This window comes from Flavobacterium kochi (assembly GCF_048286715.1).
GTDB lineage: Bacteria > Bacteroidota > Bacteroidia > Flavobacteriales > Flavobacteriaceae > Flavobacterium.
Genome location: NZ_JBLVPW010000003.1, coordinates 1 through 57,671 on the forward strand (window position 1 = coordinate 1; position 57,671 = coordinate 57,671).

At 34.7% G+C, this 57,671-nt stretch carries 44 protein-coding genes and 2 pseudogenes (1 of these 46 running past the window's edge); 36 read left to right on the forward strand and 10 right to left on the reverse strand.

Translation table 11 applies throughout. From position 1 onward, the window contains the following. The first annotated feature begins 915 nt into the window (after positions 1-915). The 19 genes and pseudogenes from ACNQGH_RS03660 to ACNQGH_RS03750 form a co-directional block, all read left to right on the forward strand. Entirely contained in the window at positions 916-2,280 is a 1,365-nt protein-coding gene (locus tag ACNQGH_RS03660) for an MFS transporter (RefSeq protein ID WP_417954631.1), read from the forward strand. A gap of 60 nt (positions 2,281-2,340) precedes the next feature. Beyond that, positions 2,341-3,651: a DcaP family trimeric outer membrane transporter gene (locus ACNQGH_RS03665; RefSeq protein WP_417954632.1), complete on the forward strand. Its 1,311-nt coding sequence runs from the start codon at positions 2,341-2,343 to the stop codon at positions 3,649-3,651. Positions 3,652-3,729: 78 nt separating this feature from the next. Continuing rightward, positions 3,730-4,578 (forward strand): MFS transporter, encoded by an 849-nt coding sequence (locus ACNQGH_RS03670; RefSeq protein WP_417954633.1) that lies wholly within the window; start codon positions 3,730-3,732, stop codon positions 4,576-4,578. Continuing rightward, on the forward strand, positions 4,578-4,985 hold the full coding sequence (locus ACNQGH_RS03675) for an MFS transporter (protein ID WP_417954836.1): 408 nt from the start codon (positions 4,578-4,580) through the stop codon (positions 4,983-4,985). Before ACNQGH_RS03670 ends, ACNQGH_RS03675 begins: the two co-directional genes overlap by 1 nt. Before the next feature lie 109 nt (positions 4,986-5,094). Continuing rightward, positions 5,095-5,973 carry an AraC family transcriptional regulator gene (locus ACNQGH_RS03680; protein ID WP_417954634.1) on the forward strand — a complete coding sequence of 293 codons (879 nt, stop codon included), beginning with the start codon at positions 5,095-5,097 and terminating at the stop codon, positions 5,971-5,973. 354 nt (positions 5,974-6,327) lie between these two features. Beyond that, on the forward strand, positions 6,328-7,449 hold the full coding sequence (locus tag ACNQGH_RS03685; protein WP_417954635.1) for a muconate/chloromuconate family cycloisomerase: 1,122 nt from the start codon (positions 6,328-6,330) through the stop codon (positions 7,447-7,449). A 10-nt stretch (positions 7,450-7,459) separates the two neighbouring features. Continuing rightward, on the forward strand, positions 7,460-7,750 hold the full coding sequence (gene catC / locus ACNQGH_RS03690; protein WP_417954636.1) for a muconolactone Delta-isomerase: 291 nt from the start codon (positions 7,460-7,462) through the stop codon (positions 7,748-7,750). Between the two features lie 50 nt (positions 7,751-7,800). Then, positions 7,801-8,727: a catechol 1,2-dioxygenase gene (gene catA, locus ACNQGH_RS03695; protein ID WP_417954637.1), complete on the forward strand. Its 927-nt coding sequence runs from the start codon at positions 7,801-7,803 to the stop codon at positions 8,725-8,727. A 164-nt stretch (positions 8,728-8,891) separates the two neighbouring features. After that, positions 8,892-10,241, forward strand: a complete 1,350-nt coding sequence (locus ACNQGH_RS03700; protein ID WP_417954638.1) for an SRPBCC family protein — start codon at positions 8,892-8,894, stop codon at positions 10,239-10,241. A gap of 1 nt (position 10,242) precedes the next feature. Then, positions 10,243-10,728, forward strand: a complete 486-nt coding sequence (benB, locus tag ACNQGH_RS03705) for a benzoate 1,2-dioxygenase small subunit (RefSeq protein ID WP_417954639.1) — start codon at positions 10,243-10,245, stop codon at positions 10,726-10,728. Between the two features lie 11 nt (positions 10,729-10,739). Continuing rightward, positions 10,740-11,759 carry a benzoate 1,2-dioxygenase electron transfer component BenC gene (benC, locus tag ACNQGH_RS03710; RefSeq protein ID WP_417954640.1) on the forward strand — a complete coding sequence of 340 codons (1,020 nt, stop codon included), beginning with the start codon at positions 10,740-10,742 and terminating at the stop codon, positions 11,757-11,759. Positions 11,760-11,777: 18 nt separating this feature from the next. Beyond that, positions 11,778-12,566, forward strand: a complete 789-nt coding sequence (benD, locus tag ACNQGH_RS03715; protein ID WP_417954641.1) for a benzoate diol dehydrogenase BenD — start codon at positions 11,778-11,780, stop codon at positions 12,564-12,566. Positions 12,567-12,581: 15 nt separating this feature from the next. Continuing rightward, the gene (pcaD, locus tag ACNQGH_RS03720) at positions 12,582-13,361 is read left to right on the forward strand and encodes a 3-oxoadipate enol-lactonase (RefSeq protein ID WP_417954642.1); all 780 of its coding nucleotides are present in this window, start codon (positions 12,582-12,584) and stop codon (positions 13,359-13,361) included. Positions 13,362-13,364: 3 nt separating this feature from the next. After that, positions 13,365-14,711 (forward strand): 3-oxoacid CoA-transferase, encoded by a 1,347-nt coding sequence (locus ACNQGH_RS03725; RefSeq protein ID WP_417954643.1) that lies wholly within the window; start codon positions 13,365-13,367, stop codon positions 14,709-14,711. A gap of 61 nt (positions 14,712-14,772) precedes the next feature. Further along, a complete protein-coding gene (locus tag ACNQGH_RS03730; RefSeq protein WP_417954644.1) occupies positions 14,773-15,291 on the forward strand; it encodes an FUSC family protein in 519 nt (172 codons plus the stop codon). Between the two features lie 17 nt (positions 15,292-15,308). Further along, positions 15,309-16,517, forward strand: a complete 1,209-nt coding sequence (pcaF, locus tag ACNQGH_RS03735) for a 3-oxoadipyl-CoA thiolase (RefSeq protein WP_417954645.1) — start codon at positions 15,309-15,311, stop codon at positions 16,515-16,517. Positions 16,518-16,551: 34 nt separating this feature from the next. Further along, complete coding sequence (locus ACNQGH_RS03740) at positions 16,552-17,100, forward strand: TetR/AcrR family transcriptional regulator (RefSeq protein WP_417954646.1); 549 nt, start codon at positions 16,552-16,554, stop codon at positions 17,098-17,100. Between the two features lie 33 nt (positions 17,101-17,133). After that, the gene (gene pckA / locus ACNQGH_RS03745; protein ID WP_417954647.1) at positions 17,134-18,774 is read left to right on the forward strand and encodes a phosphoenolpyruvate carboxykinase (ATP); all 1,641 of its coding nucleotides are present in this window, start codon (positions 17,134-17,136) and stop codon (positions 18,772-18,774) included. Positions 18,775-19,516: 742 nt separating this feature from the next. Further along, positions 19,517-19,795 (forward strand): annotated as a pseudogene (locus tag ACNQGH_RS03750) (winged helix-turn-helix transcriptional regulator); the annotation flags it as partial. A 132-nt stretch (positions 19,796-19,927) separates the two neighbouring features. Here the strand turns inward: ACNQGH_RS03750 and ACNQGH_RS03755 are convergent. From ACNQGH_RS03755 to ACNQGH_RS03790, 8 genes and pseudogenes are all read right to left on the reverse strand, one after another. Further along, on the reverse strand, positions 19,928-20,143 hold the full coding sequence (locus ACNQGH_RS03755) for a winged helix-turn-helix transcriptional regulator (RefSeq protein ID WP_417954837.1): 216 nt from the start codon (positions 20,141-20,143) through the stop codon (positions 19,928-19,930). A 60-nt stretch (positions 20,144-20,203) separates the two neighbouring features. Beyond that, positions 20,204-21,394: a transposase gene (locus tag ACNQGH_RS03760; protein WP_417954648.1), complete on the reverse strand. Its 1,191-nt coding sequence runs from the start codon at positions 21,392-21,394 to the stop codon at positions 20,204-20,206. Positions 21,395-21,614: 220 nt separating this feature from the next. Then, complete coding sequence (locus ACNQGH_RS03765) at positions 21,615-22,283, reverse strand: alpha/beta hydrolase (protein WP_417954649.1); 669 nt, start codon at positions 22,281-22,283, stop codon at positions 21,615-21,617. A gap of 68 nt (positions 22,284-22,351) precedes the next feature. After that, entirely contained in the window at positions 22,352-23,185 is an 834-nt protein-coding gene (ygiD, locus tag ACNQGH_RS03770; protein WP_417954650.1) for a 4,5-DOPA-extradiol-dioxygenase, read from the reverse strand. A 138-nt stretch (positions 23,186-23,323) separates the two neighbouring features. Then, complete coding sequence (locus ACNQGH_RS03775; protein ID WP_417954651.1) at positions 23,324-24,154, reverse strand: helix-turn-helix domain-containing protein; 831 nt, start codon at positions 24,152-24,154, stop codon at positions 23,324-23,326. A gap of 590 nt (positions 24,155-24,744) precedes the next feature. Then, positions 24,745-25,851, reverse strand: coding sequence for an NADH:flavin oxidoreductase (locus tag ACNQGH_RS03780; RefSeq protein WP_417954652.1), 1,107 nt, complete (start codon positions 25,849-25,851; stop codon positions 24,745-24,747). A gap of 6 nt (positions 25,852-25,857) precedes the next feature. After that, on the reverse strand, positions 25,858-26,160 hold the full coding sequence (locus tag ACNQGH_RS03785; protein ID WP_314897005.1) for an ArsR/SmtB family transcription factor: 303 nt from the start codon (positions 26,158-26,160) through the stop codon (positions 25,858-25,860). A 167-nt stretch (positions 26,161-26,327) separates the two neighbouring features. Further along, a pseudogene (locus tag ACNQGH_RS03790) lies at positions 26,328-26,576 on the reverse strand (transposase); the annotation flags it as partial. An 84-nt stretch (positions 26,577-26,660) separates the two neighbouring features. On the opposite strand from ACNQGH_RS03790, the gene ACNQGH_RS03795 reads away from it, so the two are divergent. From ACNQGH_RS03795 to ACNQGH_RS03855, 13 genes are all read left to right on the forward strand, one after another. Further along, positions 26,661-27,563: an IS1595 family transposase gene (locus ACNQGH_RS03795; protein ID WP_417954653.1), complete on the forward strand. Its 903-nt coding sequence runs from the start codon at positions 26,661-26,663 to the stop codon at positions 27,561-27,563. 775 nt (positions 27,564-28,338) lie between these two features. After that, positions 28,339-31,083, forward strand: coding sequence for a helix-turn-helix and ligand-binding sensor domain-containing protein (locus ACNQGH_RS03800; RefSeq protein ID WP_417954654.1), 2,745 nt, complete (start codon positions 28,339-28,341; stop codon positions 31,081-31,083). Between the two features lie 242 nt (positions 31,084-31,325). Beyond that, entirely contained in the window at positions 31,326-34,319 is a 2,994-nt protein-coding gene (locus tag ACNQGH_RS03805; protein ID WP_417954655.1) for a SusC/RagA family TonB-linked outer membrane protein, read from the forward strand. A 21-nt stretch (positions 34,320-34,340) separates the two neighbouring features. Continuing rightward, on the forward strand, positions 34,341-35,828 hold the full coding sequence (locus ACNQGH_RS03810; RefSeq protein ID WP_417954656.1) for a RagB/SusD family nutrient uptake outer membrane protein: 1,488 nt from the start codon (positions 34,341-34,343) through the stop codon (positions 35,826-35,828). A gap of 27 nt (positions 35,829-35,855) precedes the next feature. Then, positions 35,856-36,674 (forward strand): LamG domain-containing protein, encoded by an 819-nt coding sequence (locus ACNQGH_RS03815; protein WP_417954657.1) that lies wholly within the window; start codon positions 35,856-35,858, stop codon positions 36,672-36,674. A 175-nt stretch (positions 36,675-36,849) separates the two neighbouring features. Then, a complete protein-coding gene (locus ACNQGH_RS03820; protein WP_417954658.1) occupies positions 36,850-38,208 on the forward strand; it encodes a serine hydrolase domain-containing protein in 1,359 nt (452 codons plus the stop codon). A 172-nt stretch (positions 38,209-38,380) separates the two neighbouring features. After that, entirely contained in the window at positions 38,381-40,333 is a 1,953-nt protein-coding gene (locus ACNQGH_RS03825) for a sialate O-acetylesterase (protein ID WP_417954659.1), read from the forward strand. A 138-nt stretch (positions 40,334-40,471) separates the two neighbouring features. Then, on the forward strand, positions 40,472-41,839 hold the full coding sequence (locus ACNQGH_RS03830) for a glucoamylase family protein (RefSeq protein WP_417954660.1): 1,368 nt from the start codon (positions 40,472-40,474) through the stop codon (positions 41,837-41,839). A gap of 12 nt (positions 41,840-41,851) precedes the next feature. Then, the gene (locus ACNQGH_RS03835; RefSeq protein ID WP_417954661.1) at positions 41,852-42,553 is read left to right on the forward strand and encodes a carboxylesterase family protein; all 702 of its coding nucleotides are present in this window, start codon (positions 41,852-41,854) and stop codon (positions 42,551-42,553) included. A gap of 3 nt (positions 42,554-42,556) precedes the next feature. Beyond that, on the forward strand, positions 42,557-44,866 hold the full coding sequence (gene bglX, locus ACNQGH_RS03840) for a beta-glucosidase BglX (RefSeq protein WP_417954662.1): 2,310 nt from the start codon (positions 42,557-42,559) through the stop codon (positions 44,864-44,866). Positions 44,867-45,195: 329 nt separating this feature from the next. Further along, positions 45,196-47,460 (forward strand): beta-glucosidase BglX, encoded by a 2,265-nt coding sequence (gene bglX / locus ACNQGH_RS03845; protein WP_417954663.1) that lies wholly within the window; start codon positions 45,196-45,198, stop codon positions 47,458-47,460. 357 nt (positions 47,461-47,817) lie between these two features. After that, the gene (locus tag ACNQGH_RS03850; RefSeq protein ID WP_417954665.1) at positions 47,818-49,740 is read left to right on the forward strand and encodes a discoidin domain-containing protein; all 1,923 of its coding nucleotides are present in this window, start codon (positions 47,818-47,820) and stop codon (positions 49,738-49,740) included. 129 nt (positions 49,741-49,869) lie between these two features. Beyond that, positions 49,870-51,819, forward strand: a complete 1,950-nt coding sequence (locus ACNQGH_RS03855; protein WP_417954666.1) for a family 43 glycosylhydrolase — start codon at positions 49,870-49,872, stop codon at positions 51,817-51,819. A 601-nt stretch (positions 51,820-52,420) separates the two neighbouring features. On the opposite strand, the gene ACNQGH_RS03860 is transcribed toward ACNQGH_RS03855, so the two are convergent. Next, on the reverse strand, positions 52,421-53,815 hold the full coding sequence (locus ACNQGH_RS03860; RefSeq protein ID WP_417954667.1) for a phage integrase SAM-like domain-containing protein: 1,395 nt from the start codon (positions 53,813-53,815) through the stop codon (positions 52,421-52,423). Positions 53,816-54,294: 479 nt separating this feature from the next. Here ACNQGH_RS03860 and ACNQGH_RS03865 point away from each other — a divergent pair, with 479 nt between their 5' ends. Continuing rightward, complete coding sequence (locus ACNQGH_RS03865) at positions 54,295-54,417, forward strand: hypothetical protein (RefSeq protein ID WP_417954668.1); 123 nt, start codon at positions 54,295-54,297, stop codon at positions 54,415-54,417. A 328-nt stretch (positions 54,418-54,745) separates the two neighbouring features. Beyond that, positions 54,746-55,435, forward strand: a complete 690-nt coding sequence (locus ACNQGH_RS03870; protein ID WP_417954669.1) for a group II intron maturase-specific domain-containing protein — start codon at positions 54,746-54,748, stop codon at positions 55,433-55,435. Between the two features lie 375 nt (positions 55,436-55,810). Here ACNQGH_RS03870 and ACNQGH_RS03875 read toward each other — a convergent pair whose 3' ends face one another. Then, complete coding sequence (locus ACNQGH_RS03875) at positions 55,811-56,635, reverse strand: universal stress protein (protein WP_417954670.1); 825 nt, start codon at positions 56,633-56,635, stop codon at positions 55,811-55,813. A gap of 175 nt (positions 56,636-56,810) precedes the next feature. On the opposite strand from ACNQGH_RS03875, the gene rimP reads away from it, so the two are divergent. Further along, the gene (rimP, locus tag ACNQGH_RS03880; RefSeq protein ID WP_417954838.1) at positions 56,811-57,275 is read left to right on the forward strand and encodes a ribosome assembly cofactor RimP; all 465 of its coding nucleotides are present in this window, start codon (positions 56,811-56,813) and stop codon (positions 57,273-57,275) included. A 13-nt stretch (positions 57,276-57,288) separates the two neighbouring features. After that, positions 57,289-57,671, forward strand: partial view of a transcription termination factor NusA gene (gene nusA / locus ACNQGH_RS03885; RefSeq protein ID WP_143385956.1) — the beginning only. Its footprint extends 871 nt past the window's final position; only the first 383 of its 1,254 coding nucleotides appear in the window; the start codon lies at positions 57,289-57,291; its stop codon lies beyond the right edge, outside the window.

Consider the following 57,671-nt stretch of genomic DNA (forward strand, 5'->3'; position numbering starts at 1 on the left):
AATATAAGCAATTCTAAATGTTTGTGAGGAATGTGAACCTTTGCTTATTATCGCATGCAATTCCTCAACTTCCGTCTTTGTTAGTTTAATTGTATATTTTATCATTTCTTTTTTTTTTCAAAGGTAATGATAAAATATCATTAATGCGTCATATTAAGTTTAACTTAACACTAGTTTAATACGAAAATATGATGAGGGTAAAAGAATAATTTTTATCATATCCATTTCATCTTTACTGTTAAGTATAGATTATTTTGCGGACGTAATTATTTACTTCAACTGATGTGTACATAAAGAAATAATAAATATATCCGTTGGGTGTATTTAAATTATTTAATTTTATTTATCGGTCTGTCAAAAATAAATTTATTTATATTTAATAGTAAGACTATACTTATAAGCTTGATTTACAAGCTTCTATTTTCGATTCTATTTTTACATTCTTCCTTTTCGTTATTTGTAAAAAAGGATTTAAATATTCTTTTTTCATCTTCAATTTCTACAAAACATTTGATTTGTCCTGTTTTTGATTTAAAAGAACAATTTTTCATCTCGAATAATTTTAATATTTGCATATCGATATAAAAAATAGATAATAATTACGTTTTGTGTAATTATAATTGATTTTTATTAGTGATATATTAATTGTATCGTAGATATGTTGAAGAATAGATATAGTGTTTAATTAATAAATTCTTGATGATTAGCAATTAGGTTGTTCTTAAAATGACAAACGGCATCCGGAAATGATGCATCAAATAAAGTGGACGAATCCAAAGTATAACTTGGCATAAATCCAGTTAAAACATACAAATTTTTATATGGAGAAATTTGTTAAAACAGGCTTAACCATAATAACAGCCTATTGTTTATAATACCTAATTAACCAACTAACCAATAACTAAAAAAAAAATTATGCAAAAAATAGATATTCATAATTTAATCGATAACGCCAAGTTTAATCGATTTCATTGGACCGTATTATTCTGGTGCTCCTTAATCATCATTTTTGATGGGTACGACCTGGTCATTTATGGCGTAGTGTTACCATTGCTTATGGAAAAATGGAATTTATCACCCCTTGAGGCAGGAACTTTGGGGAGTTATGCACTCTTTGGGATGATGTTTGGCGCTTTGATATTTGGAACACTTTCGGATCGAATTGGACGAAAAAAAGCGATCATCATGTGCGTGTCCATTTTCAGTGGATTCACTTTTATAAATGGATTTGTAGAGACTCCTTTGCAGTTTGGGATTTGTCGTTTTATTGCCGGATTAGGAATTGGGGGAGTGATGCCTAATGTTGTGGCTTTAATGACTGAATATTCGCCTAAAAAAATCAGAAGTACGCTGGTAACACTGATGTTTAGCGGCTATTCAGTAGGAGGAATGCTTTCGGCTGGATTAGGAATTTTTTTGATACCAAATTTCGGATGGCAATCGGTTTTTTATGTTGGATTATTGCCAATGCTTTTATTGCCTTTGATTATTAAATTTTTACCGGATTCTGTAGGCTTTTTGGCGAAACAAAAAAGAACTGACGAGGCTAAAAAAATACTTTCGCTTATTGAGCCAACGTATCTTCCTGCAGCAGGTGATGATTTGGATTCTGGAGAGGCAAAAGCTGCCGGAGCAAGTGTTTCCCAACTTTTTAAACAAAACAGAACAACGAGTACTATCATGTTTTGGATCGCTTTTTTTACTTGTCTTTTGATGGTTTACGGTCTAAATTCCTGGTTGCCAAAATTAATGAACAAAGCAGGATATGAGTTAGGATCCAGTCTTACCTTTTTGTTAGTACTGAATTTTGGAGCGATGATAGGAGCAGTAGGTGGCGGATGGCTTGGTGATAAATTTAATTTAAAAACCGTTTTGATTTCCTTTTTTGCCGTCGCTGCAATCTCTTTAAGCTTGCTTGGTTTCAAAAATTCTACGCTGGTATTATATATTTTAATTGCAATTGCAGGAGCAACAACTATTGGGACTCAAATACTCTGCTATGCTTATGTAGCGCAATTTTATCCTATAAACATTCGGTCTTCCGGTATTGGCTGGGCATCTGGAGTAGGTAGAACAGGTGCTATTTTAGGACCAATTTTAGGAGGTGCTTTATTGAGTTTAGGGTTGCCTTTTGAATTGAATTTTGTTGCATTTGCCGTTCCCGGAGCTATAGGAGCTTTGGCCGTTTGCTTTATCAATGTGAAACATCATCATGAAAATAAAGTGGTGTTTCATAAAAAAGAAGCAATTCAATTAGATCCTATTGTAGCCGACGAATAAACCTAAAATAGAAGTAATTATCCTCCATAATTTAGGGTTTTTAAAATAAAACAGAAAGAAATGAAGTTAAATAAAATAGTAGCAATCACTGGTTTGTTATTGACAACAGTGCTGCTTAATGCTCAGGAAATCATTAAAAAAAAGGATAGTATTGCAGCTATTAAACCAGAGAAAAAAGAACCACTTTTTGATGTTAAGTTCTCGGGTTTTATTCGACATGATGCAATATTTGATTCCCGTCAGACTGTTGATGTAAGAGAAGCGGCAGTGGTGCTTTGGGGAAAAGATGTTGACTTTGATGCCAATGGGAAAGACAGAAATTCCGCTTCCAAGTTTCAAATGCTGAATGTATTATCCCGAGTTGGAGTTAGAGTAAGCGCACCGGATGTTTTGGGAGCAAAAACTGCCGGAATTCTTGAAGGTGATTTTTTTGGTAATGCAGAAGGAGGAATCAATGAATTTCGTTTGAGACATGCTTGGATTACATTAGATTGGAAGAAAACTCAATTAGGGATAGGTCAATTTTGGCATCCGCTAACCATTCCGGAAATGTTTCCCGGGGTAGTTAATTTCAGTGGAGGAGCACCTTATATGCCGTACAACAGAAACCCTCAGATTCGTTTTACCCAAAAATTAGATGCGAATTTTAATCTTATGATAGCAGCCGTTTCACAAAGGGATTTTACCTCGAATACAGCTCCGTACAGAAACAGTTCACTTCCTTCCGGGCATATTCAGCTAAATTATAAAAGTAAAAATGCTCTTGTAGGTCTAGCAGGAAATTTTGAGCAAATTCGCCCTAAAACAGGTTCTGGATTGACCAATGATTTTTCTAATGAAAGACTCAACAGTGTTTCCGTTATGGCGTATGGCCGTTTTGAAACGAAGCCAATGACTATAAAAGCAGAAGCAATGTATGGCGAAAATGCAACTTCATTCATTATGCTTGGAGGATATGTTGGATATACACCAACAACAGGTTCAGGTTTAGAAACCTATTCGACTATGGCGACACAATCTTTTTGGATTGATTTAACCGGGAAAACTAAAAAAATAATTCCAGGATTCTTTGCCGGCTTTAGCCAAAATGATGGTGCCAATAATCCGATTTCTGGAAAAGCGGTAGTTTATGGATTTTCAAACATGGTAGGAGGTATGGCGGCATCAGGAAATACAACGACCAGAACCATTAACTATATTTATCGATTGGCACCACGAATTGAAGTACCTATTAAAAATTTAAAATTTGGTTTGGAAGCAGAATATTCAGCTGCCGAATGGGGGAATGCTGATAATAGCGGAAGAGCGGTAAGCAATCTAAATTTGATAGGAACATGGAGAGTTGTATTCGCTACGGTTCTTAAATTTTAATTTTTTTTAACGCGTTGGGTGTAATTCAAAACGAATTGCACTCAACGCTTTTTTTGTGAATATGAAGGAAACCAATAAATGGCTTGCATTAATTATTGTACTTGTAGCCCATTACTTTCGGTAATCGATGTGTATATTGTGAATATGGCTTTGCCGCAAATCAAACAACAATATTTGACATCAGACAGCAATACAGAATTAGTCATCAGTTCTTATCTGTTGGGATATTGTGTCTTTTTAGTCACAGGAGGAAGAGCCGGAGATTTTTTTGGACGAAAGAAAATATTCATAATTGGGATGCTTTCGTTCACAATTACATCGGCTTTATGTGGTTACGCAGGTACTATTTTTCAATTAATACTTTTCAGGTTTTTTCAGGGTGTCGCTGCGGCCTTTATGATTCCTCAAACCTTGACGATAATACAAGTTACTTTTCGAGAAGCCAAAGAGCGAAACTTGGCCTTTGGCTTTTTCGGAATTACATTAGGTATTGCATCTATTTTGGGACAATTTTTAGGAGGCTATTTTGTGGCACACCATTATATTGAAGAAAGCTGGCGGTTGATATTCTTGATAAATGTTCCGTTTGGTTTAGTTACTGTTGTTCTTTCTTTTTTCTTTTTGCAGGAGACGAGTCTGCATAAAGAAGGTAAATTTGACATGCTTGGCGTATTATTATTGACCATTGCTTTGGGAAGTTTAATTTATGGACTCACTTTAGTGCCAGAGCAGGGATTTTCAGTTTTAGTATTGCTTTTGCTGTTTTTATCCGGGATTCTATTATATATATTCTGGAAGAACCAAAAAAAGAAAACACAACAGCAAAGCAGTCCTTTAATGAACACGAATCTTTTTAAAATAGAAAGCTTCAATTTGGTTTTACTGGTAGCCTTGTTTTTTTCGGAGCACACAATTCTTATTTATTAATATGTGCGGTTCAATTCCAAAATACATTAGATCTTGATCCTTATGTTGCCAGCCAGTATTTTACTTTTAATGGCATTGGTTTTTTGATGTCTTCATTTATTGCTTTAAAATTATTGGATAAATACGGAATAAAATTATTGATTATAGGCTGTTTCCTAATGATTATTTCTTTGGTCTTACAGGTTTTTACTCTTGGAGATCAGGCCAATGTGGATTACATTCCTTGGTTTCTTTTATTGTATGGATTAGGACAAGGGACACTTTTACCGTCTATTTTAAATTATGCGCTTAAAAAAATTGCAACAGATTATGCCGCATTGGCCGGAGGTGTATATTCAACCGTGCAACAATTTTCATCCGCTTTTGGAATCAGTATTTCAAAATTGAATACAACCAATCCGTCTTAGAATAGCACAAAGCATTTTGTCTAAAAATGTTAAATAGCGCTCAAACGATATAGCTGTATTTGTAGTATCTTTGATAGGTTTCAAAATAGTTTTTGAGCTAAAATAATACATGAGAAGTAAATTATTTTTTAAGGGGATTTATGGTGATAACTCTATCGATATGGTTAGGGATATTATTCATATTACTCCAATGGAAATGACTGGTAAACGCCACGAATGGTATATTAAACCTCATGCACATAGTGATCTTTTTCAAATTTTTGTCGTTGAAAGTGGATACCTTGAATTGATAATTAATGGCGAAAGTCAAGTTGTGGATAGTGTCTCTTTTTTTTCTATTCCAAAAAATATCAGTCATGGTCTGCGCATGAATCCGGATACTAAAGGATGGGTAATCTCGCTTTATGACAAATCCTTGGAGAATATGTTGAAGCTTGATAGCGATATTATCAATAAGATAGACGAAATACACATTTCAAAACTGGATGAAGATGATAAATTAATCAATGATGCTTTGACAACGATTCGTAAATGTATCGATGAATATTTTTCTGAACTGCCGGGTAAACAGCATGCTTTACAGTACCTAGTGGGAATGATGTTGTTGCGTTTGTATCGGATATTTGTAACTTCTGCTGCTGTTCCGCTTTCTGATAATAAGAATAAAATGTATTACAGGCGTTTTATTCAATTAATTAAGGAACAAAAATCTTTTAAAATAAGCGTTGAAGACTATGCGGCTCGATTAGCTATTTCAAGCGGACATCTCAACCGAATTTGTAAAGATGTTTCCGGCTTATCGCCAAAAGATGTTGTGATTAATTTTTTTATTGACGAAGCTAAAATTTACCTGCGCAATTTTGATATGTCAATTGCCGAAATCTCCTATGAATTAGATATCGAAGATCCTGCTTATTTTACGCGTTTGTTTAAGAAAAAAACCGGGTTGACTCCCAAAGAATTCAGAAGTCAATTAGGACGTAAGTAATCACTCCACTCGTCTTTTACCACTCCAATTATAAAAATAAGATAGCCGTAAATCTTATAAATCAGGCATTTATCACTCTGTTATTTCCAATTTTACCACAGAAAGTATTGTTTGTCCTGCTTTTTAAAGGAAATTAAGTGTTTTTTTATCTGTTATTCCATTTAAAGGCATTATAAACAAATGGTTATGTTTTTTGTCTATTTGTTTGATTTGTCTCATTAATAGCAAATTAATCCAATTTTAAACCCCGCTTTTAGCTATAAATTTGTGATAAGCAAACAGTAAGTGAGCACTCAATTGTTTGTGAGTGAGTACTTACTCCTGTCGAAATCAAATAAATTTAGATACTAAGAAATGAATAATCCTATTATTGAAAAAATTGAAGCCATTCTGGTTGATTTACCAACAATTCGCCCGCATCATCTCTCGATGACCGTAATGAAAAAACAAACTATGGTTATCATTCGTTTGTTTTGCAGTGATGGAATTAAAGGAATTGGAGAAGCGACAACAATTGGTGGATTGAGTTATGGAGAGGAATCTCCAGAGAGTATGAAACTCAATATTGACACTTATTTTGCTCCTTTGTTAATGGGTCAGGATGCAACCAATATTCACAAAGCCATGTTTTGGATTGAAAAAAACATCAAAGGGAACCGAATTGCAAAATCCGGAATTGAAACAGCGCTTCTAGATGCGCATGGAAAACGATTGGGTGTCTCTATTGGAACTTTATTAGGAGGTGCAATTACCGAAACTTTACCTGTTTTATGGACCTTGGCCAGTGGAAATACACAACAGGATATTGAAGAAGCCGAACATCTTTTGGCCATCGGAAGACACAACACTTTCAAATTGAAAATAGGTTGGCAAGCACCGGAAATTTCAATCGCTCACGTTGCCGCTATCAAGAAAGCGTTGGGAGACCGAGCAAAAGTAACGGTAGATGTGAATCAGGCTTGGGACGAAAGTACCGCAAAAATAAGCATTGCTAAACTTCAGGAAGCAGGAATTGATTTGATTGAACAACCTATAGTTAAAGAAAATTTTGAAGGTTTGGCTCGTTTGAGTAAAATGTTTACCGTGCCGATTATGGCCGATGAGGCGTTGAACGATAGTACGGATGCTTACAAATTGGCTAAAATAAGAGGAGGAGATGTTTTTGCTTTAAAAATCGGAAAATCAGGTGGATTGCACAATGTTTTAAAAGTGGCTGCAATTGCAGAAGCTGCCGATATCAGTTTGTACGGAGGAACCTTATTGGAAGGAACAATTGGTTCTGTTGCTTCGGCGCATGCTTTCAGCACGTTGAAAACAATGTCGTGGGGAACGGAACTTTTCGGCCCATTATTACTTACGGATGATATTGTAAAAACCAAAGTAGAATTTTCGAATGCTTCGATGAAAATCCCACAAGGTCCGGGTTTAGGCTTGGAATTAGATTTAGAAAAACTCAACCAATATAAACGTAAATAAAAATAAAACTATGTTATTCCACGTAGAAATGACCGTAAAAATTCCACACGATTCCAATGTGAATTTTGTAAACGAATTAAAAGCAAAAGAAAAAGCAATGTCCCAAGATTTGCAACGCAGCGGAAAATGGGTAGGCATTTGGAGAATCGTCGGGAAGTATTCTAACATTAGTATTTTCAATGTAGAAAGTCCGGCTGAACTTCATGAGATTCTGAGCAATTTACCCCTTTTTCCTTTTATGGAAATCGAAGTAAAATCATTATGCAAACATTATTCTTCGATAAAAGAAGGAGAATTGTAACCCTTTTAAATAATCAAAAAAAACTATAATAAATTTAAAAAATCAATATCATGACTAGAGCACAAATAGACGGATTACTTCAAAAAATTGAAAGTACTGAAAAAGTAGAAGGTGGAAGTGACAGAGCAAAAGCAATTGTAAACAGAATTCTTCGCGATTTGTTTTATACCATAGAAGATTTAGATATCCAACCGGATGAAATTTGGACAGCAGTAAATTTCTTGACTCAAGCAGGCCAAAATGGAGAATATGGTTTAATCGCGGCAGGTTTAGGATTAGAACATTTCTTAGACTTACGTATGGATGAAGAAGAAGAAAAAGCAGGAATGACCGGTGGAACACCACGAACTATTGAAGGGCCACTTTATGTTGCAGGCGCACCAAAATCAAAAGGATTTGCGCGTCTGGATGACGGAACTGAAGTTGAGCAAGGGAAAATTTTCTTCATGCAAGGAAAAGTTTTGGATGATAATAACAATCCAATTCCGAATGCAATTGTAGAAGTATGGCATGCTAATTTGAAAGGGAATTATTCTTATTTTGACCAATCACAAACCGATTTCAATTTACGCAGAACGATAGAAACGGATGAAAACGGAAACTATCAATTCCGAAGCATCCTTCCTTCTGGATATGCAGTTCCTCCTGGTGGATCAACAGAATTACTTTTAAGTGCCATTGGTCGACATGGAAATCGTCCGTCTCACGTTCATTTTTTTGTTTCAGCTCCAGGCTGCAGAAAATTAACAACACAAATTAACTTTGAAGGAGATCCATACTTATGGGATGATTTCGCTTTTGCAACGCGTGAAGGTTTGGTTCCGGATCTTACCGTAATTACTGATGCGGAAAAAATCAAAGAAAAAGGATTAGACAAGCCTTTTTCCTCAATCGATTTCGACTTCACTTTGCACAAAGAAATTGAAGGAATTCACGATGCAGAAGTAGAGCGATTAAGAGCCGAGTCTGTAGCATAATATAAAAGAAACGGTCTATTGCCATTTTCCGAAATCTTTTTTGGACTTGTAGAATCCCCGTGAGAAGGAACAAATCGAATCGATTTTTTGAATCATTCTCATGGTGGTTTTACCCCAAAATAACTCCGGAGCGGGTAGGTTATGACTACTAAACAACAACACTAATGGAAAAATTAAATAAAGAATATGTAGAAAGCCTATTGGAACACAACGTTGCTGAAGGTCTTTATCGTCATAAAAGAGAATCCTTTACCAATCCGGATTTGTTCGAATTGGAAATGAAATATATTTTCGAAAAGAATTGGATTTATTTGGCACATGAAAGCCAGATAACAGAATTGAACGATTATTTTACCACCTACATTGGTAGACAATCTATCTTTATTTCACGTAATAAAGAAGGCGAACTGAATGCTTTTATCAATGCATGCAGTCATAGAGGAGCGCAACTTTGTCGCTATAAAAAAGGAAATAAATCAACTTATACGTGTCCTTTTCACGGTTGGACTTTTAATAATTCAGGAAAATTATTAAAAGTAAAAGACGGAAAAGGAGCAGGATATCCGGAACAGTTCAATACTAATGGTTCCCATGATTTGAAAAAAACAGCACGATTTGAATCGTACAAGGGGTTTTTATTTGGCAGCTTAAATCCAGATTCTTCTTCGCTGGAAGAATATCTTGGTGATACCACAAAGATTATTGATCAGATGGTAGACCAGTCTGAATTTGGATTGGAAGTACTAAATGGAAGTTCTACCTATACTTACGACGCCAACTGGAAATTGCAAATGGAAAATGGTGCTGACGGTTACCATGTTAGCTCTGTGCATTGGAATTATGTGGCAACAATGGGTAACCGTAAAGAAGATGGTGTACAAGCGGTAGATCCAAACGGATGGTCAAAAAGTGTGGGCGGTGTATATGGTTTTGAAAATGGTCACATGCTCCTTTGGACCAAAATGCTGAATCCGGAAGTACGCCCGTTGTACAGTCAGCTCGAGAGGCTAAACAGCACACTTGGTAAAGAAAAAACAAATTTTATTATAAACGAGACACGTAACCTGGCTCTTTATCCAAACGTATATCTAATGGATCAGTTCTCGACTCAAATTCGTGTACTTCGTCCTATTGCTGTAGATAAAACAGAAGTGACTATTTATTGTTTTGCGCCGAAAAACGAACCTGCCGCTGACCGTGCGTTACGTCTTCGTCAATATGAGGATTTCTTTAATGTGACTGGAATGGGAACGCCTGATGATTTGGAAGAATTTAGATCTTGTCAGGAAAGTTATTTATCAAAAGGAATGCCTTGGAACGATGTTAGCCGTGGTGCAGAGCACTGGGTTTATGGTGCAGACGAGCACGCTATTGCCATGGGAATCAATCCAAAATTAAGTGGAAATAGAAGTGAAGATGAGGGATTATTCCTGATGCAACATGAGTACTGGGCCGACGCTATGAAAAAAGCCTTGGATAGTGAGGAATTGATTAACCAAGAAAACAATTTGTAAGATGACTAATTACGATAAAATACAAGCATTTGTTTATCAGGAAGCGAGATACTTAGATGACAAACAATGGGATGAATGGCTTCAGTTATATGATGAAAAAGTAGAATTTTGGATGCCGTGTTGGGATGATGAGGATAATTTAACTACCAATCACGAAACGGAAGTTTCACTGATTTATTACCCGAATCGTTATGGTCTGGAAGACCGTATTTTTAGAATTAGAACCGAACGTTCCAGTGCTACTTTACCAGATACAAGAACAGGTCACATGATTTCAAATATTGAAATTCTGGAAGAAAATGACGATGAAGTTAAAATACGTTTTAACTGGAATACATTGAGTTTTCGATACAATAAATTGGATCAGTTTTTTGGCGTTTCCTTCTACACTTTGAAAAAAGTAGAAGATTCATTTTTAATCACTAATAAAAAAGTCATACTGAAGAACGATTACATTCGTCAGATTCTTGACATTTATCATATTTAATACAAAAAGTAATGGCAAAAATAGCATTAAACTTTGAGGACGGAGTTACCCGATTTATAGATAGTTTACCCAATGAAACTGTAGCAGAAACTGCTTATCGCGTTGGGATAAACATTCCGTTAGATTGCGCTGATGGCGCTTGTGGTACTTGTAAATGTAAAATGAGATCAGGAAATTTTGATGCAGGAGACTACATCGAAGAAGCCCTGTCAGATGAGGAAGCAGCGGAAGGTTTTGCGCTTGCTTGTCAAGTGAGACCAAAATCAGACCTTGTGGTTGATATTTTAGCGAGTTCTGCTGCCTGTAAAGTTAAATCTACGGCTATCACTACAGAAATCAAGGAATTGAATCGATTATCTTCAGAAATCTACCAATTAAAATTACGTGCTGCTGACGTCAGTTCTTTCGAATTTCTTCCGGGACAATATGTAAATATTGAGGTTCCGGGAACCTCACTGACCAGATCCTATTCATACAGTTCACAGCCCGGTACGGCAGAAGTGGAGTTTTTAATCAAATTAGTTCCTGGAGGATTGATGAGCAATTATTTAAAAAATGAGGCAACTGTAGGTGGGGAATTAAACATTGTAACTCCTTTGGGAAGTTTTTATCTGAGAGATGTACAACGTGATTTAATTTTTATTGCAGGCGGTACCGGGATTGCACCTTTTATGGCCATGCTTGAAAAACTAAAAGCAGAAAATAATACCACACCGATTCATTTGTTTTACGGAGCAACTACAGCAGAGAATGTCGTGGAATTAGAACGTTTAAAAGCGTTTAGTGAAATTATGCCATTGCAGCTATTTACCTGTACTTCTGACGAACAAGCCGAAGGACATGATAAAGGATATGTTACCCAGTGGATTAACAAAGAGCTTCTTGGCGATAAAGCCTATGATATTTATATCTGTGGACCGAATGCCATGGTAGAAGCGGTAAAAACTACGCTTGACAAAGAGGCAATTCAACATGTTAATTTTTACATGGAAAAATTTGTTCCAACGGGTCAGGAAATTGTACAATTATAATTTTTTAAAAAAGTAAAAATGCTTCACCCTAATAGATTTTCAGGAAAAGTGGCCCTTGTTACCGGAGCCGCTCAAGGAATAGGAAAAACGGTTGCGCTTCAACTTTTAGCCGAAGGTGGTTCGGTTGTATTAATTGATCGTTCTCTACTAGTAAATGAAATAGTTTCACAATTAAGTGAAGACAAAAAAAATAAAGCACTCGCAGTTGTTGCCGATTTGGAGCAATTTTCAGGCTTTGAGTCGGTCGTAGAGAAAGCTGTTGCAAAGTTTGGCAGAATAGACATTTTGATTAACAACGTGGGAGGAACAATCTGGATGAAACCTTTTGCGACCTACGAAGAAGATCAAATAGAAAAGGAAATCCGTCGTTCGCTTTTCCCAACTTTATGGGGCTGTCGTGCAGTTCTTCCGGTGATGTTGGATCAAAAAGGAGGGGTAATAGTGAATGTTTCTTCGGTTGCAACCAGAGGAATCAATCGTGTTCCTTATGCTGCTGCAAAAGGCGGTGTTAATGCCCTTACGGCTGCTATGGCGTTTGAATATGCCGAAAAAAACATACGTGTGAATGCTGTTGCACCAGGAGGAACAGAAGCTCCGGAGCGCTTGATTCCCCGTAATGAAACTCCAGATTCGGAACAGGAAAAAAAATGGAGACAAGAAGTGGCGGATCAAACCACCGAATCGAGTTTAATGAAACGCTACGGAACCATTGAAGAACAAACTTCGGCCATACTTTTTCTGGCATCTGATGAAGCTTCGTATATCACAGGAATTACCATTCCGGTTGCCGGTGGTGATTTGGGTTAATATAAAAATGAAATAATGTCAAAAATAAAAATGCAGCATACAACATTGAATTATGTGTTTGATGATTTCAAGAAGGAAGAAACTATTCTTTTTTCCAATTCATTAGGAACGGATTTGACGATGTGGGATAAACAAACAGAACTACTTGGACAGGAATTTAATATCCTGCGATACGATACGCGTGGTCATGGAAAAAGCGAGGTTACCGAAGGGGAATATTCTATTGAAATGTTGGGGAATGATGTATTGGATTTATTGGATTCGCTGAATATTGAAAAAGTAAATTTCTGCGGATTGTCTATTGGCGGATTGACTGGACAATGGTTGGGAATTCATGCGCCGGAACGATTGAACAAACTAATACTTTGTAATACTGCCGTAAAAATTGGAAATAAGGAAGGCTGGAATACCCGAATTGAAACCGTTCAAAAAAATGGCTTGGACAGTATCGTTTCAGGAACACAGGAACGCTGGTTCACACCTCAATTTGTCAGCGAAAATAAAGCGGAGGTTGATACGGTTTTAGCAACGTTTGTGCAAACGCCAGTAGATGGATATTTTTCTTGTTGTGCCGCCGTTCGGGATGCTGATTTTACAAATGAAGTTTCCAAAATTTTGGCACCAACCTTAATTATTTCCGGTACAGAGGATTTGGTGACAACCCTTATAGACGGTGATTTTCTAATGGAAAAAATTCCAAATTCTATTTTGGCTGCTTTAAAAACAGCTCATATTTCAAGTATTGAAAAAGCCGACGATTTTACAAAACTACTTATTGAATTTATTAAAAATTAAATTATGAAAACAGTTCCACAAATAACAACCAAACAAGCCGCAGCATTCGTAAAAGATGGCCATACCTTATTGCAAGGTGGTTTTGGGATGACGGGAAATCCGGTGCATTTAATGGATGCTTTATCGAAAACTGAAACTAAAAACATCACTTTTATTGGAAACAATGTAGGCGAAGCGGGAATTGGGGGCGGACGTTTGTTGCGAAACGGACAATTGAAAAAAATGATTGGTTCTTTTTTTACCAGTAATCCCGAAGCGGTGAAAGCGGCTCAGGATGGAATTGTAGAATATGAATTGATACCGCAAGGAACTTTGGCAGAAGCCTTAAGAGCCGGAGGGGCGGGAATAGGAGGTTTTTATACGCCAACCGCAGCCGGAACGCCTATTGCAGAAGGCAGAGAGACTAAAATAATTGATGGTGTGGAACAGGTTTTTGTGAAGGGAATCCGTGGAAACGTTGCTTTTATCAGAGCTTGGAAAGCGGATACTGCAGGAAATTTAGTTTACCGCATGACGGAACAAAATTTCAATCGCGCTATGGCAACAGCAGCTGATTTGGTTGTGGCTGAAGTAGAAGAAATTGTACCGGAAGGCACTTTAGATCCCAATTACATTCACACACCGGGATGTTACGTTGATTACTTGGTTCAGGCGACACTTACCTTGGAAGATTTAGGTTCATCAGCATCAGTTAGTAAAGGAAAAAAAGTGAGTGAAGACCGTATGAATATGGCCAAACGCGCCTTACAGGAATTGAAAGAAGGAGATGTAGTCAATTTAGGAATCGGAATTCCAACCTTAGTTGCGGATTTAATTACACCAAAACATGGTGTTATTTTACACACTGAAAACGGAATGTTAGGCGTTGGTCCAGAACCTGTAGATGGGGGAGGAGCAATGAATTATCCGGTTAACGCAGGAAAAATTCCAGTGACCGCAGTACCGGGAAGCAGTTATTTTGATAGTGCTGAATCCTTTGCTATGATACGTGGAAAACATGTTGATATTGCGGTAATGGGCGGTTTGGAAGTAGATGAGCATGCTAATCTGGCGAATTGGGCTGTGCCTGGACAACCTTTATTAGGAGTTGGCGGAGCAATGGATCTGGCCTCAGGAGCAAAAACGCTGATTATCACAATGAATCACAACAACAGAGACGGAAGTTCTAAAATTGTACCCACTTGTACCTTGCCTTTGACGACTTTAGGGTCTGTTGATATGGTGATTACGGAATTGGCTGTTTTCAAATATATTGATGGCAAATTGACTTTAATAGAATTAATGCCGGGAGCAACATTAGAGGAAGTTCGGGAAAAAACGGAAGCAAAATTCCTGGAACAATTGACCTAAAAAGAGCGATAGAATAGGATTCCCCAGTTTTTTAAACTCTAATGAATCTAATACTAATCGAATGGTAAACAAATTAATACGATACAGTATCGGATCTGATTTAATTATTTATGGGTTCAAATGCATCGTCGGGTTTTTAATCGGCTATCAATTGTATTTAGGATTCCCTGAATATGAGTTGTATTGGACAATGCTTTCTATTATTTTGGTGATTTCGCCTGAAGCAAAAGACGCACGTCGTTTATCGATTGAACGGTTTAAATCGAACCTGATTGGTTCTGGAATTGGATTGCTTTGTTTTTTTATTCATGCCCCAAATGTTTATATGCTGGTATCGGGTATTGTTCTTTCGATAGCTACTTGTTATTTATTTAATCTGATGAATGTGGCGCGAACAGCAATTGTAGCGCTGATAATTGTATTGATTCATGAACAAAAGCAAATGTTATGGATAGGAGCGGTAGAACGGTTTATATCAGTAACAACTGGCTGTCTTATTGGATTATCGATTACCATTATTACATCGGCGGTAATTAATTATTGGAGAAAAAAAACAAACCTTCCGCAAGAAAAAATATAATTTTAAAAGTAATAAAAATGAATACAGAAGCCTATATAATTGATGGAATCAGAACGCCAATAGGAAGTTTTGGAGGAACACTTTCGGCTGTAAGAGCAGATGATTTAGCAGCAATTGTCATTAAGGAATTAGTAGATAGAAATCCAAATATTCCAACCGATGCAATTGATGATGTCATTTTAGGATGTCATAATCAGGCCGGAGAAGACAATCGTAATGTGGCTCGAATGGCGTCATTGCTGGCGGGATTACCAGTTACAGTTCCCGGAGAAACGGTCAATAGATTATGTGCATCAGGAATGTCCGCAATTATTGGAGCATCAAGAGCAATTAAAGCGGGGGATGGCGATATTTTTATTGCCGGTGGAGTAGAACACATGACACATGGTCCGTTGGTGATTTCAAAATCAGCAAAAGCTTATGGAACCGATTCTAAAATGGAAGATTCCAGTTTTGGATGGCGTTTTGTAAATCCAAAAATGAAACAAATGTACGGCGTAGATCCCATGGGAATTACCGCTGAAAATTTAGTGGATTTGTATGGTATCAGTCGGGAAGACCAAGATATTTTTTCTTATAATTCGCAAATGAAAGCGGCCAAAGCACAAAAAAAGGGTGTTTTGGCACAAGAAATTATTCCCGTTAGCATTCCGCAACGAAAAGGTGAACCAATTGTTTTTTCTGAAGATGAATTTGTAAGAGCGAGTACAACATTGGAAACTTTGGCTAAATTAAAACCGGCTTTCAAAGCAGATGGAACGGTTACTGCAGGAAATGCTTCGGGATTGAATGATGGTGCTGCAGCCACTTTTATTGTTTCTGAAAAGGCGGTAAAAAAATACAATTTAAAACCGTTAGCCCGAATCGTAAGTTCGGCCGTTGTGGGTGTTGAACCTCGAATTATGGGAATTGGCCCCGTTACGGCAACGCAAAAAGCATTGGCGAAAGCCGGATTAACACTGAGTGATATCGATATTATTGAATTGAACGAAGCCTTTGCTGCCCAGAGTTTGGCCTGTACCAGAGCTATGGGACTTCAAGATAATGATGTCAGAGTTAATGTGAATGGAGGAGCAATTGCCTTGGGACATCCACTGGGAATGTCTGGAACCAGAATTGTATACAGTGCTGCTTTATCGTTGCAACGTTTACAAAAACGATATGCTTTGGCGACCATGTGCATTGGTGTTGGACAAGGGTATGCAGTAATCATCGAAAGGGTTTAAATTATAAAACGCTCGCAATCTAAAAAATTTCCAGATGAGCAAAAAAAAAGACATACTTGATGCTGCTTTAAAACTGTTTACGGAAAATGGAGCCCGTGCGACTTCTACAAAATCGATTGCTTCTGAGGCGGAAACTTCAGAGGCTTTGATTTTCAAACATTTTGGCAGTAAAGAAAAATTATTGGAGGAAATTATTAAGCAAGGCTATCAAGAGGCGACAAAAATAATTTCCGATTATATAAACAACGAAAAGGGATTGCAGTATATTTTAAAAATTGTGGAGGTTCCTCGAATTTTAGTAGATGCGCATCCCGATTTTTGGAAAATGCAGCATAAAATCATTGCATTAAATTGGCTTTCTCAAAAACACCACGACATTTTTATGAAGCCTTGCTATGAAAAACTAACAGTAGCTTTTTCAAAATTAAATTATGAAAATCCAGTTTTGGAAGCCGAATTATTATTGATTTATATCGATGGAATGTGGAAGCATTTTGCCTCACAACAATTGGATTCCAAAACCGAAAGTGCCTTAACAAAACTAGTACAGCAGAAATATAAAGATGTGATCTCTGCCAAATAAATTTTACATCTATGAAACTTAAACTAAATTTCCATGAAAAATAACAATCAAATTACGAAATCGATTTCATTAGAAAAATATGGGATTAAAAATGTAAACAAAATTATTCATAATCCTTCCTACGAACAGTTAGCCAATTATGAGATAGATCCTAATTTAACAGGTTTTGAAAAAGGACAAATTTCTCAACTTGGCGCCGTAAATGTTATGACTGGGGCTTTTACAGGCAGATCGCCGAAAGACAAATATATTGTTAAAGATAATAGTACTGAAAATACGATTTGGTGGACTTCTGAAAAAGCAAAGAATGACAACAAGCCAATTACACAAAATACCTGGAATGCATTAAAAAAAACTACAATTAATCAATTATCAGGTAAAAAAATATATGTAGTTGATGCTTTTTGTGGAGCTAATGAAAATTCACGTTTAAAGGTACGCTTTATCATGGAAGTGGCTTGGCAAGCTCATTTTGTAACTAACATGTTTATTCGTCCTACGGAAGCAGAATTAGAAAATTTTGGTGAGCCGGATTTTATTGTAATGAATGGTTCTAAAACGTCATTCAAAGATTATGCAAATCACGGATTGAACTCGGAAGTATATATTGCTTTTAATTTAACTGAAAAAATGCAATTAATCGGAGGGACCTGGTATGGAGGAGAAATGAAAAAAGGAATGTTCTCCATGATGAACTATTATTTGCCATTACAAGGAATTGCATCGATGCATTGCTCTGCTAATAAAGGAAAAGAGGGGGATGTCGCTGTTTTCTTTGGATTATCCGGTACAGGAAAAACAACCTTGTCAACGGATCCGAAACGGGAATTAATAGGAGATGACGAACACGGTTGGGATAATGATGGTGTTTTCAATTTTGAAGGTGGATGCTATGCTAAAACTATCGATTTAAGCAAAGAAAATGAGCCTGATATTTACGATGCTATAAAAAGAGACGCTTTATTAGAAAATGTAACCTTAGATGCTAAAGGTATCATAGATTTTAAAGATGTCTCGGTTACTCAAAACACAAGAGTTTCCTACCCGATTCATCATATACACAATATTGTAAAACCAGTTTCCAAAGCGGGACATGCTAACAAAGTTATCTTTTTAACAGCTGATGCTTTCGGAGTAATGCCACCAGTTTCAAAATTAACATCTGAGCAAACTAAATATTATTTTCTTTCTGGATTTACTTCAAAATTAGCCGGAACAGAGCTTGGAGTTACGCAAGCAGAGCCTACATTTTCAGCTTGTTTTGGAAAAGCATTTTTATCATTGCATCCAACAAAATATGGAGAAGAGCTGGTAAAAAAAATGGAGCAGCACCATTCCACTGCTTATATGGTAAATACAGGTTGGAATGGAACAGGAAAAAGAATTTCTATTAGAGATACTAGAGCTATTATTGATGCAATCCTTGATGGTTCGATCGAGAAAGCAGAAACCAAAATAATTCCAATTTTCAATTTAGAAGTACCAACGTCTCTAGGTAATGTAAACCTTGATATTTTAGATCCTAGAAATACTTATGCGAATGTTTTTGAATGGGATAATAAAGCAATTGATTTAGCATCTCGTTTTATTAAAAACTTTAAGCAATATACTGATAATAAAGAAGGTATAAGTTTGGTAAACGCTGGTCCACAAATTGAAAAAATAGAAATTTAGATTTTTGATTAAAAAAAAATCATATTATTTATGAGTAAAGAAAAATTAATAAGTGAAGCTTTGGCTTACCATGCCAAACCGCAAGCCGGAAAGATAAGTTGTCCTATTCTAATTTTGGATCTTCAATTCATCCTCATGCTACAAAAGTGAGAGAAGCGGTTGACATTTTACACGCTAAAAAACCGGACATGGGACTTAGTAAATTCAATTAGGAGCAAGCGTAAATGAAATCGTTAATATGGCTGCCGTAGCTAGTGACTGATGCGCAGGAAAGAGAGAAAAGAAGGAAAGCAAAATTGAATGTTTAACGAATAGAATTTTTTAAAGCAGTTTATTTTTTGGTTCATCACATTCAACACAGCATTGACTAATTGTTGATCCTTTGGAGTAGAAGAAAATTTATCAATTCTGAGACTATCAATTTTTGGCGTTTTTTCATGCGAGTCTATTTTTGTGTTTTTCGAATCATCGCGATTTCATCTAATTTATAAGAATCAGATTAAAAAAGTAATTTCAATGACAAATGAAATTTTACTGTTAACTATCTTAGGCATTTCATTTATAATTGAATTCAGCTTATTCATTGCTTTTTTTAACACATTGGACTAAAAATATAAAATTTTAGACTACTAACCGACTAAATAATTTAAAGACAAAGGGCTACTTTTAACAGTAAGCCCTTTTTTTCATATTTTTTGTGTGCAAAAAACAAAAGTTATAAGTTCCAAAGGGAGGAAGGTGGAAATTGTACATTCTTAGTAAGCTGCACAATAGGAAAATGCGCTATAAAGATTTAAAAGAAGAAATATACCCCATAACAGAAAGAATGTTAACACTGCAATTAAAGGCACTTGAACAGGACGGTCTTGTTAAGAGAACGGTATATCCAGAAGTTCCGCCAAGGGTTGAATATGAGTTAACATCAATGGCTTGTAGTTTAGTTCCTTTATGGGATAATTTTAAATCATGGGGAGAGGAGCATAAAAAAAGTATTATTAGCTCTTCAAGCGATTTAAAATAAAAAAGTTGAAACAATTTATAAACTGTTTCAATCCTTTATAAAATGGTTCGGGATTGTCCCGAGAGAACTATTTAACAAATAAAGCTTAATATTTAATGTCGAAAAGAAATAACCTTATTTTTCTTGGAACTTTTACTGTTTTACTGTAACTACGTTGCGGTGTTGAAAACCCCATTCAATCATAGCATCTAAAACATTTTTGAACGATTCGCCCAATTTGGTAAGTTCATACTCTACAGTTACTGGAATAGAATAATAAACTGTTCGTGTAATAATTCCGTTGACTTCTAAATCCTTTAATTCTTTCGAAAGCATACGAGGCGTGATTTTAGAAATTTCCCTTTCCAGTTCCTAAGGTTACAAAGAGACAAAAAAAAACATCTTTTAAAAACAATACTTCGGTACTTTTTAAGCGGCAATTTTACCAAAGTCTAACAGTTTGCGAAAGATAATCTTATTTTTTTTCTTGTTAGGGTTTATTTCGAACTTGCTCATAAATGTTTTAATCATTAACTCGTTATTAAAGTGCGTTTTATAATCCGCCATTGAGAACGGTTTCTTTTTGTTTTTCTCGTGGGAAAACCAATCCATTTTGGCTAAATTCACACTGGTTAATGAGGCGTTGATATGAAAATCTATCTTTTCCTTGCTTCGAGCTTCACAAGTATTTACCCCTGCGAACTGTTTGCCGTCTCTGAAAACAAATTCCATTTGAAAACGACTTCTATAGAATATCACAATTTCCAACGTCTCCTGTTTGAGATTTGAGGAACAATATATTTTTGTTGAAATGATTTTACCATCCTTGAGATACCTCACCAGCGCCACTTTTATTTTCCTTTTAAAAGCGACTGAATGCAGAATGGCTCCGTAAACTTCCATTTTCTCATCTTGAAAATCTAAATAAAAATGCTCCCTGTTGATGTTTTTAAAATTAACCTTTCCTTCAAATTTCTTAGGAGCTCCCTTTTTGCCTGTCAAAGGGCCATTGTATAAATACTTCAAATTACTATCATCTCGCAACCTGCTCACTAAAAATAACTTTGCTTTACTTACAGCTTCCAAAAACGGAAGTTTTGAAAAATAAGCATCCGCAACTATATATTTTGAGATCTTCCTAAATTCCTGCGCATTCTGGGTTATCAACGAACCATAATAGGCTAACAACGTCATATTAAGGTCTGATAATTCTTCCGCACACGGGGTTTGAATAGCATTCAAATGGAATGCGGTATTAAGTTCCGGGTCAATTGCTGCAAAGCCCGCCATCTCTAATCCCCATTTAGACTTACCCGCGACACCTGACCAAAAATAACCAATCCCGTGGGTTTTCTTACCCGATTTTGATAAATAGGATGGGTCAAATCCAATAACGACATCCGGGCTTATTTTTGAAATCAGCGCTTTGTTAAATTCAAGGAAATCAAATTTTTCTTTGAATGATTCCCTATAACTTTGTTCGCAATATTCACCATACCTTTCCAATTGAAGGAAATTTATTCTACCTTTGATGCTTAAAAATGAAAAAAGGACACTGGAAATAAACTTTTTCCTTGGGTTAGTTAATAAATTAAACTTGTCGCTTCTTAATAACATCATTATCAATGATTTAATATTTTGGCTTGCCTGTGGATTCAAAATTGTATAATTACGGAATAATCTTACAATATATGAGAATCTACGGGTATTGCCAAATTTTTTAACCTTTATCTTGTTGGTTTTCAGTGAAATAAGTGATTATTTACCGAAGTGTTGAAAAAAATACCCACTTTATTATAGAGCGAGTATTTTTTAGTATTTGCAAGGATGTAGCAAATTATTAGTGAACAGTATTTGTTTTTAACCATAAATTTACGTCATCAAACATTTGTTTATTGATAGTGTGACCTTCATCATATTGATGGAATTCAGGGTTTAGCCCCTTTGTTTGTAAGTAGGCTACAGCATCAGTTGCAAACGGGATCTGAAGTACCGCATCTTGTTTGCCATGGGAAATGAAAATTTGAAGTTTTTCAAGACGTTTCTCATCTGCAATAAGTGGTTTGACCTCCGGAAGGAGCCTGCTGCTCATTACAGCAATTCCTTTGATTTTTTCAGGTGCAGTAAGGGCTGCACTGTAACTCATTATGCCTCCCTGGCTGAATCCCATTAAATAAACTTGCTTATCATCAAAATCAAGTTCATTTTTCAGACTTTCAATAAAATCAAGAATGGTTACTCTCGCGTCTTCAGCCTGCTGTTCGTTTATCTGCGGGCCTCCGGTGGAAAAATTTACCTGAAACCAGGCATAGCTTTCAGGTCCCAAAGTAAGCGGACCACGTGCTGATACCACTAAACAATTCTCTGGTAAATCATTGGCAAAAGAAAAAAGGTTTTGTTCATTTCCACCCACTCCATGTAATAGTAACAACAGAGGAGGATGTATAATTTTGATTTTGGGCTGTCTTACCAGGTAACGCAGTTTGGAATGTTCTTTGCTGGAATTCATAATTGTAAAGCTAAAGATTGAAATTAAAATAAGGATACTAATGCATATCCAAAAATGTTTTTTTATGATCATGCTTTGTCTATTTTAATAGACAGCATATTGAGTGATCCGGCTACCAAGGCGTCATTGAAAACAGTAGCCTTTTCATCTTTTTCTCTCAGGGCTAATGTGTAAAGCATAGGTATATAATGTTCCGGAGTGGGAATAGCTAGCTGGAACTCACGCCCTTGCTTGTCAAAATTAATAAGAGATTGGTGGTCATCCTCCAGAATCATTTTTTTCATTTTTTCATTTGCGATATGAGCCCAGTCATACGCAAATCCAGGTGTCGTCATTTTGTCCCATGCAGCCAATTGTAGATTGTGTATCGAGTTACCACTGCCTATAATAAGTACGCCTTTGCGTCTTAGTGCTGCCAGTTCTTTCCCTAGTTCGTAATGATAGGAAGCAGGCTTGGTATAGTTGATACTCATCTCTACTATAGGAATATCTGCATTGGGGTACAGGAATTTTATCACCGACCAACAGCCGTGATCCAGTCCCCAGTCATTACTGAGTCCCACAGAGGTGGAAGTGATTAGCTGCTGTGTTTCCAGTGCAAGTTCGGGACTGCCTGGAGCTGGATATTGAAGGTCGAAAAGCTTTTTTGGGAAACCACCAAAATCATGGATGGTCTCTGGCTTTTGCATTGCCGTTACAAAAGTCCCCTTAGTTTCCCAGTGAGCTGATATACAGAGAATAGCCCTTGGTTTTGGTATTGTTTTGGCTATTTGTTGAAAACCTTGAGTAAAACTGTTATCGGCCAGAGCATTCATAGGATTACCGTGTCCAAGAAAAAGGACAGGCATTCTTTCGGTAGGACCAAAAGCATCCGTAGCTGTTTTAAGGGAGCTGAGCTGCATCGCAGCAGCTCCCAAAGGTAAAATTGCCATAGTTTTTAAAAAATCTTTTCTTTTCATAATGCATCAATTTTTAATGATACAAAGTTGAGACATAATGTCAAGATAAGGGTAATGCTTTTCGGAAGAATAGTTGTGTTTTTAGGAAAGCATCTTTTGCATTTCTTCCCTGAACTCAGTAGGAGTCAGGCCTGCTTTACGTTTAAAAGCATGGGTAAAATAGGTTTTTTCATTAAACCCAAGTTCATAACCTATTTCGGCCACATTCTTATCAGTGGATATCAAAAGATTCTTGGCTTGGATAAGTTTGCGGATTTCGATAATTTCCGAAACACTTTGCTGTAATATATTTTGGCAGATAAGGTTCAGATTGCGCGAGCTCATAAAAAGTTTAGCCGCATAAAAATTGACATCCTTAGGTTCCTTGTAATGTTCTTCTAATAGTCTTAGAAAATTTTTAAAAGTCGTGCCTTGTATTTTCTTAGACTCATCATCGTCCAGATTCAGCTTATGACGTTCGGATTCTATGATAGTAAAAAGGGCACTTAGCAATTGTCTGATTACGGCCAGGTCAGGAGCATCCTGCAGATATTCATCAAAAATTATTTTGCAGATGGTATCTAATTTCTCAAAGCATTTAGTACTCTGCATTGAGATGTTGGCCTTGTCGTGGAATGATGCATAAAGGCTGAAGGTAGTTTCTGCAATAAATTCACTTTTGAACCTTAATACCCACATATCGCATTTGCCATCTTTAAGAAGCGGCTTGACACGATGGATTTTTCCCTGGGTTACAAAACTAATAAAAGGTGTGTCTATCAAGTGGGATTTAAAATCTATAAAATGTTCCAACTGACCTTGTCCACCTATGATCAGTTCTTCAAAATTGTGGGCATGGGGCTCATTCACAGAATGCATTATCTTCTCAGATTCTGCAGCTGTAATACGAAACATCTTAAAAATTTCTGTCATAGCCTGTTTTTGATAGTATTAGGAATGTTAAAGGTAATTATTTTTATGATATGCTGTAGACCATCAATGGCAATACCAAGGCAATACCTTGTTACTCGGGATAAGTAAAACCAATGTATACGAAATAGCAAGCTTTGGTTGGATACACGATCAAGATAATGACAAAATCATTCGTGCATTATCCTTTAATTTATTGGTACACTGCTTGGATTGTAGATAACAAAGTATCGTTGTCAGATGGTTATATTTCGGGAATTGGAGTTTTAATTGCCAGCATAGTAATTGGTTATCTATGCTTGAAATTATACGATGAACCGGTTCGTAGTTGGCTTCAGAACAAATTCCAAAAGAGAAAAAATTGCTATTGAAGCATAAACAATATTAAATTTCTAAATTTTGTTAGTTATTCAAAAAGAGATGAAACATAAAAAACGTTTCATCCCTTTTATTTTAATCTTTGCGTATAAAATTACTGTAGAGATACATGGCAGTGCATCTTTTTTTTTGCCACAGATTATAAAAAATTAAAAATGATTTTTTTCCTGCGTCAATCTGTAAAATCCGTCTTATCTGTGGGCAATTTCGGAAATTTATTCTAAAACTAATGCTCCTAAAGCTTCTTTGCTGAATCCTTTTAATTGGTCTGTATTACCTGCTTTAATTTTCGCAACCCAATTTGGGTCAGATAAAAGAGGTCTTCCAACTGCAACTAAATCAAAATCGCCTCTGTCAAAACGTCTGTTTAATTCTTCTAAAGATGTTGGTTGAGAACTTTCTCCGGCAAAAGCACCAAAGAAATCACTAGAAAGTCCAACAGAACCTACCGTAATAGCTGGTGCCCCTGTTAATTTTTTAGCCCAACCAGCAAAGTTTAAATCAGAATCTTTAAATTCAGGTTCCCAAAATCTGCGTTGTGAACAATGTAAAATATCAACACCAGCATCCACAAGAGGTGTAAGCCAAGCTTCCATTTCTTGTGGATTTTTAGCTAGTTTATAATTATAATCAGAAGGTTTAAATTGAGAAAATCTCATGATAATAGCGAAATCGTCACCCACTTGTTTTCTAATTTCTTTTACTACTTCAATAGCAAAACGATTACGTTCCGGAAGTGTTTTTCCACCATAAATATCGGTACGCAAATTGGTTTCTGCTCTAAAGAACTGGTCAATTAAATAACCGTGTGCACCGTGAATTTCGATGGTATCAAATCCTAATCTTTTAGCATCAGCAGCCGCTTTTCCAAAAGCAATAATAGTATCTTCAATATCTTTTTCAGACATTGTATTTCCGTTACTGAAATCTGGTCGGTTTAATCCTGACGGACCTTCAAAAGGAACCGGCGGAACCCATCCTGAATGATGATTGTCCATGATTCCCATATGCCAGATTTGCGGCCCCATTTGACCTCCAGCTGCGTGAACTTCATTTATGACTTTTTTCCATCCTTTTAGAGATTCATCTCCATAAAAATGAGGCACATTTGCATCGTTTGATGAAGAAGGTCTGTCGATAACAGTTCCTTCAGATAATATTAATCCAACTTCGCCTTCAGTTCTTTTTTTGTAATAAGAAGCTACTTCATCAGTTGGAATTCCGTTTGGAGAAAATGAGCGCGTCATAGGCGCCATTACGATTCGGTTTTTAAGATTTAACGTTTTTAAGTTAAATGGCGAAAACAGGTTGTTTGTACTCATAGTAATTTACAAATTAGATTGAATTAATTTACTGAGTGCTTCAAAGGCACCTTCGTTGCGTTTATAGTATGTCCATTGTCCAACACGTTTAGATTCTATAAATCCTGCACGTTGTAAAATAGATAGATATTCAGAAACTGTCGATTGTGTAAGGCCAGCTTTGGCTTGAATTTGACCAACGCAAACTCCATGCTCAAATCCTGAATGTTGGAGTTGATCCGGAAAGTTTATTTCAGGTTCTTTTAACCATTCCAGCATTTGTAATCTGGATTTGTTTGAGAGTGCCTTAAAGATTTCTATATGTTCCATGGCGCAAATATATCGACTTTTCCCGATATGTCAATTTAAATAATGATATTTAGGATAATTTTATGATAGAAGTGGAGATGATAATTGCAATTGATTGAGAAAATATATTGAAAGAAGTATTTATATTTGTTTGTGGATTAATTTCGGCAAAGTCGCTAAGTTGAACTGTTGCGAGGAACTTTGATTTCATGTTCGCCAAAAGATGTCTTTATTTTTTTGGTTCCGTGGCCGTTATGATAATTGCCGCTGGCGGTTTTATCGTACTTTTCATTGTCTAAATGAGCATCGAGTTCAGCTTCAAGCATGTGTTTCACTGCTCGTTTGTGCATCGTTTTGAAGAATGAGGTTAAATCATCTGCATTCTTGAAGGATTTGTAGAAATCCTTGTTGTTTAATAATTCGTCTTTGTCAATCATGACTATGTAAATTTTAAAAATAGGAAAAAAAGTTATCGACTTATATACATAAAAAACACATATATTTATAGCAAATACAAGGATATGGAAAAGATATTTCAGGGTGAGAATATTTTAGAGTTCATAAAGACGTTCCCAGACGACCAAAGTTGCCGTGAATTTATCGCCAATGTGAAGTGGAAAGATGGCTATAAATGCAAGCGTTGCGACAATACAAAGTATGTGTATTTTGAAAAACACAATACAAGGGAGTGTACTAAATGCAGATATAAAGAAAGTGCAACGGCTGGAACGCTTTTTCATAAAGTTAAATTTGGAGTTCAAAAAGCATTTTGTATTGCTTTTGAAATGACTTGCACAACCAAATCAATTTCTTCAACCCAAGCCGCAAAACGCTATGGAATAACCCAAAAGACTTCTTGGTTGTTTATGCAAAAAGTAAGATTGGCTATGAAGTCTTCAAAACAATATCCGATGACTGGAATTGTACAAGTAGATGAATTTGTTGTTGGTGGAAAAGAAACTGGAAAACAAGGAAGAAATTATGACAGTAAAAAAGCTAAAGTGGCTTGTGCTGTTGAGTTGACAGATGACGGAAAGATAAAGAGGGGTTACGCAAATGTGATTGAGGATTATTCTGCAAAGTCGATAAAACCATTATTTGACGAGCATATAAGTAAAGATGCAAATGTCAAAACAGACCAGTGGACAGCTTACAAAATAATAGCAAAAACCTATAACATCGTCCAAGAAAAAAGTGTTCCAGGAAAAAATTTCAAAGAAATGCATACTATTATCCATCAAGTAAAAACTGCTATAAGAACGATTCAATCACACGTCAAAAAGGAACACCTGCAAAAATATTTAGATGAATATTTTTATCGCCTGAATAGGTCAATACATAAAGATTCAATTTTTGATAATATATTCAGACGATTAGTCTCACATCCGCATCAGGGTTGGAAACAAATCGTAGTAATTAAGTAAGTAACTCGAAAAAGTTATTTCCGAATTTTTTTTTGAGCTTTTAAGGGCTCAAAAATTTTTTAGAATAACTTTTCAACTTACACAGTTAGTGAGACACTACCATTAATATTATTTTGATGAGTTTATATTATCTCACTCAAAAGCTTTAAATCTTCTAATAAAAGGTTCGAATTTTGGACCATAAGGTTCACCAAACCGATCAAATATATTTTTGTATATTTGATGGGTTTTTTATTTTTAAATTATTGAATTATAGTTATTTATCTGTTTTTTTTGTCTCATAAACTCATTTTTACAATTTTTTTGATTTTACTCTTGTAGGTAAGTGAATTTTTTGTCTAATGTTGATTAATCGACTGTAAAATCAAGTTATTGATGTTTTGTTTTTTCCTTTTTAATGCATTTGGTTCATCGCACTTACATTTCAAACATCTCCTAGAAAATGGTTTTTTACCTTTGCAATATTTGTCATAATTACATTTTCTACACGCATAACCCTCTTTTCCATTTAATTAATGGAAGGTATTCATAACAGTCAATATCTTCTTTAAATCGCTTGTTAAATGTTATCGAATTCAATCCTATAAATTTTTCCCTTGTGCTCATTTGACAAAGGTAGTGATGTTTTTTGCGTTGGGCGACCTAAACGCCTAAACCTACAAAAATATTTGTGTCTAGACGATAGAGTAGCGGTCCTCAAAAAGCTTCTCTCTGCATAGGAAGCTTTTTTATATTAAATAAATGTGATTATATTTGAAATATAAATCTACCCATTTTGAAAGCTAAAATAGTACTATTAATCCTTTTCGGTTTTATATCCTCTCAACTTTATTCTCAGGAGTTGCTTCCTTTCGTTGAAAATTACAGTAAATCAAATTATCATGGAGATAACCAGATTTGGAATGTGGCTCAAGGAAACGATGAAGCTATGTATTTTGCCAATAACCATTATTTATTGCGTTATGACGGCGTAAAATGGGAAAAATACATGTCGCCTAATAAAAGTGTCATTCGTTCCATAATGATAGATGGAGATAGAGTTTATTCTGGTTCCTACAAAGAATTTGGGTATTGGTTTAGAAAAGAGGGAAAGATGTATTATGTTTCTATTTCTAAAGGGAAGAATCTTTTTTATGATAGCGAAAACGAAGAAATTTGGAAGATATTTAAATTCAATAACAAAATTTATTTTCAGTCTTTTAATGAAATTTTTCTATATGATGGAAAGTCCATTAAGAAAACTAAACTACCGTTTCTTATTTCCTATTGTTTTCAAATAGACAAGCAACTTTTAATTGCTTCAGTAGGCAAAGGAGTTTATAAAATGACCAATTCCAAGATTGAAAAAATAAAAGGCTGGGAAATTTTAGAAAATAATGTCATTCATACCATCGAAAAATACCAAAATAAAACATATATTTTTACTCAAAAAAAGGGTGTTTATGTTGCAGAAAATGGTGTTTTGAATTCTTGGAAAAATCCATTGAATGAAACTTTAAAAACGACTAATATAAACGTGGCTCGATTCATTAAAAATAATACACTGATAATAGGAACAGCAAGTAAAGGACTTTATATTTTTGAATTGAATGATGGTTCCTATAAAAACATCAACAGGAATAACGTATTGATGAACAACTCTATCTTGAGCATTGGTCAGGACAAAGAGAATGATTTATGGTTGGGCTTAGACAATGGGATTGCTCATATCGAGGTCAATTCACCCATATCTATTTTTTATGATAATTCGGGGGTTTTAGGTTCTGTATATTCTGTTGCTACCACTGAAAAAGGTTATTTAATGGCTTCAAATCACGGTATTTTTAAATACGAAGACCATCGTTTTTCATTGGTTCCTAATACCCAAGGGCAGGCTTGGAACATCAGTAAAATAAATAATAAATACCTGATAGGACACAACGAGGGGACTTTTGTTTATGAAAACGCATTGTTCTCTAAATTAAATAATATAAATGGAGGCTGGAATTTAGCAAAAAGCAACATCAATAATTCCTATTTACAGTCAACCTACAGTGGTGTTATAATTTACAATGACATCAATAATTTATCTCAAAAAATAGCCGTAAAAGGACTTTTTAAACCCATAAAATATGCAGCCCAAAATAGAGAACACGAGATTTGGGCAGCAGATAATTATAGAGGGCTATATAGAATTCTATACAATGATGCCTATGAAACTACAAAAGTGGAAAATGTCACCCAGTTTAATAAGATTGCTAATGATTTTGGAGTAAAAATATTTGAGTTTAGAAATGAAATCCTTTTTTTAATACACAATTCCTGGTATACTTATAATTATATCACGAATCAATTACAAGAGAACGAATTATTTAATTCCAATTTTAAAAACATTTCTGATATTGCTGCTATTGATGAAAGCCATTTTATAGTGCTGGAAGAAGGACTTTTGTACCATATATATGCGAATGAAAATAAATTTATTTGGAATAGTATTCAGGAGAAATATTATAAAGGAAAAATCATCAACGACCATTTAAAAATTTTTAAAACCAAGGATCACTATTTATTAAATCTTGACGATGGTTTTATTTCCCTCCAATTAAAATACAAAAATAAACAAAGCACAAACGTAAAGATCGAGGCTTTTACTAATGATAATTTGGTTAAAAACAAATCAAAGATAAATTACAATTCAGAGTTAAGAATTAGTGTTATATCAGGAAGATTTGGTGCAACAAAACCAAACTTATTTTATAAAATAAATAATGCAACCAATTTTACTCCTATAAATGAAGGTTTGATTATTTTGAATAATCTTAATAGCGGTTCACATGATTTGACTATTTACCATAATGATGGATTGCATTATAATAAAGTTTCCAATTTCCAATTTATTGTGGCAAAGCCTTGGTATTTTTCTTTTTGGATGATTTTAGTGTACGTGATTGTAATAGGGATGATATTATATCTTTATTATAAATGGAATAAGATGAAATACATTCAGAAACTGGAATTGAGAGAAGAGGAATTAAAGCATCAAAAGAAAATTCTGGAGATAGAATTAAAAGCTGAAAACGAATTGAATATTCAAGAATATGAGAAACATATTCTTGAACTGGAGTTACAATCAAAAACATTTGAAGTTGCCGGTAAATCGCTATCGATTGCCAAACAAAGTGAAATGATGGAAAATATTCAAGGAATTTTAGACAATGAAACTGATTTCAACAAACTAAAAAGTGAAATTAAAAAAGCCGTAAAAATCACTGTGGTTAAAAAGCATGAATGGGAAACATTTGAGACCAATCTGAATCAAATTCACAATACATTTATAATTAACCTTTCTAAAAAATATCCGAATCTTACTTCAAAGGATATTAAGCTTTGTATTTACTTAAAAATGAATCTTTCCTCAAAAGAAATTGCGCAAATAGTAAATATTTCTTTAAGAGGTGTTGAACTGCATCGCTATCGATTAAGAAAGAAATTTAACCTTCTTCAGGACGAAAACCTTTCAAAATTTTTATTAACTGTATAAATAAGTTGTATTTTTTATAGATAATATTTTTTTTTTATTAATTAGTTGCGGAATTACAATACGTCATTACTACGTCATATAGATATATTGTAGTATCTCTTTATGCCCCTTAGCCGCCTTAAAATACTGATTCCTTGTGATTTTTAAATAATTTGATGTATTTATGTAGTAACTTCATTTAAGCTACTATTACGTTGTAATTACTAAATTTGGCTCCACTAACTTTAACAAATTATTAATATATGAGAAAATTTATTTTTAGCTTTTTAGCACTTATTCTACTTCCGGCCTATATGTCTGGTCAAGTAATTAAAGGAAAGGTATCAGATAAGAATGGGATTGGGGTTCCTGGTGCAATGATAGTTGCTGCTGATTCCAAGACTTCAGCTGATACTGATTTTGGCGGTAATTTTAATATCAATGCCAAAGTAGGTGAGGTATTAAAAATTAGTTTGGTAGGTTTTGATGCTATAACTACAAAAGCAACTGCAGGAGTAATGAGTATTAAACTAAAAGAGTCCAAAGACACCGAACTGAAAGAGGTAGTTGTCATTGGGTATGGAACTGCAAAAAAGGGAGATTTGACAGGCTCCTCTGTTAGAATCGGTGGAAAAGAGGTTGCAGATAAGCCAAATACCAATCCGATAGCTTCATTGCAAGGAAAGGTTGCGGGTTTAACTGTTGTAAATTCAGGTCGACCAGGACAGGAGCCAGATATCAGGATTCGTGGAACTATTAGTAGAGGACAAACTAAACCTTTATATGTAATTGATGGTTTGTTTAATGACAATATGGATTTTATTAGCCCTAATGATATTGAATCTATAGATGTATTAAAAGACCCTTCATCATTGGCGATTTTTGGGGTTAGAGGTGCTAATGGGGTAATTTTGGTAACTACTAAACAAGCAAAAACTGGTAAATTTACTGTGAACTTTAATTCATCTCTTGGTATTAAAAACATTGTCAATAAGCCAAAATTAGCTGATGCAACTTTATTTAAAACATTATACAATGAAAGATTGGTAAATGAAGGGTTGCCAGCTTTTAGTTATTATGATAAATACAATGGCAATACTGACTGGATAGATCAAATAGCAAATCAGGGTGCAATTGTTCAAAATAATAGTTTGAGTCTGTCAAATGGAACCGAAACAAATAAACTCCAATTCAGTATAGGAAACATTTCAGAGGAAGGATTAATTAAAAAAGAAAAATTAGAAAAAGTCACTTTTAATGTAAATGATGAATTTAAAGTGAGTAAAAACTTTAAAGTTGGAGCTGGATTAAATGGATATAAATCAAAAACTCCTGGAGAAGGTAATTTTGTTTCTGCTTTAATAGCTACGCCAATAGTAAGTCCTTATAACGCTGACGGAGTTTATAATCAATTACCAATACAAATTGGTGGAGCACAAATAGGTAACCCGTTAATTCCTGTGAATGAAGAAATTAGAACCAAAATTAATAATCAATATAGATTCGTTGGTAATGTATTTGCAGAATTAAAATTCTTAAAAGATTTTACTATCCGATATGCTTTTATGGGAGATATGGATGTAAAAAAAGGTAGGGGGTATACACCGTTAATTGATGTATATGCTGCTGAAAGTGACCAAGTGGTTTCCTCTGGCGGTAGAACCCTAACTAATGTAAACCAATTTAACTCTACTGAACAGAAATCACAACAAGATCTTTTATTGACTTATACTAAAAAGATTGGAGAGCACAATTTCACGGCATTATTGGGACGTACCACATATTACCAATATTTTGAAAAAATTAGCGGTAGTGTTTCTGGTAATATAAATCAACAAATTCCAAATGATCCAAGATGGTGGTATTTGAATGTATTTCCTTTCGGAAATTCTGCAACAAGGGTTTCAAATTCAGAGCAATGGGATAGAGCTACTACATCTAATTTAGCGCGTTTATTGTATAACTATAATGGAAAATACATATTGAATGCTTCTTTCAGAAGAGATGCTTCATCAGAATTATCGCCAGCCAACAGATATCAAAATTTTTGGTCTTTAGGTGGAGCTTGGGAAGTAAGCAAAGAAAAATTTATGGAGAATCAAAAAGTATTGGATTATCTAAAAATTAAAGGTTCGTATGGTAAATTAGGAAATCAATTTACATCTCTACATTATCCTTACTTGCCAAATTATACTGAAGGATCCAGTAGCGTTTTCGGTACTCAAGTAGTTCCAGCTTTTGTGTTTGCATATAGAGCTGACTCTAATTTGAAATGGGAAACTGTTAAATCGTACGAGGGAGGTTTTGAATTAGGAGCATTAGATAATCGATTTAAATTTGAAGCGGTATATTTTCATAAATTAACAGATGATTTATTAGTAAACGTTGTTGATGATAAAGGAGAAACATTTTATACCAATGCTGGACAAATTGAAAATAAAGGACTTGAATTCTCTACTTCTTGGAACGATAAAATTTCTAATGATTTCAGTTATTCTATTGGTGGTAATTTAACAACATTAAATAACAAAGTAAACTCTGTTTTTAAAGATGGTTATTCTATATATGATGGACCGGCAATTACAAGGGCAGGAGATCCTATAGGATCTTTCTACGGCTATGTAGTAGAGGGGATTTATCAATCCTATGCTGATATTTTAGCTTCTGCACCAAGCGGTGTTGGAGATTACGCACCAGGAGATTTAAAATTCAAAGATGTAAATGGAGATGGTAAAATAACTGCAGACGACAGAACCATAATTGGTAACCCTACACCTGATTTTACGTATGGATTAAGTCTAAATGCAAATTATAAAGATTGGTTCTTCTCTATGGATTTCCAAGGAGTTTATGGAAATGAAGTATGGAGGAATTGGGGGAACGGAAGTACTTTTGCACAATTTAATTATAGACAAGATCGTGAAGATAGATGGACCGGAGCAGGTACATCAAACTGGGAGCCGAGAGTTTATGAAGGATCAGATTATAATAAACTGAATTCTACTTATATGATAGAAGATGGTAGTTATTTAAGATTAAGAAATGTTCAATTGGGATATAATTTTAATACTTTGATGATTAGAGACTTTAAAATTCAAAATTTAAAATTATATATAAATACCCAAAATTTATATACATGGAAAAATAACTCGGGATTTACTCCTGATGCAGGTGGTTCAGCAACTCAATTTAATGTAGATAATGGCGGTTATCCGGTTCCTATGATTACAACATTTGGATTAAGTGCTACTTTTTAACATAATATAACTATACAAAAAATGAAAAATAAAGTTTTAAATTTTAAATGGGTGGTTATTGGAGTACTCATTTTATCAACACAATATTCATGTAATGATGATGTTTTAGATACAAAACCTTTAGGGGTTGCAGTAAAAGGGGATTTAACTGCTGGAGGATTTGAAGCAACTGCTTTTGGATTGTACGGTAAATTGCGTACTTCTTCCGTAGCAAGTTGGAATCGATATTGGCTTCAAAGTATTCGTTCAGATGATGCTGAAAAAGGAAGTTCAGCAGGAGATCAAGCTGCGGCAGGGAATGTGTATGATCATTTTCAATATACAGCAACAGAAGGTTTAAGCGAAGGTTATTGGAATGACCACTACAGTTTGATCTATGCTTGTAATGATTTAATTGATGATGTTGCTAAATCAGGGCTTACAGATAATGGTACATTAGTAAATAATGCTGAAGCAAGAGTAATTAGAGCTTTCGCTTATTTTGACTTGCGCAGGGATTATGGAGAAGTTCCTATAATAGACTCTAAAATTGTGAATGTAACAGATGGTATAAAAGCCAAATCTACAATTGCACAAGTAGATGCATTTATTAAAGCAGATTTAGAATATGCAATTCAAAATTTACCATTGACTTGGCCTGCTTATCCTGGCAGAGCTACAAAAGGTTTTGCAAACACCTTGTTGGCTAAATTATATTTGTATCAAAAAGATTATACCAATGCGTATGCTAAATGTCAAGAAGTAATTAATTCTGGTGCATATTCATTAAATCCGTCATTTAAAGATTTATTTAATATTCAAGGAAATAATTCAAGTGAATCTATATTTGAAGTGCAACAATTAATTACTACTGCTAACGTATATTATTCTAATATTTATTATGTTTCTCAAGGAGTTCGAGGTACTGGTAGTTGGGATTTAGGTTGGGGTTTTAATGTTCCAACCACTAACTTAATTGCTGCGTTTGAAGCTGGTGATCCTAGAAAAAATGAAACTATTTTAACTTCCGGTCAAGATGATGGGGGTTATGGTAGTGGTACGTTACCTGCGAGTCCTCCTTTGGATCGAATGTATTGGAATAAAAAAGCTTATACTGAAGCGAGTACAAGAACTAAATACAATCAAAATCAAAACAACTGGGAGAATATCAAGATTTTAAGATATGCAGATGTATTATTGATGGCTGCTGAAGCAGCAAATGAATTAGGAAATAGTTCACAAGCAATAGCTTATTTAGAAATGATTCGATTAAGAGCAAGAGGAGGTAATAACGCTGTTTTGCCAAAAATTACCACAAGTGCTCAATCTGATTTAAGAATTGCAATTAAGCAAGAAAGAAGAGTTGAGTTTGCAATGGAAAACGAAAGATTCTATGATGTAGTTAGATGGGGAGATGCAACTTCAGTATTAGGAGGTTTAGGATATCAGGATAAAAATAAATTTTTACCAATTCCTCAAACTTCAATCGATAAATCTGGTGGTGTGTTAATTCAAAATTCAAATTATTAATAAAAATTCGATTTAATAAAAAACATTATGAAAATTAATAAATCAATACTAAAAAAGGCTTTTGGAATAGCATTTATTTCATTAGTATTTACTGGATGTCAGGAAATGGATAGACCTGTATTGGGTGATTATCCTAAAGACGCCAATGCCGTCGGCGGTCCATTAAAGTTTTATGTACCTTTCGATGATACAGCAACAGATCCTTTAAAATTTGCAGTGGATAATATTCGTGCAAAATTTCCAACAGATAATCCGTTAACTCCTACAGAAGGGATTTCTGGAAAAGGTATAAAAGGAGGAGTTGCCAAAAAATTCATCGCTTATCCTTCTGCAAATGATTTTGCAAAAACTGCAAGTAGTTTTACTGTTGCATTTTGGTCTAAACGTGCAGTACCAACTCAAACTGAATTTGCATTTGCATTAACTAGTGATAACTGGGCAAAAGCATCCATGTTTTTGTTGATGGAGGGAACGGCTGCAAAACCAATTGTAAAATTATTTGTAGATGAGCAAGGAACAGGAGACCACTGGTTTGAGTGGGTAAATGGGGATAGCGTACCTGGTTTATTTGATGATCAATGGCATCATTTAGCCTTTGTTTACGATGCTGCAACTTCTAAAATGTCATTTTATAAGGATGGGGTAAAATATGCCGATAAATCATGGAATAACCATGGTGCGGTTAAATTTAATGCATCTAGAATAAATGGATTTAGAATAGGAGGCTCAGGAAACCCTGAAGAAGGTTGGATGAATTCTTGGACAGGTTCATTTGATAATTTTAGATTATATAATACGGCACTTCCACTTGCAGATGTTCAAACTTTATTTGCTGAAAAGAAATAATACAAATAAGCTTGTCATAGCAATAGTGTTTTCTATGGCAAGTTTTTTTTACTTTAGATAAGACTGTGAATAGATATTTTTATAATATTTATTCCTTGTTATAAGCCATTTTAATGACACCTCCGAGATAGTGTTAAGACGACCATAGAAAATAATTGTTAAAGCTAAAAAGAATATGAAATCTTTAATCACAAATATCCTTCTGTTTCTTTCTGTTTGTGGAACTGCTATTGGACAAACTACACCTAATTCGCAACAATATCCAATTTTAACTAAATCATCTGAAGTTGGATTTTCAGCAGAACGATTACGAAGTATAGACCGTCCGCAACAATTCAGCAAAGCTACTAAGCCATCTGATATAGGTTTTTCAGCCGAACGCTTACAAAGAATTGACAAATGGATGCAACAATTTATTGATGACGGAAAAGCTCCTAATGCTGTAATATTTGTAGCACGAAGAGGTAAGATTGTTTACCACAAGGCCTTTGGATACAGCAATCGTGAAAAGAAAACACCTGCAATTACCTCAAATATTTATAGGATTGCTTCTCAAACAAAAGCATTAACATCTGTTACTTTGATGACCTTGTATGAGGAGGGTAAATTTTTATTAGATGACCCCATCAGCAAATACATACCCGCTTTTAAAAATCCGGTAGTATTGGTAAGTTATGACACTATTAATCCTGCAAGTGGTAATTACAAAACCCGACCTGCAAAATCTGAAATTACTATTCGTCAACTATTGTCTCATAATTCAGGAATTCCTTACGAGACTCCATTAGACGTTCTTCCCCAATTCAAAATACCCTATTTCAATTCATTGAAACCCGACAAACTCGAAGATGCTATCAACAGATTAGGAAAGCGTCCATTGAAAGTTGATCCTGGTGTAAGATTTGACTATGGATTAAGTGTTGATGTCATTGGTCGCCTTGTCGAAATTTTATCTGGAAAACCTTTAGATGTAGCCATTTATGAAAGAGTAACAAAACCACTTGGAATGAATGATACTTATTTTTATTTGCCCGAAAATAAAAAAAATAGATTGGTTGAGTTGTATGGCAAAGCTAAAGAAACCGATCCTATTACCATTAGTACCGATGAATCTGCACGTATGTTTGCAATTTCAGGTGCACAAACCTATTTTTCAGGTGGAGCAGGTATGGTAAGTACAGCTTTTGATTATGCTAAATTTTGTCAAATGCTATTAAATGGAGGCAGTTTTAATAATAACCAGATATTAAGCAGAAAAACTGTTGACTTAATGTCACGCAATCAAATTGGTGATTCTGATTTATGGCGAAATGACAAATTTGGGTTAGGTTTTGAACTGATAACTGCCAAAACAAAATTTGCTGAACTTGCCAGTGTTGGTGCATTTGGCTGGGGTGGTGGGTTTTGCAGCGACTACTTGATTGATCCAAAAGAAGAAATAGTGCTTCAAGTGATTACCAACTTATCGCCGAGTATCTATTTTGATGACTTTAATCAAAAACTCAAGATTTTAATTTATCAGGCATTAAAATAATAACTTGACTGATATAAAAACTCATTAATTTTAAGTCAATGCCCTATTGATTGAACAAAAGAGAATGATAAAATAACGTTGGTGGCAAGTGTATTAACAGCCGTACTGACAACAAACTTTCGAGTTTGAAAACAAAAGATTTAAAACATACCTAACATATAATTTAAAATCAATGAATAAAGTCATTTTATTTTTAGCCTTTTCATTTTGTAGTTTATTAGTAAACGCAAAAGTAACGCTACCCAAATTTTTTTCAGATAATATGGTATTGCAACGCAATGTACAAATTCCTATTTGGGGCTGGGCAAATCCGAGTGAAAAAATTAAGATCCAATTTCATAATCAAACTAAAAATGTAATTGCAGATTCCAAAGGGAATTGGTCTGTAAAACTTGATTTGGAAAAAGCAGGTGGTCCTTTTCAATTAAACATTTCAGGAGAAAATTCTATCCAAATAAAGAATGTTTTAGTGGGTGAAGTTTGGTTGTGTTCTGGACAATCCAATATGGAATGGTTGGTTAGGTATTCAAATAATTTCAAAGAAGAAAAAAAAACAGCAAATAACCTTTTTATTCGTTATATAAAAGTAGAAAAAAACATAAATTCTATTGTAGAGAAGGATATTTCAGGTGGCAATTGGAGCGTTTGCGATTCAACCACTGTGGGTGATTTTTCAGCAACAGCGTATTTTTTTGCCCAAAAATTATATAACGAATTAAAAATTCCGATAGGCTTAATAAATTCCAGTTGGGGCGGAACAAATATTGAAACTTGGATAAGCCGAGAAGGATTTGAAAGCAGTGATGAATTTAAGGAAATGATTGCTAAAATGCCCAAAATCCATATAGATTCTTTAAACAAAGAAAATATTTTAAAACAGGTACAAAAAGTTGAACAAATTCAAACTGTAAAACTAAAATCATTTAGTGAAAAAGAATTTAAAGAACTCAGTTTTGATGATAGCAAACTACCTATTTTATATCAACCAAAAGCGTGGGAGCAACAATCATTAGGCGAATTTGATGGTGTTGTTTGGATAAGAAAAACCATCGAACTAACCGAAGAACAAAGTAAAAAAACTGCTATAATACACCTTTCAAAAATTGATGATGGTGATGTTACCTATATAAACAATGTAAAGATTGGCGAAATGAATCAATGGGATGCTGAACGTATTTATACTATTCCAATAGGAGTTTTAAAAGCAGGAAAAAATGTGATTGTGGTAAAAGTGATAGATGGTGGCGGTGGTGGCGGAATTTGGGAAAAACCAGAAAACGTAAGATTAGATTTAGAAAATGAAACAATTTCTTTGGCTGGCGATTGGAAATTTCAAGTTGAAAGCATAAAATTAGAAGCCAATCAAAATCAATTTCCAAGTTTGTGTTATAATGCGATGATTGAGCCTTTAATTCCTTTTGCTTTTAAAGGCATAATTTGGTATCAAGGCGAAAGTAATGCCGAAAGAGCCTTTCAATATAGAAAATCATTTCCTTTATTAATACAAGATTGGAGAAAAAAGTGGAACAATGAATTTCCTTTTTATTTTGTTCAATTAGCCACATTTGAAACAAAAGGAAACAGTAATGAAGGTTCGGATTGGGCTGAATTACGTGAAGCACAGACATTGGCTTTATCCATTCCAAAAACAGGAATGATTGTAACAACAGACATAGGAAACCCAAAAGATATTCACCCAACAAACAAACAAGATGTAGGGAAAAGATTAGCAAACCTAACTTTAAATAATGATTATAATAAAAAAAGAATTTGCAAAAGTCCACAATATAAATCAATGAAAATAAAAGGAAATAAAGTAATTGTAACTTTTGAAAATGTAAATTCAACGTTGCAAATGAAAAATGAAAATGGAGAATTAAAAGGGTTTGAAATTGCAGGAAGCGACCAAAAATTTTATCCTGCGAAAGCAAAAACGGAAAAAGTTAATCAAGTAATATTAGAAAGCATAGAAGTACCAAAGCCAGTTTCTGTCCGTTTTGGCTGGAAAGGAGATGATTCTGAATGTAATCTGTTTAATGCAGAGGGGCTTTCAGCAGTTCCATTTAGGACTGACAATTGGAAAAGCGTAACAATTGATAAAAAATATACGTTCTTGATGAAGTGATTATTGATTAAATAGAGTAAAAATACGGTCTGAGAAAAACACTAGCTACCAATAAGGGTTTGCCAAAATCGGGGCTGTAGTATTAGTGGTGACCAAACGATATTGTTGCCAATTTGTATAAAAAACAAAAACCAAAAAATGAAAAAATTTTCAGTTTCACTAATCCTTTTGATTACATTTAGTTGTAATTCATCATCGAGTGTGGTAACAACTGCTACCGAACAGGTTGTTCCCGTTGTAAAATTATCAGATGAAGAACTTATGGATGCAGTGCAAAAACAAACGTTTGCCTATTTCTGGAATTATGCTCAAACTAATTCAGGAATGGCAAGAGAGCGATACATTCCTCAAGATCCAGCCTTTGACGAAAATATTGTTGCAACAGGCGGTTCTGGTTTCGGGCTAATGGCTATTGTTTCGGCCATGTCTCGGGGTTATATTACTAGGGATCAAGGTATAGAACGGCTAAATAAAATAGCCAATTTCCTGACTACTGCCGACCGTTTTCATGGTGCTTGGTCCCATTGGATAGATGGAAATACAGGCCATGTCATCCCTTTTGGAACGGTAGATAATGGAGGTGATTTAGTAGAAACTTCATTCTTGGTAGCTGGAATGATAACCGTCCGGGAATACCTAAAAAATGGGACAACGGATGAAAAAGAATTAGCTCAAAAATACAATATTCTTTGGAAAGGAGTCGATTGGCAATGGTACACTAACAATCAGAATAAATTATTTTGGCATTGGTCACCTAATTACGCATGGCAAATGAATTTTCCTCTCGAAGGGTATAACGAATGTTTGATTACTTATATTATGGCTGCAGCTTCGCCAACACATGCGATTGCTCCAATAGCGTATCATGAAGGCTGGGCTAGAAGCGGAGGCATTGTTTCGGCTGGGACAAAATACAATTTGCCTTTAATTTTAAAACACAATGGCGCCGAAGAATTTGGAGGTCCGCTATTTTGGGCACATTATTCTTATTTAGGTTTAGATCCACATGAATTGAGTGATCAATATGCCAATTATTGGGATTTGAATTCAAATCAGGTAAAAATTGATTATTTATATTGTGTTACAAATCCTAAAAGTTATAAAGGATATGGTACTAATTATTGGGGATTGACCGCGTCCTATTCTAGAAATACCGATGGATCTATTGACTATAATGCCCATATGCCAAGCAATGACAAAGGAGTTATTTCGCCAACAGCAGCAATAAGCTCCATTGTTTATACACCTGTAGAATCCAAAGCACTCATGCGTAATTTATATGAAAATTATAAAAAGGATACTTGGGGTGTGGCGGGATTTTATGATGCACATAGCTTACAGTATCAATGGACCGCACAACGTTATTTAGCCATTGACCAAGGGCCCGAAATGGTCATGTTAGAGAATTACCGTTCGGGTTTATTATGGCAATTGCTTATGAACGCACCTGAAGTAAAACAAGGTTTAATTGATCTTGGCTTTCATTCTGGTAAATATGGATTTTAAAATTAATTTAAGATGAAATGTAAATTAGCAATACTTTCTTTATTCTTTTCCATAGTTTCTCTTGCGCAAAGTGATGTAAAGGGGACAATGAAAACAGAAATCGTTCAAAAACACAAATTGGGTTATGCATTACACATTCCAGCTGATACTAAAGAAAAAAAACCGTTGCTAATTTTTCTCCATGGTTCAGGCGAAAAAGGTACTGATATAGAAAAAGTAAAAGTTCATGGACCTTTCAAATACATCAATACTCACGAACTTGATGCTTATATTCTGGCTCCACAATGCCCAGAGAATGAATATTGGGATGAAGAAGTATTGCACCGTTTGATATTAAAAATTCAAAAAGAAAACAATATTGATGCCAATAGAATTTATCTCACTGGGCTAAGTATGGGCGGATGGGGCGCTTGGAATCTCGCCTTTGCTCATCCTGAAACTTTTGCTGCACTTGTGCCAATTGCAGGATTTGTAGACAGAGTTCCTATGATTGAAGACTGCAAAATCAAAAACATTCCTACCCGAATTTTTCATGGTTTGCTCGATGATGTTGTCAATGTGGATTATGCAATTACCATTTATAAAAAATTAAAAAAGTGTAATGCCAATGTTGAACTAACTATTTTCGATGATGCGGGTCACGATAGTTGGTCAAGAGTATATGACAACCAAGAAATTTATGATTGGATGTTTAAACAAATAAAAAACAAATAAAAAATGAGAAGTAAGTTAATTATAATGTTCCTAGGTTGTACTTTTTTGAGCTACAGCCAAAAAGTGGAAGTTAAAAAAGCGGTAAAAATTAAACCAAAAGCCGAATTCGTAGCCGAATTAATAGCAAAAATGACTTTGGAAGAAAAACTAGGGCAGTTAAATCTTCCTGGTGCCGATGATATTGTAACAGGACAAGCACAAAGTTCAAATATTGCCAAAAAAATTGAAGAAGGCAAAGTAGGGGGGTTATTCAATATTAGTACCAACAGCAAGGGAAGAGCAGTAAACAAAATAAAAGAATTTCAAAAAATCGCAATTGAAAAGAGTAGATTGAAAATACCAATTATTTTTGGTATGGATGTAATTCATGGTTATGAAACTGTTTTTCCTATTCCATTAGGTTTAGCCAGTTCATGGGATATGAATTTAATAAAGCGAAGTGCAGAAATTGCAGCCAAGGAAGCTAGTGCAGACGGTATCAACTGGACGTTTTCACCTATGGTTGATTTAGCTCGTGATCCTCGTTGGGGCAGATGTGCAGAAGGCTCAGGCGAAGATCCATTCTTGGGAGGATTAATTGCAAAAGCTATGGTACAAGGGTATCAAGGAACTGATTTATCCAAAAATAACACCATACTTGCCTGTGTAAAACACTTTGCACTATATGGTGCTGCAGAAGCAGGACGGGATTACAATACGGTGGATATGAGTAGAATAAGGATGTATAATGAATATTTGCCTCCTTATAAAGCTGCTTTTGATGCTGGTGCAGGTTCTACAATGGCCTCATTTAATGAAATTGACGGCATTCCTGCCACTGGCAATAAATGGTTACTTACCGATGTACTTCGTAAACAATGGGGTTTCAAAGGTTTTGTGGTAACAGATTATACAGGAATAAACGAAATGATTGATCATGGAATGGGTGATTTGCAAACGTGTTCGGCACTTGCCTTAAAAGCAGGTGTTCAAATGGATATGATAGGAGAAGGCTTCATCTCTACTATTGCCAAATCTATTAAAGAAGGTAAAGTCTCTCAAAAACAAGTGGATGAGTCCGTTCGTTTAATATTAAATGCCAAATACGATTTAGGGCTTTTTCAAGATCCGTATAAATATTGTGATGAAAGTCGTGTTGCAAAAGATATTTTCACACAAGAAAACCGTGATGAAGCTAGATTTATAGCTTCGCAATCAATGGTTTTGTTAAAAAATAACAATGAATTGTTACCTTTAAAAAAATCGGGAACTATAGCTCTTGTTGGCCCATTGGCGGATGCCAAAGAAAATATGGTGGGAACATGGAGTGTAGCATCCAATGGAAAATCGATTTCACTTTTTGAAGGATTAAAAAATAATAGCAACTCCAAAATTGTATATGCTAAAGGTTCGAATTTGGATGACAATGCCACATTTGAAGAAAACGCTACAATGTTTGGAAAAACACTTCATCGCGATAATCGTTCTAAAGAAGAATTGCAAAAAGAAGCAATTGAAATTGCATCAAAAGCAGATGTCATTGTTGCAGCGTTAGGCGAATCGGCAGAGATGAGTGGCGAATGTTCTAGCCGAACCAATCTAGAAATACCTCAAACACAAAAAGATTTATTAAAGGCATTACTAAAAACAGGGAAACCAGTTGTTTTAGTTTTATTCACAGGTCGTCCTTTAGTCCTTACTGAAGAAAATGCCAACGTTCCGGCTATTTTAAATGCATGGTTTGCTGGTTCCGAAGCAGGTGATGCAATTGCGGATGTTCTTTTTGGTAAAGTTAATCCATCAGGCAAAATTACTATGACATTTCCAAGAAGTGTAGGTCAAGTACCAATTTATTACAGTCATAAAAACACGGGTCGTCCAATTGCAAACAAAGAAGGAAAGTTTGAAAAATTTCGTTCTAACTATATAGATGAGCGCAACGAACCTTTATTTCCATTTGGCTTTGGATTAAGTTATACGACTTTTAAATACGGAAAAATAAACATTTCTTCGAATAAAATGACTTCAAATTCCACAATAAAAGTTGCTGTAGATATTAGTAATACCGGAAATTATGATGGTCAAGAAGTGGTTCAATTGTATACTAGAGATTTGGTGGGATCGGTTACACGTCCAGTAAAAGAACTAAAAGGATTCCAAAAAATATTCCTTAAAAAAGGAGAAACAAGAACGGTGACATTTGAAATTTCTGCAAATGATTTAAAATTCTATAATTCAGAATTGAAATATGTTGCAGAACCAGGAAAATTCGAAGTTTTTGTTGGAGGAGATTCGGATACAGATAATAATGCTAGTTTTGAGTTGATTAAATAAATTGGTTTGTTTATTTAGTGATTGCCCTTCGGTAATTATATCGAAGGGTTTTTTTTTATGAAACTATTTCCTATTTTAAAAAAAACTGGTTCTATATTCTTTTAGTGAAAACAAATAATGTTTTTTAATCTTCATTAGAAGTTAGAATAAGTTTTTAAACCCATTTTGATATCCTGTTTCAGCAAACATATTATCCCTATAGGATATTAATTTTTATTTTTTTTCAGAGCTATTATTTTTAACACTGAAATTATAATTTTCTTTTTCGAAAGTTCTAAACATAATAATACTCCTATTTCAATTTCAATCTTTTTTACATCATTATACATATGCACACAAATTTTTTAAACTTGAAAAAAACTACAAAACTGTTATTGATTTTTTGTTTAATGGTTACTTCAATACAACTGGCTTATTCACAATCAAAAGAACAAAAGATGAATTCTTTTATTGGAAATTTATTGTCAAAAATGACTTTGGAAGAAAAAATAGGACAACTTAACCAATATTCTGGTGAATGGACTCATACGGGGCCAATTACAAAGGAGGGCGATAAGCAAAGTCAAATTAAAAATGGTCTTGTTGGTTCCATGTTAAACGTGATTACAGTGAATCATACCAGAGAATTGCAAGAATTCGCACTTCAAAGTCGATTAAAAATTCCACTATTATTTGGTCAAGATGTAATTCATGGTTTTAGAATAAACTATCCAATTCCCCTAGCAGAGGTGGCCAGTTGGGATATGGCTGTTATAGAAAAATCAGCTCGTTTTGCAGCTGTAGAAGCAGCTGCTTATGGAATTCATTGGACATTTGCCCCTATGGTCGATATAAGTAGAGATCCACGTTGGGGAAGAGTAATGGAAGGCGCCGGTGAAGACACTTATCTTGGAGTTCTTGTTGCCAAAGCAAGGGTAAAAGGCTTTCAGGGAAACGGTTTGGGAAATACAGATGCCGTTATGGCTTGTGCAAAACATTTTGCCGCATATGGAGCAGCCGTTGGTGGCAGAGATTATAATTCGGTTGATATGAGTTTGAGACAATTATACGAAACGTATTTGCCTCCCTTTAAAGCTGCTGTTGATGCTGGTGTAGGAACTTTGATGAATTCCTTTAATGATTTGAATGGGATTCCGGCAACCGGAAACAAATTTTTACAAAGAGAAGTGTTAAAAAAGCAATGGAATTTTAATGGTTTTGTTGTAAGTGATTGGGGAAGTATTGGTGAGATGATTCAACATGGGTTTGTAAAAAATAATTATCAGGCTGCAAAAGTTGCTATTGAAGCAGGTAGCGATATGGATATGGAAAGCAGAAGTTACAAAAATCATTTGGCTCAATTGGTAAAAGAGGGCAAAGTAGATATAAAACTTGTTGATGACGCAGTAAAAAGAATTTTAATTAAAAAATATGAATTAGGATTATTTACAGATCCATACAAATTTTGCAATCAAAAACGAGAAGATTCACAGTTTAATAATCCAGAACATCGCAAACACGCAAGAGATATTGGCGCAAAAAGTATTGTACTTCTAAAAAACGAAAAGCAATTATTACCATTATCTAAAAAAACAAAAAACATTGCACTTATTGGTCCCTTTGGTAAAGCGGTTTCTGAAAATTTAGGTTTCTGGTCTATGTCTTGGCCTGACGATGCTTCGTTAATCGTATCTCAATATCAAGGACTCAAAAAACAAATGGATGCAACTTCAAATTTAATTTATGCCAAAGGTTGTAACGTAAATGATCAAGACAAATCACAATTTAACGAAGCGATTGAAGCTGCAAAAAAAGCCGATGTGGTCATAATGACGTTGGGTGAAGCACCCGATATGAGTGGTGAAGCAAAAAGCCGAAGTTCTTTGCAATTACCTGGAGTTCAAGAAGAATTATTAAAAGAAATTCATAAAACAGGAAAGCCAATTGTGCTTTTGATTAACGCTGGAAGACCCCTTATTTTCAATTGGGCTACAGATAATATTGAAACTATTGCTTATACCTGGTGGTTGGGTAGTGAAGCTGGAAACTCGATTGCAGATGTTGTTTTTGGGAATTATAATCCAGCTGGAAAACTGCCAATGTCTTTTCCTAGAAGCGAAGGACAAATTCCAATTTATTATAATCATTACAATACAGGAAGGCCAGCAAGTAATGAAAATGAAACGAGTTATGTATCAGCTTATATTGATGAAAAAAATAGCCCTAAATTTCCGTTTGGATATGGATTGAGTTATACAAAATTTGAAATTTCCAACTTGAAGCTTTCTAATTCAAAACTAAAGACGACAAATGATACTTTAAAAATTTCTGTTACTGTTGAAAATACAGGAAATTTTGATGGGGAAGAAGTTGTTCAATTGTATATAAGAGATTTAGTGGGATCTGTGGTAAGACCAGTTAGAGAATTAAAAGGATTTCAAAAAGTTTTTCTCAAAAAAGACGAAAAAAAGATAATTCATTTTGAAATAACTCCTGAGAATTTGAAATTTTATAATGATAATTTAGAATATATTTTTGAAGAAGGAGATTTTGAAATTTTCGTTGGTAATAATTCTGACGCGAACTTAAAAGCCGAATTTGAATTAGTTAAATAAGAAGGCTATATATCATTTTTCTTCTGATTTTATTAAAATTTTTCAACAAAAAAAAGAATATGTTACAAGTAAACCTTATATATAGCCACAAAAAAGAACAATTTTATTTGCATATATCCATAATAAAAACACATAGAATGAAATGTTTTTTTTTCTCTTTTTTTGGTTTTAGCCATGAATATTTTTCACGGCCAAAGTATTCAATGATCTTAAAAACAATATAAAATATCCGTAAAAATATGAACTTTCGCTTGGAAAGTTGTTATATAAGTTGTCGTGAAAAATAAAACCAGTGTCTTTTATGGCAAAAAATCGTAATAGATTATAGAAATCAAAATAATTTAAAAAAATGCAAAAATGCGAAAACTGTATTTAATACCGCTGTTATTACTCGTGTTGGGCTGTCAAATCGGCACAGCACAATCTAAATCCAATAATATTGGAAAAACGGAATGGTTCGACCCTAATAAATCTGCCTCAACCTATTGTAACCCCATTAATATTGGCTACAATTATTCTGTTGAAAATCACAACGGAATCCCTGTTTCCCGCCGTTCGAGTGCCGATCCTGTAATTATTCCCTATAAAGGCGACTATTACCTGTTCGCAACCAACCAAGCCGGATTCTTTTGGAGTAAGGATATGTCAGATTGGAAATTTGTTTACGGCAGTTTTCAGCGTCTTCCTAGCGATGACGACCAATGTGCTCCGGCCGCTTGGGTGGTAAACGACACTCTTTTTTATGTAGGTTCAACTTGGAAAAAAGACCATCCAGTTTGGAAGACAGCCAATCCAAAATCTGGTCGATGGACTCGCCATGTAGAAACAGCTATGTTGCCCACTTGGGACCCGGCCATCTTTCAGGACGACGATAAAAAAGTGTATATGTACTACGGTTCAAGCGGAAAATTGCCGCTTTGTGGTGTAGAAGTGGATTACAACACTTGGCTTCCAAAAGGAAATCAGGCTGATTATGAAAAACTATATACTGCAACCGAAGTTGAAGATATTCAGCGTCCTTATGGGGAAATAAAAGCAGTTGTTAATGTAGATCCTGCAGCACACGGCTGGGAACGTTTTGGCCCTAATAATGATATGGAACCTGCCCCTTGGGGTAACTTTATTGAAGGAGCTTGGATGACCAAACACAACGGTAAATATTATATGCAATATGGAGCTCCAGCTACTGAATTCAAAGGGTATGCAAACGGTGTCCATGTGGGAGACAGTCCATTAGGGCCATTTATCTATCAAAAACACAATCCTTTGTCGTATAAACCTGGAGGTTTTGTAATAGGAGCTGGACACGGAAATACTTTTGCCGACAACTACGGTAATTACTGGAATACCGGAACTTGTAAAATTTCTGTAAAAGATCGTTTTGAACGTCGTATCGATATGTTTCCTGCCGGATTCGATAAAGACGGCATAATGTATTCTAATACATCTTATGGCGATTTTCCAATATTGCTTCCTACGAAACAACGTAATCATGAGAAAGGAGCTTCTTCTGGCTGGATGCTACTATCCTATAAAAAGCCAGTGACTGTTTCTTCATTCGAAGAATGTATGGTTATTCAAACCCACAGAGTTGATACAGGCGGAAAAAAAGTATTCGAAAAAATTTGTTACAATGCTACGAATTTAACTGATGAGAATATTCAATCCTATTGGTCTGCAAAAACGAGTAAACCAGGCGAATGGTTGCAGCTTGATTTAGGTAAAAAGATGCAGATAAATGCTTTGCAAATCAATTATGCCGATCATAAAGCAACTCAATACAACAAGGCGATGGATATTTATTATCAATATAAAATCTATATGTCGGATGATGCCCAGAATTGGACTTTAGTAGTTGATAAATCCAATAACGATAAAGATGTTCCTCATGATTATGTACAACTCACAAAACCAATTCAGGCTCGTTATATAAAAATGGTGAATATTCACAATGCCTCAGGATTATTTGCAGTTTCAGATTTCAGAGTTTTCGGAAATGGATTATCAGAGAAACCAAAACCAGTTTCTGAATTTAAAGTAGACAGAAATCCATCAGATTCACGCAATGCAATGATTTTTTGGAAGAAACAACCGGATGTAATTGGTTATAATATTTATTACGGAATTGCCCCTGATAAATTATACAACAGCATAATGGTTTATGACGAAAGTTCGTATGACTTTAGAGGCTTGGATAAAGGAACTGAGTACTATTTCAGTATTGAAGCGTTTAACGAAAGTGGAAAATCAAAATTAAATGAAATAATAAAAGTCAATTAGAAAATCTAATTACTGACTTAAAAAACAATTTCATCATTAAACGGATACACATAAAAATAGCTTATAAAATTGTTGACAAATAGTTTTATAAGCTATTATCCGTTTTTCAAAATATTACAAACATAAAATATGAAAAAATTAGGAATTATACCATTATTGGTTTTGTTTGCATACTGTGGCAGTTATAAAAAAAATAGTTACATTTTGAGTGGTACTAATAAAACTCAAAATAGTATTCTTGGGAAAACAGCATGGTTTGATCCCAATATTTCACAAAAAACGTATTGTAACCCAATGAATATAAGCTATGCATATGGTGTAGAGAATCATAATGGTATTCCTGAGTCTCGTCGTTCAAGTGCAGACCCAGTTATTATGACTTATAAAGGTGATTATTATTTGTTTGCAACCAATCAGGCTGGATTCTTTTGGAGTAAGGATATGTCGAATTGGGAGTTTGTTTACGGAAGTTTTCAGCGTCAGCCACATAGCAGTGATATTTGTTGTCCTTCGGCACTGACCATAAACGACACTTTGTTTTTGATTGGCCCAGATGCAAATATGCCTATCTGGAAAACGGCAAAGCCAAAAGAAGGTCTTTGGACTCGTCATGTAGACAGCATCATTCATCCCGCAGGAGATCCTGGTGTGTTTTTGGATGATGACGGAAGGTTGTATTCGTATTACGGAACCAGTGGAACATATCCACTGGTTGCTTGCGAATTAGATTATAAAACTTGGCAACCTATTAAAAGTAAAGATTATGTTCCGCAACCTGTTTCCCAATATACAAATCAGGAGGAAGCAGTTGATTTTGATAAGCGAGGCATAAAAGAAGTGTTGTGGATTCGTCCTAAAGAGCATGGTTGGGAGCGTTTTGGCCCCAATAACGACCAGGAACCCGCTCCATGGGGTAATTTCATTGAAGGCGCGTGGATGAGTAAGTATAATGGTAAATATTATTTGCAATATGCTGCGCCAGGAACAGAGTTTAAAGGCTATGCAAATGGTGTTTATGTAGGTGATAATCCATTGGGGCCGTTTACTTATCAAAAACACAATCCGATGTCCTATAAACCCGGAGGCTTTGTAATAGGAGCTGGACACGGGAATACTTTTGAAGATTTAAATGGTAATTTTTGGAATACTGGAACCTGCAAAATTTCAATGAAAGACCGTTTTGAACGACGCATTGATATGTTTCCTGCTGGATTTGATAAAGATGGAATTATGTATTCAATTACTTCTTACGGAGATTTTCCTGTAAAATTATCCGAACAAAAACGGGATCAATCAAAAGGGGCATCTGCAGGTTGGATGTTACTATCATACAAAAAAACAGTAACTGTTTCTTCAATCGATACTTGTGCTTTAACTCGTACGCATAGAATAGACAATCAAGGTAAAAAAGTTTTCGAAAAATTGTGTTTTGGAGCTGAAAATGTAACGGATGAAAATATCCAAACGTGGTGGTCGGCAAAAACTAATAATCCTGGGGAGTGGCTCCAAATTGATTTGGGCAGAGAAATGCAAATTAACGCTTTACAGATCAACTATGCCGATCATAAATCGACACAGTTAAACAAAGCTATGGATCTCTATCACCAATATAGAATCTTAGTTTCGGATGATGCGAAAGTCTGGAAATTGGTTGTTGACAAATCAAAAAATAATAAAGACGTTCCGCATGATTATGTAGAATTAACAAAGTCCATTGAAGGCCGCTACGTAAAATTGGTTAATGTTCATGCTGCAACAGGGTTGTTTGCCGTTTCTGATTTTCGTGTTTTTGGAAATGGATTGTCCGAAAAACCAAAATCGGTTACCGGGTTTAAAGTAGAAAGGAATCCGTCAGATCCACGCAATGCAATGATTTATTGGAATAAACAATCTGATGCAATTGGACATGCTATTTATTACGGGATTTCCCCTGATAAATTATACAACAGCATAATGGTTTACGATGAAAATTCGTATGACTTTAGAGGCTTAGATAAAAAAAGTGAGTACTATTTCAATATTGAAGCGTTTAACGAAAGTGGAAAAGCAAAATTAAATGAAATAATAAAAGTCAATTAAAAAGTCAATTATTGACTTGAAACAATTCATCATTAAACGGATGCACATAAAAATAGCTTATAAAATTATTGACAAATAGTTTTATATGCTATTATTCGTTTTTCAAAATATAACAAACATAAAATATGAAAAAAAAAAATAGGAATCATACCGTTATTGGTTTTGTTTACATACTGTAGCAGTTATAAAAAAATAGTTACAGTTTGAGTGACACTAACAAAACCCAAAATAGTATTCTTGGGAAAACAGAATGGTTTGATTCCAAAGTTTCACAAAAAAAAACGCATTGTTACATAAAAGCGCATGTCTATTGATCCTATTCTATTGACAACTTTTTTGTACATTTGATTACATTGTATTTAGAAAATTTTTTCCAATTGGAACTATAGTTGTACTTAGTGAAGAGGTTTAATATATCCTGCAAATTTATAACATCTCGTACAAAAGCTTTAAATCTTCAAGTAAAAGGTTCGAATTTTGTACCATTGGGTTCAAATAATCAATTATACGAGTAATAGAATAATCTGGTGTTATAATAGTTTGAAAATTATTAGAAGGCAAAGTTTATCACTATAGAAAATGAGTTTAAGTGTTGGACTCTCTAGTATTTGTAGAGGGGTGATTTTTTTGAATTTAAAATATTGATTAAGTTTACAGCTTTACTAATTAATTTTGTTTTATCATACGTTTGAACAATGGATTTGTATTTATGCTTTGGATGAGTTATAGGTTCAATATCTTCGTCCAGAATTCCTAGTTCTTTTAGATTGGTAATAAATGTGGAGCGACAATCGTGAGGATTGAAAATGTCGCTTAGTTTTTCTTTTGTTATTACGGGGTTGTCAATGGTATAATAGTATTTTTTTACATCAACTAAATTATCAATTTCTAAGTGTTTAAGATATTTGGTTATGTATTTTCTAATGTTTGTTTGAGCAGGAAATTTAGGAAATTTATTGTTGTTTTGCTGTAGGTAAGTTTTAATTGGAGATAGAATAGGAATGGTTGCTGTTAGCTCATCTTTATTTTCTTTAGATTTCCTGATTTTAGTTATGATACAATAATAGTTTTTTGAATTATGCTTGATGTCTTTAGGTTCTATTTCGTTTAAATATACCATGTCGCTAATTCGTAATCCCGTAAAGGAAGATATAATAATATAGTTTCTGGCATGTATGAATTCTTTCGAATAATTTACATCAGAATTAATGATGGTAGTAAGTTGTTCAATAGTTAAAATTATTTCGTTTTTTATTTCTCTTCTCTTTATTTCATATTCTTCACTAGTATGATTAAATCCTATAGATATATTGTTTTTGAGAGCTGCATTGAGGATAGCTCTGAAATGTTTATTTTCTTTGACTATGGTATTATGAGCATAATATTCATCATTTGCCTTTTTATGAATATCATTTATTTCTTTGAAAAAATCCAAGAATATTTCACCTGTTAATTTACTGAAGGTTAAAATTGTTTTTTTATTGGTTTCGTAATTTTCTATATGATTTTTTAAATTGGTATATTGATTTCCTGTAGCAGCAGACCATCTTTGACTGGATGTTATTTCTGTGGCTGTTCGTCTAGTTACAGTCTCAGCAATATAATCAATAATCCTAATGTCATTGTTTAATTTTATTGTTCTTCCTAATTTTTCAAGAATTAACGTTTTTAGCTCATTTGGAGTTGGATCTTTATCGTGTTGGTCTCTGAAAAGATTCAATTGGCCATAACTTGTGGTCTCTATTTTATCGAGAACATTGTTTAGGTTTTTACCGAATTTTTTAATATATGTTTGGTTAGGGCGATAGATAGGTTGATCGTTCCAATATTCTTTTTGGATTCTATACTCCGTAGATAATCTAACTGGTAGATAAATGTGTTTTTTTGTTTTTAGATTATATTCTTTAAATCCATAACTAAAGTTGAAGAAAATTAAATGTTCTCCTGAATTAGTTGGTTTTGCTTCTAAATTAAAAAAATGAGTAGCTTGTTTCATAAGTAAGATAATATCGCGTAGTAAATCACGTAGTAAAAGTATGGTATTTTATGATATTTAACGATATAATGTGGAACTTTATTTTATTTTTTATTTGTGTAACTAATTGGTTTGTAGTGGATTGAGTGTTTTTGTTATGTAATGATACATTAAGATATTAGTCCTTGTAGACCAACGTAAAGCCTCTCATTTTTTGAGAGGCTTTTTTTGTATGTCGGGCATGGTCTTTTTCTAGCAGAGTGTAAGTCTCTGTACACGCCGAATTGATAGATTATTTGCGAGAGCAAATACCTAGCAATTGGCAAGGGTGTCTATCGTGAGATAGAATCTGAAAGAAGCCATCAGCAAAAGTGAGGTTCTGACGTACAGAAATCTAATACAAGGCTAACTTTGGGAGGGCAAGCGAGCAATAGATTGCGAAAGCCCAAAATTCAATCGTAACCCAATATAGTAAATTAGGCAGAACTCATGGAAAGAAAATGAGCCTTATCCCGAGAGGTCTTGAAACTTGTTCCAACGGGACTATGGATGTAGCGATGCAAACAGAAGAGTTTCAAGAAGTCAGCAGAGGACATAGTACAGCAGATACGAGCCGAAGGTGATACTAGGAGGACTCACAAAACTGGAAGGTCTGAATCTTTAGAAAAATTATCACAACTCGTGATAATTTTTCTTATCCAAAGTAAATCGTTATCCAAAGTTTGCTTGTAAGCGTTACTATTCATGAGTGTTTTACTCTATTTACTTTTTAAAACAGCTTTGGATAACGATATAGGTTATTTTGTGAAATTCTTTAACCATTCCCTAAGTTTCGAGTCCTTTTCCCATATCCCTTCACTTATCTGAGCTGGTATAATATTAACATATGCGGCCTCTAATGCCTCACGTTTTTGTTTTGAGTCAGCTCTAGCATAAATCTCTGTGGTCTGTATGGATACATGCCCAAGGATATCACGAACAAAATCCAAACGTTTGGATTTTGTTCGCTACGCAGACGATTGTAATATTTTCGTACAAAGCCAAGTGGCGGGAGAGAGGGTAATGCAATCGATAAGCAACTTTATCGAAAACAAACTAAAACTTGTTGTAAACAAGGACAAGAGCAAAGCTTGCGATGTAGATCAAACCAAATTTCTAGGATATACAATCCAGAAAGGGGGTTGTCTAACCATCTCAAAGCAAAATCAAGAACGCTTCAAAGAGAAAATCCGACTAATCACCAAACGTAATCGAGGAAGAAGTATTGAGCAAGTTATCTCGGAACTAAATCCCACCTTACGAGGATGGTTACAATATTTTCAATACGCAAAATGCTCAAAATTAATGCGAATTTTAGATGGGTGGATACGAAGGAAACTTCGATGCTACCGAATAAAACAATGCAAAAGAGTATTTACGTTACAACAATTCCTAGCGAAATTAGGAGTAAAGAAGTGGCAAGCATGGATAATAGCCTTGTCTGGAAAAGGACTTTGGCGAAAGTCAGGAAGTCCACAAGTACACCAGGCTATGAACAATAATTGGTTTGAAGAACAAGGCTTGTATAATCTTGCATGGCACTACGAGAGGTTCAAAGATCTAAAGAAACCGCCGTGTGCGAGAGCATGCACGGTGGTGTGAGAGGGCGAGGGAGCAATCCCTCTACCTACTCGATTTGGGGATATATCGGGCATGGTCTTTTTTTTGCGGAATGGTATGTTTTGTGCAGGTTTTCTGAACCTCTTCTTTTTGTATCAGTACAGCGCATCGTTCCTTTCGGACAGGTTTCTATATCTCTCGAGATAAGAGTGTGTTTTCTTTTTAAATACGGCTTAATTGGCTCTATTGGGGTATGGTGGGGTTTGGGCCTTCGGAATCGAAAGCTCTGTTGATTTCCTAAAGTTAGCCTTGTGTTAGATTGCAGTGCATCTTTGCCAGTGGGTTCTTTCGGATTCTGCTGCGCGATAGATAGCAATTTGGGGATTTAATTTTGAGGATGATTTTTGTGACGAAAAATTAAATTTTAAAAGTAATTACGGGCTTAACGGCATGGTTTACTAAGTCCTCGCTAATACTTCCATTAAAGAAATGTGCGAATCCGGTTCTGCCATGGGTGCAGAGTCCGATTAAATCAGCGTTAATTGCATTTGAAAAATTGAGTACGCCACTTTCTACATTGACGTCATTAAAAATATGCAAGGAGTAATTTTCAATCTCAACATCTGCAATAAAATCACTCATTATTTTTTCACCAAGCAAGGTGGGCTTGAAGCTATTTGGCGTACTGATCATTACTAAAAATAGATTGGCATCAAATATTTTAGCGAACTCGATCATTTTTTTGAAAGGTTTTTTTATTTCATTCGAAAAATCAGATGCGAAAACGAAATTTTTACCATTAAATTTGCCTACATCTTTTTTAATAACTAAAACGGGTATGTCTGAAAGGCGTACTACTTTTTCGGTATTGGAGCCTATAAGTAATTCTTCAATTCCGGAAGATCCATGTGAGCCCATTACAATTAAGTCGATTTTATTTTTTTTGCTAAAAGCTAAAATACCATTTGATGCTCTTTCAAAATGAACTGTTTCACTAACGGAAATCCCATTCAAATAGGGACGTTCTTTGATTTTTTGAAACGTTTCGTTTGCTTTTTTTATAAAGAGCATCACTTCCGGAATTCCGCTTCCGCCAGAAATAGCATCGCTCATTTGACTTGGTAATTCCAGCATGTGCAGCAAGAATATTTCGCAATTATTTTTTTTTGCAATTTGTGCGGCTACTTTTAAGGCGTCTTCAGCATGTTCTGAAAAATCGGTTGGTACTAAAATTCGTTTCATAATTAAAAGTTTAAATTATGTGAAAAAATAGTTATTTTTATGCTTCATTAAAGATAAGAAATATTTTAACAGCAGTCGATTATTTTAATTAATAAAAAAAAACACTATATTTGCACCGTTATTTATTAAAATCTAGATAATGAGGGGACTAAATGTCCCCTCTTTTTATAAAAATATGACATTTAAAGAAAAAGTAAATACGTTATTGACAGAATGCCTTTTAGAAAAGCCATCAATTTTTTTGATAGACCTTACTGTCACTGATGCTTTTAAGGTTATTGTGAATTTGGATGGTGATACAGGAGTAGCGCTTCAGGATTGCATCGATGTGAGTCGTTTTATAGACAATAACTTGGATCGCGAGGAACAAGATTACTCTTTAGAAGTAGCTTCGGTAGGGGTTGGGTCGCCATTGAAATTAGTAAGACAATACAAGAAAAATATAGGGCGCACATTGATTGTGAAGACTGGGGCAGAAATAATTGAAGCAGAATTAGTGGAAGCTAATGATGATTTTGTAATTTTGTCGTGGAAAGCAAGAGAGCCTAAAAAGATAGGAAAAGGAAAGGAAACAGTTCAAAAAGAACTTAAACTGCCTTACGGAGACATTAAAGAAGCAATTGTTACAGTAACATTTTAATTAAAGAATTCGCATGGAAAATTTAGCATTGATCGATTCATTCTCAGAGTTTAAAGATGATAAACTTATTGATCGTGTAACGCTTATGGCAATTTTGGAAGATGTATTTAGAAATGCATTGAAGAAAAAATACGGTTCAGATGATAATTTCGATATTATTATAAATCCTGACAAAGGAGATATGGAAATTTGGAGAAGAAGGGTAATCGTTGCTGACGAGGATTTAGATTTTGAAAATGAAGAAATTACGTTGACAGAAGCTAGAAAAATCGAAGCTGATTTTGAAATTGGCGAAGAAGTTTCTGAAGAAGTAAAATTAATTGATTTAGGGAGAAGAGCTATTTTGGCCTTGCGTCAAAACTTAATTTCAAAAATTCATGAGCACGATAACACGAA

Coding starts and splice junctions, on each gene's coding strand:
- ACNQGH_RS03660 (WP_417954631.1), top strand. CDS start 916: ATGCAAAAAATAGATATTCATAATTTAATCGATAACGCCAAGTTTAAT.
- ACNQGH_RS03665 (WP_417954632.1), top strand. CDS start 2,341: ATGAAGTTAAATAAAATAGTAGCAATCACTGGTTTGTTATTGACAACA.
- ACNQGH_RS03670 (WP_417954633.1), top strand. CDS start 3,730: ATGGCTTGCATTAATTATTGTACTTGTAGCCCATTACTTTCGGTAATC.
- ACNQGH_RS03680 (WP_417954634.1), top strand. CDS start 5,095: ATGAGAAGTAAATTATTTTTTAAGGGGATTTATGGTGATAACTCTATC.
- ACNQGH_RS03685 (WP_417954635.1), top strand. CDS start 6,328: ATGAATAATCCTATTATTGAAAAAATTGAAGCCATTCTGGTTGATTTA.
- catC (WP_417954636.1), top strand. CDS start 7,460: ATGTTATTCCACGTAGAAATGACCGTAAAAATTCCACACGATTCCAAT.
- catA (WP_417954637.1), top strand. CDS start 7,801: ATGACTAGAGCACAAATAGACGGATTACTTCAAAAAATTGAAAGTACT.
- ACNQGH_RS03700 (WP_417954638.1), top strand. CDS start 8,892: ATGGAAAAATTAAATAAAGAATATGTAGAAAGCCTATTGGAACACAAC.
- benB (WP_417954639.1), top strand. CDS start 10,243: ATGACTAATTACGATAAAATACAAGCATTTGTTTATCAGGAAGCGAGA.
- benC (WP_417954640.1), top strand. CDS start 10,740: ATGGCAAAAATAGCATTAAACTTTGAGGACGGAGTTACCCGATTTATA.
- benD (WP_417954641.1), top strand. CDS start 11,778: ATGCTTCACCCTAATAGATTTTCAGGAAAAGTGGCCCTTGTTACCGGA.
- pcaD (WP_417954642.1), top strand. CDS start 12,582: ATGTCAAAAATAAAAATGCAGCATACAACATTGAATTATGTGTTTGAT.
- ACNQGH_RS03725 (WP_417954643.1), top strand. CDS start 13,365: ATGAAAACAGTTCCACAAATAACAACCAAACAAGCCGCAGCATTCGTA.
- ACNQGH_RS03730 (WP_417954644.1), top strand. CDS start 14,773: ATGGTAAACAAATTAATACGATACAGTATCGGATCTGATTTAATTATT.
- pcaF (WP_417954645.1), top strand. CDS start 15,309: ATGAATACAGAAGCCTATATAATTGATGGAATCAGAACGCCAATAGGA.
- ACNQGH_RS03740 (WP_417954646.1), top strand. CDS start 16,552: ATGAGCAAAAAAAAAGACATACTTGATGCTGCTTTAAAACTGTTTACG.
- pckA (WP_417954647.1), top strand. CDS start 17,134: ATGAAAAATAACAATCAAATTACGAAATCGATTTCATTAGAAAAATAT.
- ACNQGH_RS03760 (WP_417954648.1), bottom strand. CDS start 21,394: ATGATGTTATTAAGAAGCGACAAGTTTAATTTATTAACTAACCCAAGG.
- ACNQGH_RS03765 (WP_417954649.1), bottom strand. CDS start 22,283: ATGAATTCCAGCAAAGAACATTCCAAACTGCGTTACCTGGTAAGACAG.
- ygiD (WP_417954650.1), bottom strand. CDS start 23,185: ATGCAGCTCAGCTCCCTTAAAACAGCTACGGATGCTTTTGGTCCTACC.
- ACNQGH_RS03775 (WP_417954651.1), bottom strand. CDS start 24,154: ATGACAGAAATTTTTAAGATGTTTCGTATTACAGCTGCAGAATCTGAG.
- ACNQGH_RS03780 (WP_417954652.1), bottom strand. CDS start 25,851: ATGAGTACAAACAACCTGTTTTCGCCATTTAACTTAAAAACGTTAAAT.
- ACNQGH_RS03785 (WP_314897005.1), bottom strand. CDS start 26,160: ATGGAACATATAGAAATCTTTAAGGCACTCTCAAACAAATCCAGATTA.
- ACNQGH_RS03795 (WP_417954653.1), top strand. CDS start 26,661: ATGGAAAAGATATTTCAGGGTGAGAATATTTTAGAGTTCATAAAGACG.
- ACNQGH_RS03805 (WP_417954655.1), top strand. CDS start 31,326: ATGAGAAAATTTATTTTTAGCTTTTTAGCACTTATTCTACTTCCGGCC.
- ACNQGH_RS03810 (WP_417954656.1), top strand. CDS start 34,341: ATGAAAAATAAAGTTTTAAATTTTAAATGGGTGGTTATTGGAGTACTC.
- ACNQGH_RS03815 (WP_417954657.1), top strand. CDS start 35,856: ATGAAAATTAATAAATCAATACTAAAAAAGGCTTTTGGAATAGCATTT.
- ACNQGH_RS03820 (WP_417954658.1), top strand. CDS start 36,850: ATGAAATCTTTAATCACAAATATCCTTCTGTTTCTTTCTGTTTGTGGA.
- ACNQGH_RS03825 (WP_417954659.1), top strand. CDS start 38,381: ATGAATAAAGTCATTTTATTTTTAGCCTTTTCATTTTGTAGTTTATTA.
- ACNQGH_RS03830 (WP_417954660.1), top strand. CDS start 40,472: ATGAAAAAATTTTCAGTTTCACTAATCCTTTTGATTACATTTAGTTGT.
- ACNQGH_RS03835 (WP_417954661.1), top strand. CDS start 41,852: ATGAAATGTAAATTAGCAATACTTTCTTTATTCTTTTCCATAGTTTCT.
- bglX (WP_417954662.1), top strand. CDS start 42,557: ATGAGAAGTAAGTTAATTATAATGTTCCTAGGTTGTACTTTTTTGAGC.
- bglX (WP_417954663.1), top strand. CDS start 45,196: ATGCACACAAATTTTTTAAACTTGAAAAAAACTACAAAACTGTTATTG.
- ACNQGH_RS03850 (WP_417954665.1), top strand. CDS start 47,818: ATGCGAAAACTGTATTTAATACCGCTGTTATTACTCGTGTTGGGCTGT.
- ACNQGH_RS03855 (WP_417954666.1), top strand. CDS start 49,870: ATGAAAAAATTAGGAATTATACCATTATTGGTTTTGTTTGCATACTGT.
- ACNQGH_RS03860 (WP_417954667.1), bottom strand. CDS start 53,815: ATGAAACAAGCTACTCATTTTTTTAATTTAGAAGCAAAACCAACTAAT.
- ACNQGH_RS03865 (WP_417954668.1), top strand. CDS start 54,295: ATGAGCCTTATCCCGAGAGGTCTTGAAACTTGTTCCAACGGGACTATG.
- ACNQGH_RS03870 (WP_417954669.1), top strand. CDS start 54,746: ATGGATACATGCCCAAGGATATCACGAACAAAATCCAAACGTTTGGAT.
- ACNQGH_RS03875 (WP_417954670.1), bottom strand. CDS start 56,635: ATGAAACGAATTTTAGTACCAACCGATTTTTCAGAACATGCTGAAGAC.
- rimP (WP_417954838.1), top strand. CDS start 56,811: ATGACATTTAAAGAAAAAGTAAATACGTTATTGACAGAATGCCTTTTA.